Genomic DNA, 56,199 nt, shown 5'->3' on the forward strand with positions numbered 1-56,199 from the left:
CCGGCGCTGTCGTACCGGAGGCGGCCGCGGTCGCCGGCGAGGTCGAAGGTGTAGCGGAACCGGGTGCCCTCGGGACCCCAGAATCCGCGGCAGTGGCTGAGCGCGCCGGAGCGGTGGGTGAGGACCACGTGGGCGGTGCGCACAGTCGGGTCGGAGGCGGCGACGTGCTGGCGGGCGTGGACCGACTCCACGTCGCCGGCGAGCCAGAGCGCCTGGTCGATGTCGTGGATCATCTGGTCCATCACGATGCCGCCGGAGCGCTCCTCGTCGGCGTACCAGTCCCGGTCCGGCAGGGCGCCGGTGCGCTCGAAGCGCAGCACGGCGGGGGTGCCGATCGCGCCGGTGTCGACGGCGCGCTTGGCCGCGGCGTACTGCGGGAAGTAGCGCACGACGTGCGCGGGGAACAGCAGGCGGCCGACGTTCTCGGCGTGCCGGGCCAGCTCTCGCGCCTCCTCACCGGTCAGCGCGAGCGGCTTCTCGCAGAGCACGTCCTTCCCCGCGTCGAGGGCGGCGCGGACGATGCCGGGGTGCGAGGGAGTGGGGGTGCAGACGTCCACGACGTCCACCGCCGCGAGCAGTGCGTCGAGGTCCGGGTGCACGCGCGCCCCGGCCTCGGCGGCGAACGCCTCGGCGCCCTCCGGGCTGGTGCAGTGCAGCTCGGCGCCGAGCGCCTGCCAGCCGGGAAGATGGGCCCGGGAGATCCCCCCGGTGCCGACGATACCGACGCGCAGCGCGGCCGGCGGGTGCTGCAGGGACATGGGTGCTCTCCGTCGTCGGAGCGGTCACGGTCGCCGTCGATCCTAGTCACGGCGTCGCGGCGGCGGCCAATGCTCGCCCCGGGGCCCGTAGGATCTGACGGATGACCACCGACCAGGACCCGCGCTGGCTGACGCCCGAGGAGCAGGCCACCTGGCGGGCTCTCACGAGCCTCCTCGTGCGCCTGCCCGCGGCGCTCGACGCCCAGCTGCGTCGCGACGCCGGGATCACCCACTTCGACTACCAGGTGCTCTCGCAGCTCTCCGAGCAGCCGGGCCGTCGCCTGCGCCTGCGCGAGCTCGCGACGCTCGTGGACTCGAGCCTCCAGCGCCTCTCCCAAGTGGTCACCCGGCTGGAGACGAAGGGCTGGGTGGAGCGCGTCCCCGACCCGGCCGACGGCCGCACCACGCTCGCCGTGCTCACCGATGCCGGCTTCGAGAAGGTCGTGGCGACCGCGCCGGGCCATGCCGCCGAGGTGCTTGACCTCGCGATCGACCCGCTCAGCCCCGACCAGCACCGCGCGATGCGGGAGATCGCCGAGCGGATCGTCGGGACGATCGAGGAACGCCGGTAGGACTCGGCCCGGTGGGCATTCGTCAGCCATCACTCGGCGCAGCCCCCGAAGCCGTGGTGCGGTAGGGGTCAGCTCATCCTCGACCTCCAGGAGTGATCCCCATGCCTCGCCTCGTCTCCATCGAGTTCTCGTCCGACGGCCCCTTCGGCGCGGAGGCCGCTGCCGCCTACGCAGAGCTGGCCGACGACATCGCCGCGGAGGACGGTCTGATCTGGAAGGTCTGGACCGAGGACCCGCGGACGTCCGTGGCCGGCGGCGCCTATCTGTTCGCCGACGAGGACTCCGCCGAGCGCTACATCCGCAAGCACACCCAGCGGCTGGGCTCCTTCGGGATCACCGATGCGCGGATCTCGAACCTAGGCGTCAACGAGCAGCTCTCGAACACGACCTTTGCCGTCCTGCAGCGCGACTGACGCCGGAGCGTCGCCCGTCGGCCTTCCCCGGGACGATCGGGCGGCGGCACGGCTCTCGGAGCACCGGCCCGCGGGCGATCCCCGCCGCGCCGAGGCTCGGCCTATGCCCTGTCGGCCGCCGCAGGCGCTCCGCCGGACGCACCGACGAGGTCCGTCGAGAACCGCTGCGCCTCGGCGCCGGTGAGGTCGTGGACCGTCAGGCGCAGGTGCCGGGAGGCCTCGACGCCGGACCCGCCCTGGGCGAGGTGGAACTCGTCCTCGGTCCGCACCCGCCATCCCCGACGGGCGAGCTCCGCCGCGACCTCCCGCGCGGGGCGCGGCACGGGGACCCACAGGCTCATCCCGTCGGCCGCACGGACGGGCAGGCCTCGAGCCGTGAGCAGCGCGGCGACCTGCGCGTTCCGGGTGGCGTAGTGCTCTCCAGCGCGCTCGACGAGGGCGCGGGACGCGTCGTCGGCGAGCACCCCGTGGGCGAGTCGCTGCAGGAGGTGGCTGACCCAGGTAGTGCCGGGGCTGAGCCGCAGAGCGAGCCTGCCGGCGGTCTGGGGGTCGGTCGCGGTGACCGCGAGGCACAGGTCGGGACCGAGGAACTTCGAGACCGAGCGCACGAGCGCCCAGCGGCGGTGCCCGGGCGGCAGCGGCGAGCGGAAGGGCCGACGGGACAGGAACGAGAAGTAGTCGTCGACGACTACGAGCACGTAGGGGTGCTCGGCGAGCACGGCCCGCAGCTCCTCGGCCCGGCGGGCGCTGAGCGAGGCGCCCGTGGGATTCTGGGCCCGGGGCGTGAGCACGACGGCGCGGGCCCCGGCCTCGAGCGCGGCGCGGAGCCCGCCCGGGGTCATGCCCTCGGCGTCGACGGGGACGGGCAGGGTCCGGTAGCCGGCGTGGCGGACCGTCTGGATGCTGGCCAGGAAGCACGGGTCCTCGAGCGCCACGGCGTCGTCGCGGACCAGGGACTGCGCCAGCAGCCGCTCGATCGCGTCGACGGCGCCGCTGGTCAGCGTCAGATCGGCGTCGGCGCCGGTGGGCACGTCGGGCGCGACCCATTCCCGTGCCCAGGCCTCGAAGCCGGGGTCGATCACCGGTTCGCCGTAGAGCACGGGGCGGCCGACGGCGCCGGCGAGCGCCGGGGCGAGGTCCGGGATGAGGGCGGGGTCGGGATTGCCGGTGCCGAGGTCGCGGAGCGTTCCCGCGGAAACGTCCCCGGCGCCCCGGCCGGCTCTCGCAGGAGCGGCGGACTCCCCGGAACCGCCAGGGTCTCCGAGACCGCCAGAACCACCGGGGCCTGCGGCGCCTGCGCGACCGGCGGGTTCGGTGTTCCCTGTGAGCGCCTCCGGGGCGGCGTAACCCTCCTGCGCCACCGCCCGCGGCCCGGCGATGCGGGTCCCGGCCCGGCCCTGCGCGATGACGGCACCGTCACGCGCGAGCTTCCGGTACGCGGCGACGGCGGTGTTGCGGTTGACGCCCAGCTGCTCGGCGAGGGTGCGCACCGGCGGGAGCAGGTCACCGGGGACCAGCTCGCCGCGGTCGACCAGGTCGCGCACGCTGCCGGCGATCTCCGCGGCGGTGGTGCCGGTGATCTGCGCGGTCGAGGAGGTCTCCACGCGCCTGAGTCTAGGGCGAGCGTCGGACGGCGGCCGGGGTGGAGACGGGCCCTCTCAGAAGGGCGACTGCGAAGAGTGGCGCTCAGCCCGGATCCCTCCGCGTAGACGAGCTCCCTGCGCGCTGGGCGCCACTCTTCGCATTGCCAGCCCCGGCCCGAGCCCCGCCCGCCCTGTGGACCCCCGAAGACACCCGCGCGAGGCCGTGCTACGTTTTGGCCTAGATCAAAGTGGTGCAGGGAGGGTCGCGGCGTCAGGAGCCGTCGGCCCGCGCCGCGCGAGCTGCGAAGGAGCTCCCATGAGCGCCCCTGCCCCCACTCCGTCCACCAGCGCCGCCCCCTCCACCGGCACCGGCACCGTCAAGCGCGGCCTCGCCGAGATGCTCAAGGGCGGCGTGATCATGGACGTCGTCACCCCCGAGCAGGCGAGGATCGCCGAGGACGCCGGCGCGGTCGCCGTCATGGCGCTCGAGCGAGTGCCCGCCGACATCCGCGCCCAGGGCGGCGTCTCGCGCATGTCCGACCCCGACATGATCGACGGGATCATCGAGGCGGTCTCCATCCCGGTGATGGCCAAGGCGCGGATCGGCCACTTCGTCGAAGCGCAGGTGCTGCAGCAGCTGGGCGTGGACTTCATCGACGAGTCCGAGGTGCTCTCCCCCGCCGACTACGTCCACCACATCGACAAGCACCGCTTCACCGTGCCCTTCGTGTGCGGGGCGACGAACCTCGGGGAGGCGCTGCGCCGCATCACCGAGGGCGCGGCGATGATCCGCTCCAAGGGCGAGGCCGGCACCGGCGACGTCTCCGAGGCGACCAAGCACATCCGCACCATCAGCGCCGAGATCCGGGCCCTGTCCGCCCGCTCGGAGGACGAGCTCTACCTCGCCGCGAAGGAGCTCCAGGCTCCGTACGCGCTGGTCAAGGAGGTCGCGGAGGCCGGTGCGCTGCCCGTGCCGATGTTCACCGCGGGCGGGGTCGCGACCCCGGCGGACGCCGCGATGATGATGCAGCTCGGGGCCGACGGGGTGTTCGTCGGCTCCGGGATCTTCAAGTCCGGCGAGCCGGCGAAGCGCGCGGCCGCCGTCGTGCGCGCGACGGTCTCCTACGACGACGCCGCCGTGATCGCGGAGGTCTCGCGGGGCCTCGGCGAGGCGATGGTGGGCATCAACGTCGCCGACCTCCCCGCTCCGCACCGCCTCGCCGAGCGCGGGTGGTGAGCGGGGGCGCGACCTCCGGCCCGCGCATCGGGGTGCTCGCCCTGCAGGGCGACGTGCGCGAGCACGCGCGCATGCTCGAGCAGCTCGGTGCGCACGTCACCGCGGTGCGGCGACCCGCCGAGCTCGCAGTGGTCGACGGCCTGGTGATCCCCGGCGGGGAGTCCACGGTCATCGATCGCCTCGCCCGGATCACCGGGCTGCGCGAGCCGCTGCGGGAGGCGATCGCGGACGGCCTGCCGGTGCTCGGCACCTGCGCGGGGCTGATCCTGCTGGCCGAGCGGCTGCGGGACGGCGGCCCCGGTCAGGAGACCTTCGGCGGGATGGACGTGACCGTGCGCCGCAACGCCTTCGGCCGGCAGACGGAGTCCTTCGAGACGGATCTCGTGGTGCCCGCGCTCGAGGGGCCCGGGGCCGACGGGGCGCCGGTGCGGGCCGCGTTCATCCGCGCCCCGCTGATCGAGGAGATCGGGCCGGCCGCGGAGCTGCTCGCCTCGCTGCCGGACGGCCGCGCGGTCGCGTCGCGGCAGGGCCGGGTCATGGGTCTCGCGTTCCATCCCGAGTCCACCGGCGAGACACGCTTCCATGAGTTGTTCCTGCGGGTCGTGCGGGAGGGCTGACGCCCGCTGCCGCACCTCACCCCCGCAGCAACGGCGCTATCTCCCTCCCCCACGCCGCGACGGCGGGCAGGTCGCGGAAGTCCCCGGTGGGGGTGCGCATGGACTTCAGCAGCACGCGCTCGTGCAGCGGGATGCGGTCCATGAGCACCCAGCCGGGGAAGTTCGCGGTCGCGACAGGAGTGTGCGAAAGGGTCGCGAGGAACGCGTCGGTCGCCTTCTGCTTCCCGCCCTTGGCGGGGTCGGAGGCGGAGCCGGAGCAGGAGAAGAAGGCGAAGGGCCTGGTCGCGAGGGCCGCGGCGTGCTGCTTCGCCCAGTTCGCGGCGCTCTTCTCGATGGACTCGACGCGCACGCCCGAGCCGAGCACCACGGCGTCGTAGCCGGCCGGGTCCGGCGCGTCCTCGATGTCGACGAGCTCGCAGTCGAGACCTGCCCCGCGCAGGGCGTCGGCGAGGGTCTCGGCGAGGGTGCGGGTGGCTCCGGAGTGGGTCGCATAGGCGACGAGCGCTGTCATACGAGGCATCGTGCCAGCCCCACGGCCGCGACATGCGGGACCGAAGTCCGCCGCCTGCAGCCGCTCGTGCCGTCCATCGGGCATCAGGTGTCGATCACCCTCGGCACCGGCCGACGCGATGGCTGCGGAGAGTTCCGCTCCCGCAGGTCATCCCCAGATCACGATTCGGTGGTCATGACCTGCCGGTCACTGGAACGCGCTCGCACGGGAGCGGAGAATCCCGTCATACGGCCCTGGCCGCCGTGGCCTTCGCCGTCGCCTGGAGGAGGCAGCCGTGAAGAAGAGAATCCTGTCCGTCCTCGCCTCGGGCGCGCTGCTGGTGGGACTGGGCGCCGTCGCCCCGGCCACCGCGTCGGCCGCGCCGTACTGCGGGATCCGCTGGGGGTCGCTCCCCGAGTCGATCACCGCCACCACCTCGGCCCAGGTCGAGAACCTCCGCTCCGGCCGCCACGACTGCTTCGACCGGCTCGTCGTGGACCTGGACGGCACCGTCACCGGGTACTCCGTCTCCTATGTGAGCCGTGTGGAGCAGCTCGGCTCAGGGCAGGTCGTCCCGCTCTCGGGCGCGGCGGACCTGCAGGTCCTGGTCGAGGCCGCGGCCTACGACGACCGCGGCGAGGCGACCTACTCGCCGCGCACCCCGTCGCGCGCGGTGGACGTGACCGGCTATCGCACCTTCCGCCAGGTCGCCTTCACCGGCAGCTTCGAGGGACAGACCCTGATCGGGCTCGGCGTCCGCGCCCGGCTCCCGATGAGGGCCTTCGTGCTCGAAGGCCCCGGAGACGGCTCGCGCCTGGTCATCGACGTCGCCCATCGGTGGTGACCTGAGGGTCCTCACCCTCGCCGACGGCCCGCTCCGCACCGGCGTCCCCGTCCTCGGGGGCGCCGGTGCTGCGCGTCGGGCCGGCGACGGCACCGAGCACAAAGGCGCCGACGAGGAGCGCGGCGCACACGATCGCCGCGACCGTCCCGCCCACCATCAGCGGGAAGTTCGCCAGCGAGATGCCGAGCACGACGAGCAGGCCCAGCCCGCCGAGTCCGGTCGCGGCGAGGGTGACGGCTCCTGCCCGTCGGCCGCCCGCGTCGCGGGCCTCGCCGGGAGCCGATCGCACGCCGGGAGCCGAGCGATCGCCTGGACCCCGTCGGCCGCCGAAGCGGAGCACCGCGAGCGCGGTCAGCGCCATCATCGCGATCACCCCGATCGCGCCGAGGCCCGAGTACCAGGTGTAGATCTCGACCACGGGGTCCAGCTGCGCGAGCGCCGAGACCAGCACGATCACGGCGGTGATGCCGGTGACGGTGAGCGAGGCGCGGGAGGGGGCGCGGTGCACCGGGTGCACCTGCCCGAGCGCGGAGGGCAGCACCCCGCGCCGACCGAGGGTGAACAGGTAGCGGGCGACGATGTTGTGGAACCCCAGCATGCAGGCGAACATGCTGGTCACAACCAGGACCTGGGTCACGTCGCGCATGATCGGCGCGACCACGTCCCCGGCGAGCGCGACCACGACCGAGTCGGGGCTCGCCGCGGCGGCGTCGAGGGCGTCCTCGGCGCCGAGCCCGGAGATCACCAGCCACGAGGAGACGGTGTAGAGCACGCCGATCAGCAGCACCGCGACGTAGGTGGCGCGCGGGATGGTGCGCAGCGGGTCGCGGGCCTCGTGGCGGAACACGGCGGTCGCCTCGAAGCCGAAGAAGCCGAGGAACGCGAAGAGGAGCCCGAGGCCCGGCGCGCCCGAGAGCGCCTCGGCGGGACTGAACGGGACCGGGGTGAGCTCGCGGCCGGAGGCGAGCACGCCGAGGTCGATCGCGAGCACCGCGAGGATCTCCAGCACCAGCACCACGCCGAGCACCGCGGCGGAGAGGTCGATGCGGCGATGCGCGAGCACGCCCACCACCGCGATCATCACCGCGGAGATCAGCCACCACGGCAGCTCGATCCCGGTCCACAGGGCGAGCAGGTTCCCGGCCTGCACGCCGAGATAGCAGGTCATCGACACGGTCAGCAGCACATAGCTGAGCAGGGCGACCGCCGCGGTGCCGAGGCCGGCCCGTCGGCCGAGGCCCTCGTGGACGTAGGCGTAGAAGGCGCCGGCGTCGGGGACGTGCGGGGTCATCCAGGTGAAGCCGACGGCGAAGAGCAGCAGGATGAGCGTGGCCGCGAGGATCATCAGCGGCGCGCCGATGCTCCCGGACTCCAGCAGGATCAGCGGGAAGTTCGCGACCACCACGGTGATCGGGGCCGCGGCGGCGACCACCATCAGCACGATGCCGGCCACTCCCAGCGATCGCGTCATCTCGGTGCGCACAGGGCCACCTCTTTCCGTCCACGGGCGCCCCGGGGCGGGCGCAGCTGCTCAGGATAGGGCGCAGCCCCCGGGGCCGACCCGGGCGTCCACGGCTGCGACCTGCGCAGACGTCGTGCCCGACGGTCAGAATCCGCCGGCACTCCCTGCTTCCGGCGCCCTGCTCCCGGCATGACCTGCCGTCGTCCGCCCTCTCAGCGGATCAGCCGACGCTCCCGCGCCACCCGCAGCGCCGCGGTGCGGCTCTCGACGCCGAGCTTCTCGTAGAGGTGGACGAGGTGGGTCTTCACCGTCGACTCGGAGATGAACAGGCGCTTGGCCGCCTCGCGGTTCGTCGCACCGGTTGCGAGCACCTCGAGGATCTCGGTCTCGCGCGGGGACAGGACGGTGCGGGGCTCGGCCATGCGCCGCACCAGCAGCTGCTGCACCTCGGGGAGAGCACGGAGCGTCCGGCGGCGGCCTCGCGCACGGCGTCCAGCAGCGTCTCGGTGGGCGCGTCCTTGAGCACGTAGCCGGTCGCGCCGGCCTCGAGCGCGCCGACCACGTCGGCCTCGGCGTCGAAGGTGGTCACGGCGAGGACCTGCACGCCCGGGTGCTGCGCGCGGAGTCTCCGCGTGGTCTCGATCCCGCCGATCCCGTCGCCGAGGTTCAGGTCCATCAGCACCAGGTCGGGGACGCCCTCGCCGGTGGTCACCAGCCGGTCCAGCGCCTGCAGCGCCTCGTCGCCCGAGCCGACGTCGGCGACGACCTCGACCTCCGCATCGGCCTCGAGCAGGGCGCGCAGCCCGGCGCGGACGACGGGGTGGTCGTCGACCATCATCAGTCGGATGCTCACGATCGGACCTCCTGGTCGCGCAGCGGAAGGGTCAGGCCGACGGCGGTGCCCTCCCCCGGGGTCGAGTCGATCGTCACGGTACCCCCGGCGCGGTCCATCCGGGCGCGCAGCAGACGCAGCCCGTCGCCGCCCTCGGCACGATCGAGGGCAGGGGCGTCGACGGCCGGCCCGGCGGCGGGGGCGATGCGCGCGCCACCACTGGTGCGCGCGGCGTCGCCGGTGGCAGCGCCGCCGGCCGCCCGACCCACGGCCGACGGGTCGAAGCCGCGCCCGTCGTCGACCACGTCGAGGCTCACCCGGTCCGGCCACCAGGCCAGCGTGAGCACGCAGCGCTGCGCCTGGGCATGCCGCTGCACGTTCGCGACCAGGGACTGCGCGGCCCGGTGCAGCGTCTCCACCTGCTCGGGCGCGAGCTCGATCGGGGTCCCGTCGATCCGCAGCTCCCAGCGGGTGGGCCCGCCGAGCGCCTCGGCTCGGGCGATCACCTCGCGCAGCGCCTGCTCGAGGGTGGTGCGCGGGGCGCGGTCCGCGAGATCGCGGACCAGGCCGCGTGCGTCAGCGAGGTTCTCGCGGGCGGTGCGCTCGATGCGGGAGAACTCCTCGGCGGCCGACGGGTGAGCGGCGCCCGCGGCGCGGGAGAGCATCACGATCGAGTTCAGGCCCTGGGCGAGGGAGTCGTGGATGTCGCTGGCCAGGCGCTGCCGCTCCTCAGCCACGCCCTTCCGCCGCTCGGAGTCGGCGAGCTCGGCCTGGGCGGCGCGGAGATGCGCGACCAGCACCCGGCTGCGATCCGTCTCGCGCAGCAGGCGCCGGTAGACGGCGTGCGCGACCAGGGAGAACACGGCGCCGATCAGCGGTCCGAGGATCTCGCCGACGCCCAGCAGGGCCTCGTCCCGCCCGAGCACCGGGGAGACGATCGCCCACAGGGTCACCAGCGCGAGCGCGAGGGGCCCGCCGACGGGTCCCAGCGCGAACAAGACCAGGAAGAACAGCGTGAACGCGATCCACACGAACGACGGGGAGACGAAGGTGGTCGCCATCCAGGCGGCGGTCAGCGCGAGCACCCACGGCGCCGACGGGAGCAGCAGGTCGGTGGTGTCGGCGCGTCCGGCATCGCCGCGGCGCAGGGCCCGTTGCGAGCCGAGCAGGTAGATCACGGCGAGCACGGCGGCGCACAGGATCGCGAGCGGCGCGGAGACCCCGTCGGCCGTGACCGCGCGGACCGCGCCCACCACCGGCAGCACCAGGAACGCGACGTGCATCGCGCCGCGCAGCGTCGCGGCGAGCGCGGTGGAGGTGTCGCCCGTCGGCGCGGGGTCCTCCCCGATCCGGGGACGGTCCGACTCCTGCTCCGGGACTGGCTCTGCGTTCACCCTCGACACTCTAGGGGCAGGCCCGCCGCGCACCCCCGCACACGGCATCGTCCGAAAGGACGACTCCGCGCTCGTCCTTCGGGTCAGCGGGGACCATCCCGCGCAGGCGATGTCGCGGGCCGGGATCCGCGATGGCATGGAGCCATGTTCGTCGCACTCAAGGACATCGTCCACGCCAAGGGCCGATTCACCCTCATGATCGGGGTGATCGCCCTGCTCACCCTGCTGCTGGTGCTGCTGACCGGCCTCACCCGCGGCCTCGCCCACCAGAACATCTCCGCCATCGAGGACCTCCCGGCCGACGCGGTCGTGCTCACCCCCACCCTCGGCGACGAGATCTCCTGGTCCGACTCGCAGGTCTCGACCGAGCAGGCCTCGACCTGGGAGGCGGCCGACGGAATCACCGCCGAGCCGCTGTCCGTCGGCCAGATGCGCATCGAGGCCGGCGAGGCGGTGACCTCGCTGGCCCTGTTCGGCATCGCCCCCGACGGCGAGGCCGCGCAGGCGCTGCCCTCGGCGCCCGCCCCGGGCGAGGCGCTGCTGCCCGAGGACGTCGCCGCGGACCTCGGCGTCACGGCCGGGGACACGGTGCAGGTCAACGGCCAGGACCTCACCGTCGTCGGCACCGCCCCGACCTCCTGGTACTCCCACTCCCCCGTCGGCTACGTCGACGTCACCACCTCCAAGGACCTCGCCCATCAGGCTGAGGACACCGCGGGCTCCGCGCTGCTGGTCCACGGCGCCGGACCGGACGACGCCGTCGTCGAGCAGGCCGCCTGGGACTCCGGCACCCGCGCCGTGAGCGTCTCCGACTCACTCGCCGCGCTGCCGTCCTATTCCTCGGAGAACGGCTCGCTGACCCTCATCCAGGGATTCCTCTACGGCATCTCCGCCCTGGTCACGATCGCGTTCCTGTCCGTCTGGACGATCCAGCGCACCCGCGACATCGCCGTGCTGCGCGCCCTCGGCGCGACCGCCCGCTACGTCCTGCGCGACACCGTCGGCCAGGCCGCGATCCTGCTCGCCGTCGGCGCGGCCGTCGGCGGGGTCGTCGGCGGGGCCGGCGGTGCGGTGCTCGCGACCCTCGCCCCGTTCGAGTCCTCGGCGGTGACCGTGCTGCTGCCCGTCGCCGGGGTGCTCGTGATCGGCCTGCTCGGCTCCGTCCTCGCCACCCGGCGCGTCACCCGCGTCGATCCGCTGCTCGCCCTCGGAGGGAACTGAACCCCATGACCACCACCGCCACGAACATCGCCCCCGACATCACGACGACCGCCCCCGCGCTCTCGGCCCGGGACGTCACCGTCACCTACCCCGACGGCAGGAACCCCGACGGCAGCGAGCGCCTGAACACCGTCCTGCACCAGGCGAGCCTGGACGTGGCCCGCGGCGAGTTCGCTGTGATCCTCGGCCCCTCCGGCTCGGGCAAGTCCACTCTGCTCAGCGTCGCCGCGGGGCTCGTCGTCCCGGGCTCCGGCAGCGTCCTGATCGAGGGCACGGACCTCACCGCGCTGGACGAGAAGCGCCGCACCGCGATGCGCCGGGATCGGATCAGCGTCGTCTTCCAGCAGCCGAACCTGCTGCCCGCCCTCACCGTGCGCGACCAGCTGCTGGTCACGAAGCACCTCGCGGGCGTGCGCGGCCGGCGACTGCGCGCCGAGCGGTCCCGTGCCGAGGCGATGCTCGAGCGCGTCGGGATGGGCCAGTACGCGGACCGTCGACCGCACGAGCTCTCCGGCGGTCAGCGCCAGCGGGTCAACATCGCCCGCGCTCTGTTCACCGATCCGGCGGTGCTGCTGGTGGACGAGCCGACCAGCGCCCTGGACCACGAGCGCTCCCGCGAGGTCGTGGACCTGCTGGTGGGGATCACCCGCGAGCTGAAGGTCGCGACAGTGATGGTCACCCACGACCGCGAGTTCGCCGAGGACGCGGACCGTGTGATCACCCTGCGCGACGGGCGGGTGGAGGAGCCGGACGCCTGAGCCACGGCGCCGCGCAGGTCCCGCCGCCCCTCGGACATGCCGACGCCGACGCACGACGTGTCCGGGCCGCCGTGCGTCGGCGAGGTGCCGGTGACCCTACTCCAGCGCGTCCCCGGCGTCAGGAGGGTCCGCGAACGGTTTGCAGGAGGCCTGGTCGGGACGGGGTGTCGGCGGCCTGGTCCGGACGGGGTGTCGGCGGCCTGCCGGATCGGCGCGAGCGAGTTCGCCCGACGCTGGACGCGGCTGTGCGGGGGTCCCCGGCATGAGGACGGCCCGCGTCCCCCTGCGTCAGGGGACACGGGCCGTCAGCACTCAGGGCATGAGGCCCCGGGATGAAGACTGCGGAATCAGGCCTGGGGCGCGACGAGACCGGACGCCGAGGAGCGCGCGGCCTCGAAGCGGGCCTGCACGTCGGCCCAGTTCACGATGTTCCAGATCGCCTTGACGTAGTCCGCCTTCACGTTCTGGTAGTCCAGGTAGAAGGCGTGCTCCCACATGTCCAGCTGGAACAGCGGGATCGTCGCGACCGGCACACCGTTCTGCTGATCGTAGAACTGCTCGATCACCAGGTTCCCGCCGATCGGCTCGTAGGCGAGCACCGCCCAGCCCGAGCCCTGGATGCCCAGCGCCGCCGCCGTGAAGTGCGCACGGAAGGAGTCGAACGAGCCGAAGTACTCATCGATCGCCTGCGCGAGCTCACCGGTCGGCTTGTCGCCGCCCTCCGGGGAGAGGTTCTTCCAGAAGATCGAGTGGTTCGTGTGACCGCCGAGGTTGAACGCCAGGTCCTTCGAGAACTGGTTGATCGACCCGAAGTCCCCGGCCTCACGCGCCGCGGCGAGCTTCTCCAGCGCCGTGTTCGCGCCCTTGACGTAGGTCGCGTGGTGCTTGGAGTGGTGCAGCTCCATGATCTTCCCCGAGATCGAGGGATCCAGCGCGCCGTAGTCGTAGTCGAGATCGGGAAGCGTGTACTCAGCCATGATCAGTCCTTCCTTTCGTCGAACCCCGCCGGTCCGCCCGGCGAGCAACAGCTCGACCATAGAACCTCAAGTCCACTAGAGGGCAAACCGGGGCGTCATACTTCGCCATCAGCGGACGGCTGTGGACTGGCGCGCGACGTCCCGGCGGCCGACGCCCCGCACCCGGCGGCCGTCTCGCGCGACTGCGCGGCGTCGGCCGCCCGCCCTGCACTCACGTCCGCTCGTCGGCGCCGTCGTCTCCTTCGTCGTCCTCGATGACGTCCTCGAGCCGGCGGGGCCCGGCGCCGGTCGCAGCGAGCGCGTCGTCGGGGTTCAGCAGCGCGCAGGCCTTCAGCGAGAGGCAGCCGCAGCCGATGCAGCCGGTCAGCTCGTGCTCGAGCCGCTCGATCGCGCGTCGACGCTCCTCGAGGGTGCGGCGCCAGCGGCGGGAGGCCCGCTGCCAGTCGGCGTGGGAGGGTGTGCGGTCCATGGGGACGTCGCCGAAGGCGGCGCCGACGTCGGCCAGCGGGATCCCGAGGCGCTTGGCGACCGAGACCAGGGAGACGCGGCGCAGCATGTGCCGGGCGTAGCGTCGCTGGTTCCCGGCGGTGCGCACGGAGGCGATGAGCCCCAGGTCCTCGTAGTAGCGCAGGGCGCTCGGGGCGACGCCGGTGCGTCGGCCCATCTCACCGATGGTCATGAGCTGCTCGGGCTCGTGGGGCGCATTCACGAGCATCCCCTCCCTCCGCCTTGACCTCAAGTGCACTTGAGATCCTACGGTGCTCGCAGCACCGCGGGAAGGACCCGCACCGCCCCACCGCTCCTGGGAGGACCGCCTCCGATGACCTACGTGATCGCCCTGCCCTGCGTCGACGTGAAGGACCGCGCCTGCGTCGACGAGTGTCCCGTCGACTGCATCTATGAAGGCAGCCGGATGCTCTACATCCAACCGGACGAGTGCGTGGACTGCGGCGCCTGCGAACCGGTCTGCCCGGTCGAGGCGATCTTCTACGAGGACGACACCCCGGACGAGTGGGCGGAGTACTACAACGCCAACGTCGAGTTCTTCGACGAGCTCGGAGCGCCCGGCGGCGCGGCGAAGATGGGCGTTATCGAGAAGGACCACCCGCTGGTCGCGGCGCTGCCTCCGCAGGAGAACCCGCTGGAGTGAGGTCAGCGGGTGCCCGGCGCGGTGCCGCGGAAGCGGTGCGGCTGGTCTGCTTCGACCCGTCGCAATGCGTTCATCCCGTGTCCCCTCGCCGTCGGCCCTTCCCGCGTCCGGTATGCCGCGGCGCACCAGTTCGTCACCGCGGAGCGCACTGCTCTCCCCAGGTGCCGCGAGCACGGCCCGCCAGCGCGAGCACCGCCGGACGCACCTCCGGGGGCCGAGCACCCGCGCAGTGCCCAGCAGGAGCGCGAGCAGGTGCGACACCCGGGCCACGTCGCACACTCCCCTCTACGATGCAAGCATGGACGACGCCCGTCCGCCCCGACGCGGGCGGCGCTCCCCCGGGGACCTCTCCCTCGCCCTCGGCCTGATCGCGCTGCTCTGCGCCCTGATCCCGATCATCGGCGACGTGCTCGCCGTGCCGCCGGGCCTCGCCGCCGTCGTCCTCGGATATGCCGGGGTCAGCCGCCACGACCGCGGTCTGGAGCACCGCGCGCTGCCCGCCTGTGCCGGCGCGGGATTCGGCGCGACCGCCCTGTTCCTCGTGGCGGTCTCGCTCATCGCCACGCACGACACCGCCTGAGGCCGACGGGACGGCCTCGACCTCCGGCCATCCCGCGAGTCGCCGGGGCGGGTGGGGTGCGCTCGCGCGGACCGGTTCGGCATGCTCGCGCAGCACTCACCGTCGCCTCGTACGTCTGTGCGATTGGGTGACCACGGAGACTCGACAGTTTCTCGGGTGACACCATCGTCGATAAACGAAAAGCAACCTCCGGGCGCGTGACTCGGATTCTCTCCGAGCCGACGGCGGCGACCGTTCCTGCTTCGTGAGCAGTGCGACCTCCCTGAACCCCGTTTCTCTCTGCCTCTCGCGGGACGACTCCCCCGCAGCTGTGGCATTCGGCATCGGCCCAGGGTGAACAGGACGATGTGTCCGAAGCATCGCACGTCGGAGCAGCTCGCCGGCCGCACTCTCCTGACGCGCATCCCGCCGCTGCCGCCGCATCCGGACAGGACCACCCTCCCCACTGTTCCTCCACACGCCCCGCTTTTCCACATTCTGTGCACAGCTGTGGAGGGTTTCTACCGGACTCTTCCCTCTATCAAACTGACATGCGATACTGGTCACATGACAGAGGATCCGCAGCGACGCGACGACACCGGGGAGGCCGACGACGGCCACCGTCCGGTGAACGACGTCCCGCCTGCGGATGACGCCGCTGAGGGCGCGCCGGTGCCGGTGGACGTACCCGTGCGTGTGGAGGAGAGAGCGGTCCTCGTCGGAGAGGTCGATGTCGCGGCGGCCCGGTCAGCCCTCATGACGCTCGGCGTGCAGGGCTCCCCGTCGCTCGACCGTCTGTCCGTGGCCGAGACCAAGACACTCCTGTCGAGCATCGTCGGGATCGAAGCTGCTCTGGATGCGGTGCGAGCTCGTGCGCTGGTGCGCCTCGAGGCCGCGGGGAAGGAGGACTGCCTGCAGGGCGAGGAGAGCCCGCGACAGGCGATGCAGGTCGCCCGCTCCGAGGCCTCGCGGATGCTCAAGGAGTCGCGGTCCGTGGCCGGTCGGAGCCTGGCGACCTGCCGTCGGCTGGTCCAGAGCATGCCGGGCATGCTCACCGCCCTGGCCGAGGGCACGCTGAACCCCCGCTCGGTGCACACCGTCGGCTCGGCCATGGGGCCGGTGCCGCCGCATGTGCGGGAACTGGTCGACACGATGCTCACCGCACAGCTCCCCGACCTGCAGGACTGCGGCACCCGGGAGATCTCCGACCACGTCGCGCGTTTGCTCCATGCGCTGGATCCGGAGGGGGCGGCGGAGCGCCATCGTCGGGCGATGAAGGATCGGCACGTCACGATCACGCGCGAGGACCACGGCATGGCCTCGGTGCGGGCGCTGATCCCGGCGATCGACGCCGCCCGGATCCGGAAGGGGCTGTCCGTCGCGGCGGAGGGCGCCCGCGCCGCCGGCGACCGGCGCGGCCACCAGCAGATCATGGCGGACATGTTCGCCGACGCCCTGGTCGGCCGGGGCGACGGCATCGATCCGACCACCCTGGACATCGGGATCATCATCACCGACCGGTCACTGCTCGCCCCGGCGCACGCCGACGCGGCGACGATCGAGGGATTCGGGCCGGTCCCCTACGACCACGTCCGCGAGGCGATGCTGCGGGCCCTGGACTCCGGGGGCGAGGACACCGACCTCGCGCTGACGATCCGGAACCTCTACGCCGACCTCGACACCGGCCAGCTCGTCGGTGTCGAGGCGAGGTCCAGAGCCTTCCCCGCCTCCCTGAGGCGCTTCCTCACGCTCGCCCACCAGACCTGCCGTGCACCGTTCTGCAATGCCCCGATCCGCCAGATGGACCACATCGTGCCCTGGTCGCAGGGTGGTGCGACCAGCCTCGACAACGGGAACGGCACCTGCGGAGGGGACAACCAGAAGGAGGATTTCGGGGAGAGCGTCCGCGTCATCCACGACGAGGACGGGACGCGGCGCACAGTCGAGTGGACCACCCGCTACGGCCAGAAGGCACGGCGGGGCGGCATCAACTTCGACCCGGTCGGCACCTACCGACGGCAGCGCCGTCGGCAGCTGGCGGAGTCCGGCATCGCAGGCCTGCCGGCGCCTCACACCGCAGGCTCGCCCATCTCGGCCCGTCCTGCTCTCCCCGCAGCCACCGCCGCCGATGGCGTCCTGCTGTCCGCTGCCGAGACTCCTCCCGTCGTCGAGGGCTCCCTCGAGACGGCGACCCCGCCCGTCGCATCGGCGCACGGCACCGGAGCGACCGGAGAGGAACCAGCGTTGGACGAGGGCTCGTCGGCGAAGGGATGGTCGACGATCTACCGCGCCTTCGACCGCCTGCAGCTGCGGATCACGGACCTGCCGATCATCCGGCCCCGCCCTGTCAGCGACGGCGTCCTCGTCCTGCTGGACGACATGGCCAGGGGCAGTGCTCCGAGACCGTCGCAGCCACCTGGACCGACGGACGCTCCCGAGCCCCCAGCGCACTGATCCGGAGACCGCACAGATCGGAGCAGGGCGTCACATCCATGTCATTTATCGCGACACGCCCCTGACCTGCATGATCTGACGGCGACTCAGGCATACTGTGGCGCCATGACCGCTGTTTACACCCGTGTGAACCCTGCTGTGAGCACCGGTGCTCCCGCACGCTTCGGCATCGGCGAGCTGTCCGCGCGCACTGGCGTGAGCGCCCGCTCACTGCGCTACTACGAGGAGCAGGGCCTGCTGACCCCGGCCCGCACCGCCGCCGGCCACCGACGCTTCGACGCCGAGGCGGTGGACCGCGTGCTGCTCGTGCAGCGGCTCTTCGCCGCCGGCCTCACGAGCACCGAGATCGCACCGCTGCTGCCGCCGCTGCTGGGGAGGTCCGACGGCGCGGCCGACGGGATCAACTCGCTGCGCGTCCACCGACGCGAGCTCGAGGGACGGATCGCCCGCCTCCGCGACACGGCGGAGATCCTCGACGAGGTGCTCGAGGAGTTCCCCGGCGCCCGCTGAGCGCGCCCGGACCGGAACGCAGATGTGCCCCGACTCGCGGGGCCACGCCCGGACCCCGGCGTGGAGGGACGGTCAGCGCGACTCTGCCCAGCACCGTTCCGCATCTCCCGCCGCCGTCACCCCCGTCGGGCGAGGCCGTACTCCCGGCTGAACCCGCTGTCCAGGTCCGTTATCCGCAGCGTCACCGCTCCGGAGGGGTGCAGCTCGTAGCGCTCCTCGATGCGGGGCCCGCCCTCGCGGCGCGTCACCTCCACCTCGGCGAGCGCCGCCTCGTCGAGCGAACGCAGCGCCGGGGCGAAGGGGAAGAGCACGTCCGCGAACGGGACCAGGTCCCCGCGCGGCTCGCCGCTCGCATCCAGCGCCGCATGCTCCACGACGCGGAACCAGCCCAGGTCGTGCGCGGCGGTGTAGCTCCGGGTCACGGTTGTGGCGCCGCTGGTCGGCAGGGGCGCGTCGGGGGTGAGGACCTGGTCGAAGGAGACCCCCTCCCCCGCTCTGACCTCGCGGAACACGCCGATGCCGCGGGAGAGGCGGTCGGCGAGGGTGACCCCGGAGTCCGGGTCCGCGGCGATCGCGAGGCCGATCGCGGTGGAGGCCGCCGGGTACGGGGAGCGGTGCACGCGGCGGCCGAAGCGCTCGCGCAGCATCCGTCCCACCAGCGGCAGACCGGACCCGCCGCCGACGAGATAGATCCCGGCGATGCCGGACTCCGCATCGAGCTCCCCCACCAGCGGGGCCATGACCTCGAGGGTCCGCTCGATCAGCGGCGCGGCCGCGGCGTAGAAGTCCTCGACCGGGAGGATCACGGGGTCGTGCTCCTCGCCGAGGTCGATCATCATCCGACGCGTCTGCGGCAGCAGACGCTCCTTCGCCGCGCGGCACTCCTCGCGCAGCGCGTCCACGGCAGGCGCCCCGAGCTCCTCCACGGTCAGCCCTGCCCGCTCCAGCACCAGCTCGAGCAGCACCTGGTCGACGTCGTCGCCGCCGAGACGGCTGACGCCGTGGCTGCCGAGCACGGCGTGCCCGCCGCCGTCGGCCTCCACCAGCGAGCTGTCGAAGGTGCCGCCGCCGAGGTCGTAGACCGCGATGCGGGTGCGTCGGGCGGTGAGGCTGCGGGACTGGTGGTGGGTGTACTCGAAGCCGGCCGCGGAGGGCTCGTTGAGCAGGGCGACCACGTCGGTGCCGGCGCGCCGGAAGGCCTCGAGCGTCATGATCCGCTGGGCGGAGTGGGCGTGGGCGGGGACCGAGGCGGCGACCTGGCCGACCGGGACCGGCAGCGCCTCCCGCACCGCGGTGAGATAGGCGGTGATGAGGTCCAGCAGCAGGTGCTCGCGCCCGCCGAGCCGGACCGTCGTGCCGGGGTGCGTATCCGGGTCGCCGAGCAGTCGCTTGAAGGAGCGCAGGTGAGGGGCGCCGGCGCGGGCTGCGCGCTCCGCCTCGAAGCCGTGGACGAGCCGCCCGTCGACCTCGGCGATCACGGAGGGGAAGTGGCCGTGCTCGTCCCCGTCGGGGTCCGTGAACGGGAGGACGGGATAGTTGCCGCGGTCCACGCCCGCCGCGATGGTGCGGGTGGTGCCCATGTCGATGCCGATGCGCATGGCCCGAACATAGCCGGGTCGGCGCACGGGTGTCCGATCTGTCCGGAACGCTCGACCGAGCGCCCTCCGGACCTCACCCGTGCACCGACCCGGCGCACCGTCACCTGCCCAGCATCACCCCAGGTGGCGCTCGTACGCGCCGTTCGTGAGGAAGGCCGGGAACTCGTCGCCGAGGACCGCCTCCTTGAGCAGCTCGGCCGCCTCGGCGATGCGGCTGCCCTGCTCGGTGTCGAGCTCGAGCACGGCCCGGTCGATGAAGTACTCGACCCGCTCCCGCGTCACCGGCATGCCCTCGTCGGTGAGCATCCCCTGGGTGATCCACTGCCACAGCTGCGAGCGGGAGATCTCCACGGTCGCCGCGTCCTCCATCAGGTGGTCGATCGCGACGGCGCCCGAGCCGCGCAGCCACGCGTCCAGGTAGCGGAGGGACACGCGGATGTTCTGCCGGATCCCCTGGGCGGTGATGGCCCCGCCCTCGACCTCGAGATCGAGCAGGTCCTCGGCGGTCACGTGCACGTCCTCGCGCAGCCGGTCCACCTGGTGCGGGCGCTCGCCCAGGACCGCGTCGAACTCCGCCTGCGCGGCCGGAACCAGGTCCGGATGCGCCACCCAGGTGCCGTCGAAGCCGTCGCTCGCCTCGCGCTGCTTGTCCTCGGCCACCATGACCAGCGCCTGCCGCGTCACCTCGGGGTCGTGGCGGTCGGGGATGAAGGCGCTCATCCCGCCGATCGCATGCGCGCCGCGGCGGTGGCAGGTCGCGACCAGCAGCTCGGTGTACGCCCGCATGAACGGCACCGTCATCGTCAGCTGCGAGCGGTCCGGGAGCACGCGGCGTCGGCCCCGGTCGCGGAACATCTTGATGATCGAGAAGAGATAGTCCCAGCGTCCCGCGTTCAGCCCCGCGCAGTGATCGCGCAGCTCGTAGAGGATCTCCTCCATCTCGAAGGCCGCGGGCAGGGTCTCGATGAGCACGGTCGCGCGGATCGTGCCGTGCTCGATGCCGAGCCGGCGCTCGGCGGTCGTGAACACCTCGTCCCACAGCCGCGCCTCGAGATGGGACTCGAGCTTGGGCAGGTAGAGATAGGGGCCGGAGCCGCGCTCGATCAGCTCGCGCGCGTTGTGGAAGAGGTACAGCCCCGCGTCGACCAGCGAGGCGGAGGCCCGCATCGAGCGGCCGTCGGCCCTCACCCAGCGCAGATGCTGCTCGGGCAGGTGCCAGCCGCGGGGCCGGAACACGATCGTCGCGGTCTCCTCGGCCAGGCGGTACTCCTTGCCGTTCTCGCCGGTGAAGTCGATCTGCCGACGAATCGCGTCGTGCAGGTTCAGCTGCCCGTCGATGACCGCGTCCCAGGTGGGGCTCAGCGCATCCTCGTGGTCGGCGAGCCACACCCTCGCCCCGGAGTTCAGGGCGTTGATCGTCATCTTCCGGTCGGTGGGGCCGGTGATCTCGACGCGCCGGTCCTCGAGGCCCGGCCCGGGGCCTGCGACGCGCCAGCTGCGGTCCTCGCGGATCGCACGGGTGGCGGGGAGGAAGTCGAACATGGCCCCGCCCGCGATGGACTCCCGGCGCAGGGTGCGGGCGGTGAGCAGCTCGGTGCGTCGGCTCGCGAAGCGGTCGTGCAGCAGGGCGAGGAAGTCGAGCGCCTCGGGGGTGAGGATCTCCTCGAAGCGGGGCCCCAGGGGGCCGACGACCTCGAGGCGTCCGCGCGGGGTGCTGCGGTCGGGGGCCGACGGGTCGGTCGAGGTGCCGGCGGCGGGGCGCTGCTCGGAGAGGGGGCGGCGGTAGTCGATGAGGGTCATGGGGAGGTCCTTCCGGGACACGTGGCTGGTCAGGAGGGTCGAAGGGGTCCGGCGCGGGGTGGCGGGCCGAGGGAACGGGTCAGGTGGACGCTGGTTCTTCGCCCGGGGGCGGCGGGGTCTCCGCTCGCGGCCCCGGGAACGGGGCCGACGGCGCTCAGTGGAACTGGGCCGTCTCGGTGGAGCCCGCGAGGGCGAGCGTGGACGAGGTGGGGTTCAGGGCGGTGGCGACCCGGTCGAAGTAGCCGGTGCCCACCTCGGCCTGGTGACGGTGGGCGGTGAAGCCGTGCTCGGCCGAGGCGAACTCCGCCTCCTGCAGCTCGACGAAGGCGCTCATCTGCCGGTCGCGGTAGCCGCTGGCCAGCTCGAACATGGCGTGGTTCAGGGAGTGGAAGCCGGCCAGGGTGATGAACTGGAAGGCGTAGCCCATCGCGGCGAGCTCGCGCTGGAAGCGGGCGATCTGCGCATCGTCCAGGTGACGCTTCCAGTTGAAGCTCGGCGAGCAGTTGTAGGCGAGCTTCTGGTGCGGGAACCGCGCGTGGATCGCCTCGGCGAAGCGGCGGGCGAGCTCGAGGTCCGGGGTGGAGGACTCGACCCACAGCAGATCCGCGTACTCCGCATACGCCAGACCTCGCGCGATGACGGGCTCGATCCCGGGGGTGATCTCGTAGAAGCCCTCCGCGGTGCGCTCCCCGGTGAGGAAGGGGCGGTCGCGCTCGTCGACGTCGCTGGTCAGCAGGGTCGCGGCGAGCGCGTCGGTGCGCGCGATGATCACCGTCGGGGTGCCGGAGACGTCCGCGGCAAGGCGGGCGGCGTTCAGGGTGCGCACGTGCTGGGAGGTCGGGATGAGCACCTTCCCGCCCAGGTGGCCGCACTTCTTCTCGCTCGCCAGCTGGTCCTCCCAGTGCACGCCCGCGGCGCCCGCCTCGATCATCGAGCGCATCAGCTCGTAGGCGTTCAGGGCGCCTCCGAAGCCGGCCTCGGCGTCGGCGACGATCGGCGCCTGCCAGTCGCGGCTGGTGGTGCCGGTCTCGGCGAACTCGATCTGTCCGGCGCGCAGCAGCGCGTTGTTGATCCGGCGCACGACGGAGGGGACGGAGTTGGCGGGGTAGAGCGACTGGTCGGGATAGGTCTGGCCGGAGAGGTTGGCGTCGGCGGCGACCTGCCAGCCGGAGAGGTAGATCGCCTTCAGCCCGGCGCGGACCTGCTGGACGGCCTGGTTGCCGGTGAGCGCGCCGAGGGCGGAGATCCAGGAGCCGGGGTCCTCGTCGTTCTCGCGGATCAACTCCCAGAGGCGCTCGGCGCCGCGGCGTGCGAGGGTGTGCTCCTCGCGGACGGGGCCGGTGAGGGAGAGGACGTCCTCGGCGCTGTGGTCGCGGCGGACCCCCGCCCAGCGCGGGTCGATCTCCCAGTCGCGGGCGAGCTCCTCGGCGGTCATGGTCGGGTCCCCGGGGCGGGTGGCGCTGCGCGGGGCGGAGGGGGTCGGGGTGGTCATCATCGGCTCCTCGGGCTGGTCCGGCGGCCGGTGGGGCTGCCGTCCTCGACGAACTTCGTCGAGTGGTCACACTCTTGCCGCTCCGCAACCCCCTCAGAAGGTCCGATAGCGAAGAACTTCCGCGATATTTCTGTTCTTCAGAAGTAATCTGTGTCACTGTGGCCCGCATGACCGCTCAGCCCCGCACCTCCGGCCGACGTCCCGACGACGCCGCACGACGGCCCGCTGCCAGCACCGGCTCCAGCACCGGCGCCCCCGGCGCACCTGCTCCCGGAGCGCTCGCGCCCGATCCCGACGACGAGGTCGACCCGCTGCTCATCGGCCGAAGGATCCGTGCCGCGCGCACCGCACGCGGCCTCTCCCTCGCCGAGCTCGCCACGGCCCTGGACCGCGCACCCTCGCAGCTGTCCGTGATCCAGAACGGCAAGCGCGAGCTGCGCCTCGGGGAGCTGCGCCGGATCGCGCGCGTGCTCGAGGTGGGGGTCGAGGACCTGCTGGACCCCGAGCCCCCGTCGCGTCGGGCGGCGCTCGAGATCGCGCTCGAGAAGGCGCAGGCCGGAGCCCTCTACCAGGGGCTCGGCCTACCGGACCTGCCCGTGCGCAAGACCCTCTCCGACGCGGCGATCGAGACGATCCTGACCCTGCACGAGGAGCTGCGGCGCCTGCACGAGCAGCGGGCCGCGACCCCGGAGGAGGCACGGCGCGTCAACGGACAGCTGCGCCAGGAGCAGTCCGAGGCCGGCAACTACTACCCCGCCCTCGAGGAGACGGCGCGGGAGCTGCTGGCCCGGATCGGGCACAGCGGCGGCCCGCTCTCGCACCGCAAGGTCTCGTTGCTGGCCGAGGAGCTCGGCTTCTCCCTCCACTCGGTGCCGGACCTCCCCCACTCGGCCCGCTCGATCACCGATGCGTCCTCGATGCGGATCTACCTGCCGCTCGGGCGCGATGCCGCCGACCCCCGCACCACGGTGCTGCAGGCCCTGGCCGCGCACGTGCTGGGGATGGGCGAGCCGGCCGACTACGGGGAGCTGCTGCGCCAGCGGGTGGAGGTGAACTATCTGGCCGCGGCGATGCTGGTGCCGGAGGCGGGGGCGAGCGAGCTCCTGCAGCGGGCGAAGGCGCAGCGGGAGCTGTCGGTCGAGGATCTGCGCGACGAGTTCGCCGTCACCTACGAGCTGGCCGCGCACCGCTTCACGAACCTCGCCACCCATCACCTCGACATCCCGGTGCACTTCCTCAAGGTGCACTCCTCGGGCGCGATCGTGAAGGCCTACCAGAACGACCACGTCCGCTTCCCCACCGATGCGCTCGGCGCGGTGGAGGGGCAGCTGGTGTGCCGCTGGTGGAGCGCGCGGCGGGTGTTCCGCTCCGAGGACCGGATGCGGCAGTACAGCCAGTACACCGACAAGCCCGGCGGCACCTACTGGTGCACCTCCCGCATCGAGTCCGGCTCCGGCGGGGAGTTCTCCATCTCGGTGGGCACCGACTTCGCGCACACGAAGTGGTTTCGGGGCCGAGAGACGAGCGTGCGCCACTCCTCGAGCTGCCCCGACCCGGACTGCTGCCGGCGCCCCGCGCCCGAGCTGGTCGAGCGCTGGCACGGCTCGGTGTGGCCGGTCGCGCGACTGCACGCCTCGCTGCTCGCCGCGATGCCGACGGGCACCTTCACCGGAGTGGACCGGGTGGCGATGCTCGAGTTCCTCGAGCGGCACGCACCCTCGGAGCCGCAGGCGCCGGCACAGCCGCAGGCGCAGTCGGCCGACGGGAGCTGAGCAGACGGGGACTGGGCGCAGGGACCGGCTCGGAGACGTCGCCGGACCGGGTCGATCGAACGCGCCGGTCAGGGCGGTCCCGGGATCCCTCGGAGCTCGTCGGGCGCCCAGGCCGGCCAGTCCGGATCCCCGATCCGCACCCCATTCTCGAACCTCGCGCACAGCCGGAACAGCGCCGAGGCCCGGGAGTTGTCACGCACCTCCGCCACGACGCACGACAACCCCGGGACCGCGCGGAGCGCACCGGCCCCGGGGCCGTCGGCCTGCTCACCAGGTCAGCTCACGGCGGGGTCGGACGTGGATGTCCGTGAGCTGCACGTCCTCGCTCGCGGTGATGGCCATGACCACCGCTCTCGCGACGGAGGAGGGGCGGATCAGCTCGCCCCGGTCGACGTCCCCTCCGAACATCGGGGTGTCCGTGGGGCCGGGGTACACGGTCGAGACCCGCACTCCGTTCCCCTCCTCCTCGGCGCGCAGGCCGTTCGCGAGCGCCCGGAGCGCGTGCTTGCTCGCGGCGTACGGGGCATTGCGGGGACGGGCGGCGGTGCCGGCGCCCGAGTTCACGAGCACCACGGTGCCGCGCGCGTCGCGCAGGGCCGGCAGGGCGTGCCGGACGAGCGCCGCACCGGCGGTGACGTTGAGGGCGAAGACCCGTTCCCAGTCCGCATCGGCCGTGTCCTCGACCCGGGTCGACGGAGAGATCCCGGCGGCGTGGACCAGGGCGTCCACGCGGTCGGGCATGAGCGCGGCGAGGTCGCCCGTGAGCAGGTCCGCGGCGCGCGGGGTGATCAGCGCGGAGGCCTCCTCGAGCTGCCCGAGGGCCTCGCGGTCGCGGCCGACGGCGATCACCCTCCAGCCGAGCTCGGCGAGCTGCAGGGCGACCTCGCGGCCGATCCCGCTGGTCGCGCCGGTGACGAGAGCCGTGCGAGGGGTGGTGCTGTGCTGTTCGGCGGTGGTCATGCGTCCAGTCTGCTGCCGACCGGCGGCGCGGGTCTAGCCGTGCACGACCCCGAGCACGAGCAGCACCGCGAGCGCGCCGTAGACGGTGCCGGCCGCGCCGTCGAGCAGGTAGCGCACGCGCGGCCGGCTGAGCACGGCGTCGCGGAAGAGCCCCGCGGCGCTGCCGATCGCGAGATCGGTGAGCAGGCCGGTCAGCTGCAGCAGCAGGCCCAGCATGAGGATCTGCGCGAAGGGGTTCTCCCCGGAGCCGCCCGTCGTGCCCAGGAACTGGGGCAGGAAGGCGACGAAGAACAGCGCGATCTTGGGGTTGGTGATGTTGACGACGAAGCCGCGGCGGAAGACGTTCGGCACGACCGAGGCCTCCGCGAGCGGTGCGCCGGCGCGGCGCCAGGTCGTGATCGCGAGGAACGCCAGGTAGCCGGCGCCGGCCAGGCGGATCGCGTCGAGCGCGGCCGGCAGCTGGGTCAGGGCGACGCCGAGCCCCGTCGCCGCGACGAGCACCCAGATCGTCATCGCCGAGGTGACCCCGAAGGCGCCCTGGACGGCGGCGCGCCTGCCCTGGTTGATGCCGGTGGCGACCATGAACGCCATGTCCGGTCCAGGAGTCACGAGGATGACCGTGACGGCCAGCAGGAAAGCGGGCAGGACGGACACGTCGAGCACTTCTCACCACCTTGATCTCACTGCGGGAGGAGCTCCCGGAATCACGCCCTCACCTGGGCCGGTAGTGACTCTAGGAGGCGGCGATGCGGCGTCGCAACGATCGAGATGCCGGACAGAACGGCACCATGGGGAGCACTCTGCTGGGCGGTATTACGCTGTCTGCGTGCTCGACGATCTCGACTACCGCCTCATCGCCCTCCTCCGCGCGAACAGCCGCACCCCGGTGGCCGTCCTCGCCCGCGAGCTCGGGGTCAACCGCTCCACCGTCACCTCGCGGATCGACCGCCTCGTGGACAACGGCGTGATCGAGGGGTTCACGATCCGGGTCAGCGGCGACATCGAGCACGACTCGGTCCAGGGCGTGATGCTCGTCGCGACCGAGAACAGCCGCAGCCCCGAGATCGTGCGCGAGCTGCGCGGCTATCCCGAGCTCGAGCAGTTCCACTCCACCACCGGCACCTGGGACCTCGTGCTGCAGATCCGGGCGCGGAACCTCGCCGAGTTCGACCTCGTCCTCGAGCGGGTCCGGGCGATCCCGGGCGTGCGCACCACGCAGACGAACCTGCTGTTCAGCTCGCTGCGGACGGTGTGACGCAGGGCTCCCCCCGGACTCCGGGCCGCCTCAGGCCCCCTGCGGCACCTCCGCCGCCTCGACCGTCTCCCGCTCCCGGAAGAGCGCGGCGAAGAACAGCGCGACGCCGACGGCGAGCGCGGCCGGGATGAGCCAGACGATGCGCCAGTCGTGCGTGCCGTCTGCCGCGAGGAAGGCGTCGACGATCGGGCCGGAGATCAGGGAGCCGATCAGCAGGCCGACGCCGTAGGTCGCGAGCGAGATCAGGCCCTGGGCGGCGCTGCGCACATGCTTCGGGGCGAAGCGGTCGGTGTAGATCTGCCCGGCGACGAAGAAGAAGTCGTAGCAGACCCCGTGCAGCACGAGGCCGATGATCACCAGCCACAGCAGGGAGCCGGCGTCCCCGAACGCGAACAGGGCGTAGCGCAGCGCCCAGGCGAGCATGCCGATCAGCAGCGTCCACTTCACGCCGAGCTTCTTCAGCATCAGCGGCATGATCAGCAGGAACAGCGCCTCGGAGACCTGCCCGAGGGACTGCACGGCCGCGGCGGACTGCACCCCGATCTCGTTGAGGTAGAGGTTGGTGAAGTTGTAGTAGAAGGCCAGCGGGATGCAGATCAGGATCGAGGCGAGGAAGAAGACCAGGTAGGAGCGGGACTTCAGCAGCGCGAGGGCGTCGAGGCCCAGCACGTCGCGCACGGTGACGCGCTCGCCCGTCGTCTCCGGCGGGGTGTGCGGGAGGGTGAAGGCGTAGACGCCCAGCAGCGCCGAGCCGATCGCGGCCATGACGAAGGTGTTCTCGAGCGCTCCCCCGGCCTCCCAGCCGAGCCAGCCGATGAGGAGTCCCGCGACGATCCAGCCGATGGTGCCGAACACGCGGATCGCCGGGAACTGCCGCTCGGGGCTGGTCAGGCGGCGGAAGGAGATCGAGTTCGCGAGCGCGAGCGTCGGCATGAAGGAGATCATCGCCAGCAGCGCGAACACGAAGAACGCCCCGAACTCGCCCTGCCGGCCGGCGAGGAAGAGCATCACGGCGCTGAACAGGTGCAGCACGCCGAGGATGCGCTGCGCGGCGAACCAGCGGTCCGCGATCAACCCCACGATGAAGGGGGCGAGGATCGCACCGAGGGACTGGGTGAGGAAGGCCAGGGCGATCTGGCTGCCGCTCGCACCGAGATCCGCGGCGAGGTACGTGCCGAGCGTGACGAACCAGGCGCCCCACACGAAGAACTCCAGGAACATCATCGTCGAGAGTCGGAGGCGGATGACGGGGTCGAGTGTCATGAACGGAGAATCTAGCCGACCGTCCACCGGAACGGGAGGGGCGCGGCCACGGACTCCGCGCGACCGGATCGCGGACCGGCGGCGTCTCGGCGGGGCGGCCGACGGGCTGGACCCGCCGGTCGGTCCACTCCCCCCTCGCGCGTCACGGCCGTACCCTGGCCCGTATGCGCATCCCCCGCACCCTCGCGATCGTCCTCGCCGGCGGACAGGGCTCCCGGATGGGAGCGCTCACCGACGAGCAGGCCAAGCCCGCCCTCCGCGTGGGCGGCTCCTACCGACTGATCGACATCGCCCTGTCCAATCTCGCCAACAGCCACCTCAGGGCGGTGTGGGTGGTCGAGCAGTATCTCCCGCACTCGCTGAACGAGCACCTGTCGGCCGGCCGGCCCTGGGACCTCGACCGCACCCACGACGGGCTGCGCACCCTCACCCCCTTCGAGGGCGCCGAGGGCGAAGGCTTCGCCACCGGCAACAGCGACACCCTGTGGAGGCAGAAGGAGCTCATCGCCGAGTTCGCCCCGGAGATCGTGCTGGTGCTCAGCGCCGATCACCTCTACACCATCGATCTGCTGGACGTGCTGGACACGCACGCGGCCGCCGACGCCGAGCTCACCATGGTCACCACCCGCCTCCCGCAGGACGCCTCCCGCCACGGCGTGGTGCGCACCGGGGAGGGCGGCATCGTCGAGGAGTTCTGGTACAAGCCGGAGGACCCGCCCACCGATCTCGTCGCGACCGAGATCTTCTGCTTCGACGCCCCCGCGCTGCTCGAGGCCCTGCAGACTCTGCCGGAGCAGGTCGGCGAGCTGCAGGACTGGGGCGACGACCTCATCCCCCACTTCGTCGAGCGGCACCGGACCGTCGAGCACCGCCTCGAGGGGTACTGGAGAGACATCGGCACCCTCGCCTCGTACTGGGAGGCGCACATGCACCTGCTCGACGGCGACGGCGTGACCCTCGACGATCCCGACTGGCCGATCTTCTCCGCCCAGCCTCAGCTGCTGCCCGCCCGAGTCCGGGACGGCGCCGCGGTGAGCACCTCCCTGCTCGCCCAGGGCAGCGACGTGGCCGGCAGCGTGACCCGCAGCGTGATCAGTCCCGGCGCGGTCGTCGAGGCCGGTGCCGAGCTGGTGGAGTGCGTCGTCCTCGACGGTGCGCACGTGGGTGCCGGAGCCCGTCTGCGCGGCTGTCTCGTGCAGGACGATGCGCAGGTCCCGCCCGGGGCCCGTCTGGGCGACGACGACGTCGTCACGCTCGTGGGCGTCGACGGGACGGTCGCGGAGACCACGGCGCGGCAGTGAGGCCGGCCCGAGCCGACGGCGGTGCGGACACGACTGGACACGCAGAAGGCCCCTCCCGGGGGAGGGGCCTTCGTCTGTCCTGCCTGGTGGAGACTAGGGGGGTCGAACCCCTGACCTGAAGCTTGCAAAGCTACCGCTCTACCAACTGAGCTAAGTCCCCGTGGGTGGTGCCGATCGTACTCGCTGCGGCACCGGTGCGGATCAGGAGTGCTGCGCCTGCTTCTGCGCCGCCATGTCCTGCTCGACGGAGACGCGCTCCGCCTCGTTCCACAGATCGTTGCGGATCCGGTCGGACTCGACCTTCCGCCAGGTGAGGATCCCCGCGACAGCCGTGGTGAGCACGACAGCGGTGGTCGCGATGAACTTCTTCATGAGTTCCTCCGATCCTCGAAGTGGGCCTAGCTGGACTTGAACCAGCGACCTCTGTCTTATCAGGACAGCGCTCTAACCGACTGAGCTATAGGCCCGTGCAGGGCGATCTCGGGACGAATCCCGGGGATCTCCGCCGACGCATAACGCTACCCCGAACAGCCCCACCCCGTCCAACCGACCCGGACCGCTGTTCGCGAGGTCACACCCCGTCCGGCGAGCCCCTGACCTCCTCGTAGGCGGCCAGTGCGTCTCGCCGCGAGTCGCGCAGGTCCACGATCGGGTCGTCCCGGCGCTCGGTGCCGATCTCGGGCACCCACCGTCGCACGTAGTCGCCGTCGGGGTCGAAGCGCTCCTGCTGACGGGCAGGGTTGAACACGCGGAAGTACGGCGCGGCGTCGTCCCCGCTCCCCGCCACCCACTGCCAGTTGAACGGGTTCGAGGCCTCGTCGGCGTCCACTAGCGTGTCCCAGAACCACTCCTCGCCGCGCCGCCAGTGCTGCCGGAGATTCTTGGTGAGGAAGGAGCCGGTCACGAGCCGCACCCGGTTGTGCATCCACCCGGTCTCCCAGAGCTGTCGCATTCCGGCGTCGACGAGGTCGATGCCGGTGCGTCCCCGCTGCCAGGCGCGGAGCTCCTTCGCGTCCTCCCGCCAGTCGAAGCGGTCGAACTGTCGACGGACGTTGCGGATCGCGAGATCCGGCAGGTGGAACAGCCGGTGCCAGGCGAACTCCCGCCACAGCAGCTCCCTGCGGAAGGACTCCGGGCCCGTGCCGCGGCCGCACTCCACGCTCCGATGCCACACCTCGTGGGGCGAGACCTCGCCGAAGCGCAGATGCGGGGACAGACGGGTGGTCCCCTCCGTGGCGGGCCGTTCCCGGTCCTCCGCGTACGCGCCCAGCACCCCGTCGAGGTCCTCGAGGCGCTGCCGGGCGCCCTGCTCCCCCGGGGACCAGGCCTCGCGCAGCCCACCCGCCCAGTCCGGCGACGTCGGGATCCAGCCCCGACGGTCGAGGACCCGCTCGAGGTGCTCCTCGCGGAGCCAGGTGCGCATCTCGTGCCCGCCGGCGCGCACTCCGTCGGGCGGTCCGGCCAGACGCGGCGGGAGGCCGGCGGCGGCGCGGGGCGGACCCGCCTCGCCGCAGGCGCGGGCGAAGGCCGAGTACACCTTGTACGGGTCGCCGGACTGCGTGGTGATCGTCCAGGGTTCGTGTAGCAGATAGCCGTCGAAGCTCTCCGCCCGCAGGCCCTGCTCGCGCAGCGCGCTCTTCAGCCGAGCATCCACGGCCCTGCGGGGGGCGTGGTACCGGCGGTTCCACAGCACGGAGTCGGCGCCGCTATCACGCACCAGCTGGGGGATCAGCTCCTCGGGGTCCCCGCTGACGAGCACCAGCGGGACGCCCAGTGCGCGCAGCGCAGCGCCGAGGCGCGCCAGCGAGTGGTGCAGCCACCACAGGGTCGCCCCGCCCAGGTCCCGCACGCCCTCGATGCGCTCGTCGACGTGCACGGCGATGACGGCGCCGTCCTCCGCGGCGGCGGCGAGCGCGGGATTGTCGTGCAGGCGCAGGTCGTCGCGCACCCACCAGAGAGCGGTCATCGGAGGTGCTCCTGTCCTCGACGGATCACGGGTGGGCGAGGGGCCCGTCATTCCGTAGCCTAGCTAGCGAATGATCGCCGTGAAACATCCGCCGCCGCCTGTGCCCTGACTGCCCGGGCTGGTGCGGAGCTCAGCGCCTCGGCAGCCCGTCGGCGACCACGAGGCGGTGCTCGCGGGCGAGGTCGTGCACCAGGTCCGGCTGCGCGGCGAGCCGGCCGCAGACCTCCGCAGCGTCGCCGATCAGGCGCGTCTCGCCGGTGAGTCCCTGGAGCTCGTCGAACAGCTCCTGCTGCCGGTGCCGCAGCGGGATCGGCACCCCATCGCGGGCCAGCACGCCCCATCGCGAGGCGTAGACGTCCACGTGCTCCGGACGCTCACCCGTCGCGAGCACGAGCGGGACGTCCGCCGCGCCGAGCCGCAGCCGGTCGTAGTTCGGCTCGGTCTGGTCGACGACAGCCAGCTGCTCCTCGTCGAACCAGGTCGCGACCAGCTCCATCCGCTCACCCTCGGCGCGGTACGGGGCGGCGGGCACGTAGCCGGGAGCGGCGGCCCGCGCGACATGGCCGACGGCGAGGCCGTGCACGGTGCAGCGCACGAAGGGCGTGGTCACGTCCAGCTCGCGCCCAGCGCGTCGGTACTTCCGCGCGATGGTCCGGGGAGTCTGGTTGGAGCCGACGGCGAGGACCAGGGTCCGTTCGGCCAGCGGCGCGGCGCCCGCCGCGGCGAGGGCCCGCTCGATCTCCCGGCGGTCCACGAACGGGCGGTCCTGGTCCTCGGCCGGACGCTCCCGGGCGACGCGGTCGGCCTCCCGACCGGCGTGGTGCAGGCCGTCCCCGGCCGATCCGCCGTCGTCCGCGGCGTCGTCGTGCCGCCCGCCGCCGTCCGCGCCCGGTTCGAGACCCACCACCCCGTCGGCCAGCAGGAGAGCGGAGGTCGCCGACGGCCCAAGCCACGGGTACTCCTCGGGGGCGACGGCGGCAGGCAGGGAATCGGGACACGCGACGGACATCCCTCGACCGTAGCGCGGCGCCCGCGAGCTCCCCAGGTCAGCTCGACCGCGCTCACGTCCGCCGCCGACGGCGTCACTTTGGCCAGGCTCGCCGAGTCGATCGTGGCTCCCGCGCACAGGGGACGACGACTGGGCGCCGCCCTGGTCGACCACGTCCGGGAGGACCTGGAGCCGATGAGGCCGAAGCGGATCGTGCTGCAGGCGTGTCCGAGGCGGTCCGGCCGCTGTACGAGAGGGCGGGCTGGACGCCGCTCGAGGGTCCCGACGGCCGGATGGAGCTGCGCTCCCGGAGACTGCGCGCCCGGTCACTGCACTCCCGGGGTCGGGGCCTACGCTGGCCCTATGAGCGAGCAGCGTGCGACCGACGCCCTGGAGGCCCTGGGCCTGCCCCACGAGATCACCCGGCACGGGAGGGTCGGCTCCCTCGCCGAAGCCGCTGCGGCCCGCGGCGTCGAACCCCGCGACATCGTCAAGACCCTCGTGGTGCGACGCGGCGAGGGCGACTTCCTCTTCGTGCTGGTGCCCGGGGACCGGGAGATCTCCTGGCCGAAGCTGCGCGCGCTGCTGGGCGTGAACCGCTTGTCGATGCCGGACAAGGAGGTCGCCAAGGAGGTCACCGGCTACGAGCGCGGCACGATCACGCCCTTCGGCGCGGCCACGGCCTGGCCGGTGGTGGCCGACGCGTCCCTGGCCGGGGATCCCGAGCGGCGGATCTCGATGGGCGCCGGCGCGCACGGCGTCGCCGCGACCGTCCCCGCCGAGGAGACCCTCGCCCGCCTCGACGCCCAGGTCGCCGACGTCACCGAGCTCCATCAGCCCTGACCCCGGGCGGACGGCAGGTATCCGGCACCCCGCCCTGGACCACCGACACCCGACACCCGACATCCGACACTCGACGCTCGACACTGGCCGGCGGATCCCCCGTCCCTAGCGAACCAGGGTCTTTGGGACCGCCATTCGCCAATGTTTGCTGCGCTGGCGACTCATGGCGACCCCCGCATGAATCCTCCGGGCCACAAAAGGTGCTCACCAGGAGGCCGCGCCCACCCGAGGCGTGGCTCTGAGCCGGAATGAGGGTATTCCGCCACAGAGCCACGTCTCCCCTGCCGGCCCCTCGGGGCACGGGGCGAGGGTCGGATGGTCCCGGAGACGACGACGCCGCCGGCCTCGGGGAGGCGCGGCGGCGTCGATGGAGTCGCCCGTGCCCTGCGGGCGAGCCTGTCACCTGCGGCCGGGCGGGTCAGTGCCCGGCAGGGCGAGCAGGGCGGGCGGGCATCGCGGAGGGCATGCCCGCCGGCCGGGGACTCACTCGTCGGTGAAGGTCATCTTCAGCCCGCCCAGCAGCGCGGCGACGAGGTTGTAGAGGAAGGCGCCCAGGGTGCCGAGCGCGGTGATGATCACGACGTTCACCACCGCGACGATGGTGCCGTAGCTGGTCATCTTCGAGAAGCTGAAGAACTCCATGAAGGGCAGCGGGTTGCCGCCGTTCAGGTCGCGGCCCAGCTGGTCGATCTTGCCCCACAGGCCGATCGCCTCGACGAGGTTCCACAGCAGCACGACCGCGATCACGGTCGCGATGCCGACGGCGATCGCGACGAGGAAGGACAGCTTCATCACCGAGAACGGGTCCAGGCGGGCCAGGGTCAGGCGCACCCGGCGCGGGCCGCGGCGCTCCTTCTCCACCCCGCCGGTCGGTGCCGACTTCTTCGGGCTGCGGCTCGCGCCGCGGGCCGCGGAGCCCTTGCCGGAGCCGAGCCCCTGCTCCGACGGCGAGGAGGCGCTGTCGAAGGCCGGGAGCTTCGAGGTGGACTCGGCGGCGTCGGTCTTCCCGGTGCCGGTCCTGGAGTCACTGGTGCTCACGGGTCACTCCTCGTTCTGGTCTGCGTCGTCGGGCGAGGTCTCGGACTCGTCAGAGCCTAGAGCATCGCCCTGCCCGTCCTCGGTCGCGGGGCCGGCGGTGTCGGAGTTCTCCACATCCTCCTCGCCTGCGGCCTCGTCGGCCGAGGCGGGGCTCGCCGCGCTGTCCGCGGAGCCCTCACCGCCGTCGCCGGCGTCCTCGAGGACCGGCTTCTCGGCCTCGTCCTCGTCGAGCTCGCTCTCCGGGCCGGTGGTGACCAGCAGGATGCGGTCGCCCTTGTCGGGCTTGGCGAAGGTGACGCCCATGGTGGTGCGGCCCTTCGGCGGCACCTCGGAGACCTTCGAGCGGACCACGCGGCCGCGCTCCATCACGACCAGCAGCTCGTCGGTCTCCTCGACGACGGCGGCGCCGGCGAGGTGGCCGCGGTCGTCGGGCAGCTTCGCGACGCGGATGCCGAGGCCGCCGCGGCCCTGGAGCCGGTACTCGTCGATGCTGGTGCGCTTGGCGAAGCCGCCGTCGGTCACGGTGACCACGAAGGTGCCGGGGCGCACCACGTCCATCGCCAGCAGCTGGTCGTCGTGGCGGAACTTCATACCGGTGACGCCGCTGGTGGCGCGGCCCGTCGGGCGCAGCACGTTGTCCGCGGCGGGCATGCGCACGCTCTGGCCGTTGCGGGAGACGAGCAGCAGCTCGTCGTCGCCGTTCACGGCGCGGGCGGCGATGACGCGGTCGGGGCGGGTGCCGTCGATGCCGTCGACGTCGCGCAGGTTGATCGCGATGATGCCGCCGGTGCGGTTGGAGTCGAAGGCGGTCATCGCCGTCTTCTTGACCAGGCCGGACTCGGTGGCGAGCACCAGGTACTCGGCGTCCTCGTAGGAGCCGATCGCGAGGACGGAGGCGATGCGCTCGTCGGGCTGGAAGGCCATCAGGTTCGCCACGTGCTGGCCCTTCGCGTCCCGCGGCGCCTCGGGCAGCTCGTAGCCCTTGGCGCGGTAGACCCGGCCCTGGTTGGTGAAGAACAGCAGCCAGCGGTGGGTGGTCGTGGTGAAGAAGTGCTCGACCACGTCGTCCTCGCGCAGGGACGCGCCGCGCACGCCCTTGCCGCCGCGCTTCTGGGCCCGGTACTGGTCCTCGCGGGTGCGCTTGACGTAGCCGCCGCGCGTGATCGTGACGACCACGTCCTCCTCGGGGATGAGGTCCTCCATCGACATGTCGCCGTGGAAGGGGAGGATCTGGGTCCGACGGTCGTCGCCGTACTTGTCGACCAGCTCGCCGAGCTCCTCGGAGACGATCTGCCGCTGCCGCGCCGGGTCGGCGAGAATCGCCCGGTACTCCTCGATGAGGGCCTGGAGCCGGTCGTGCTCCTCGATGATCTTCTGGCGCTCCAGGGCGGCCAGGCGGCGCAGCTGCATCGCGAGGATGGCGTTGGCCTGGATCTCGTCGATCTCGAGCAGGTCGATCAGCCCGGTGCGGGCCTCGTCGACGTCCGGGGAGCGGCGGATCAGCGCGATGACCTCGTCCAGCGCGTCCAGCGCCTTGAGGTAGCCGCGGTAGATGTGGATCTGCTCCTCGGCCTTCTTCAGGCGGAACTTGGTGCGGCGCACGATGACGTCGATCTGGTGCTTCGTCCACTCGCGCACGAAGGAGTCGATCGAGAGGGTGCGGGGCACGCCGCCGGAGAGGGCGAGCATGTTCGCGGAGAAGTTCTCCTGCAGCTGGGTGTGCTTGTAGAGGTTGTTCAGCACCACCTTCGCCACGGCGTCGCGCTTGAGGGTGATGACCAGGCGCTGGCCGGTGCGGCCGGAGGTCTCGTCGGTGATGTCGGCGATGCCCTGGATCTTGCCGAGCTTGACCATCTCCGCGATCTTGCGGGCGAGGTTGTCGGGATTGACCTGGTAGGGCAGCTCGGTGACGACGAGCGCCATGCGGCCACCGATCTCCTCGGTGGAGACGACGGCGCGCTGGGTGATCGAGCCGCGGCCGGTGCGATAGGCGTCCTCGATCCCGTCGGTGCCGACGATCGTGGCGCCGGAGGGGAAGTCGGGGCCCTTGATGAACTTCATGCACGCTTCGAGCAGCTCGGGCTTGGTCGCCTCGTGGTTCGTCAGCAGCCACTGGACGGCGTCGGCCACCTCGCGCAGGTTGTGCGGCGGGATGTTCGTGGCCATGCCGACGGCGATGCCGGCGGAGCCGTTGACCAGGAGGTTCGGGAAGCGGGCAGGGAGGACGGAGGGCTCGTCGACGGTGTTGTCGTAGTTGCCCTGCATGTCCACGGTGTCCTGCTCGATGTCGCGGACCAGCTCGAGGGCCAGCGGCGCCATCTTGCACTCGGTGTACCGGGGGGCGGCCGCGCCGTCGTCGCCGGCGGAGCCGAAGTTGCCCTGGCCCAGGATCAGCGGGTAGCGCATGTTCCAGGGCTGGACCAGGCGGACCATCGCGTCGTAGATCGCGGAGTCGCCGTGGGGGTGGTAGTTGCCCATGACCTCGCCGACGACCTTCGCGCACTTGGAGAAGGAGCGGTCGGGGCGGTAGCCGCCGTCGTACATGGCGTAGACGATGCGGCGGTGGACGGGCTTGAGGCCGTCGCGCACGTCCGGGAGGGCGCGCGAGACGATGACGCTCATCGCGTAGTCGAGATAGGAGCGCTGCATCTCCTGGTTGAGGTCGACCTGGGTGATGCGGTCGACCTCGTCCTCGTCGAGGGGGTCGACGAGCGTGACGGTGCGGGAGGCGGCCTCGTCGGCCGAGAGCTCGCTGGAGCCCTCGGGCATCTCCTGACCGCCGATCCCGGCGCTCTCGGCGGGGGTCGGGGTCTCGGCCGACGGCTGGTCGTCCTCGGGGCCGGTGGGGTCGTTCGGGGTGTCGCTCATGGCGGGGAGGGCCTTTCGGGTGGGGCCGGTGGGTCGTGGGGGCCCCGGGGGTGCGCGAGAGGGGTCGGCGCCGCCCCGGGGCCCGCTCAGATGTCGAGGAAGCGGACGTCCTTGGCGTTCTCCTGGATGAAGCGGCGCCGGGACTCGACGTCGTCGCCCATCAGGACGGAGAAGATGGTGTCCGCGTCGGCGGCCTCGTCGACCGTGACCTGCTTGAGGGTGCGGGAGGAGGGGTCCATGGTGGTGGACTGCAGCTCCTTCCAGTCCATCTCGCCGAGGCCCTTGTAGCGCTGGATGCCGTTGTCCTTGGGGATGCGGCGCCCGGCGGACTGCCCGGCGGCGAGGCGCTCGTCGCGCTCCTCGTCGCTGAAGACGTACTCGTGCGGGGCGTTGGACCACTTCAGGCGGTACAGCGGCGGCATCGCGATGAACACGTGGCCCAGCTCGATCAGCGGCCGCATGTAGCGGAACAGCAGCGTCAGCAGCAGGGTGCAGATGTGCTGGCCGTCGACGTCCGCGTCGGCCATCAGGATGATCTTGTGGTACCGCAGCTTGGTCGCGTCGAAGTCCTCGCCGATGCCGGTGCCGAAGGCGGTGATCAGCGAGCGGACCTCCTGGTTGTCGAGCGCCCGGTCGAGCCGCGCCTTCTCCACGTTCAGGATCTTGCCGCGGATGGGGAGGATCGCCTGGGTGCGCGGGTCGCGGCCCTGCACGGCGGAGCCGCCGGCGGAGTCGCCCTCGACGATGAAGATCTCGGACTCGGCGGGGTTGCGGGAGGAGCAGTCGCGCAGCTTGCCGGGCATGCCGCCGGTCTCCAGCGGGGACTTCCGACGGGTCGCGTCGCGGGCCTTGCGGGCCGCCTCGCGGGCCATCGCCGCGGCCTGGCCCTTCAGCACGATCGCCTTGGCCTCGTTCGGGTGGGACTCGAACCAGTCGGTGAGCTGGTCGGTCATCACCTTGACCATGAAGGTGCGGGCGATGGTGTTGCCGAGCTTGGTCTTGGTCTGGCCCTCGAACTGCGGCTCGCCGAGCTTCACGGAGATCACCGCGGTGAGGCCCTCGCGGATGTCCTCGCCGGTGAGGTTGGCGTCCTTCTCCTTGAGCAGGCCCTGGGCGCGGCCGTAGCGGTTCACGATCGAGGTGAGCGAGGAGCGGAAGCCCTCCTCGTGGGTGCCGCCCTCGTGGGTGTTGATCGTGTTGGCGTAGGTGTGAACGGAGTCGGTGTACGCGCCGGTCCACTGCATCGCGACCTCGACGGAGATCTTCGCGTCCGTGTCCTCGGACTCGAAGGAGATGATGTCGGGGTGGATCACCTCGGCGCGCTTGGCCGAGTTGATGAACTCGACGAAGTCCTGCAGGCCGCGCTCGTAGAGGTAGGAGACCGTGCGGGGGCCGCCCGAGGTCTCGCCCTGCTCGGCCTTCTCGGCCTCGAGCTCGACGTCGACCTCCTGGTCCTCCTCGGCCTCGTCGGCCTCGTCGGCGCGCTCGTCGGTCAGCGTGATGCGCAGGCCCTTGTTGAGGAAGGCCATCTGCTGGAACCGCTTGCGCAGCGTCTCGAAGTCGTACACGGTCGAGTCGAAGATCTCGCCGTCGGCCCAGAAGGTGATGGTGGTGCCGGTCTCGTCGGTCTCCTCGCCCTTCTCGAGCGGGGCGACGGGGACGCCGCGGGAGTAGGCCTGGCGCCAGACGTGGCCCTGGCGGCGGATCTCGACCTCCATGCGGACGGAGAGGGCGTTGACCACGGAGGAGCCGACGCCGTGCAGACCGCCGGAGACGGCGTAGCCGCCGCCGCCGAACTTGCCGCCCGCGTGCAGCACGGTGAGCACCAGCTCGACGGCGGGCTTGTTCTCGGTGGGGTGCATGTCCACGGGGATGCCGCGGGCGTGGTCGACGACGCGCACGCCGCCGTCGGCGAGGAGGGTGACCTCGATGGTGTCGCCGTGGCCGGCCATCGCCTCGTCCACGGAGTTGTCGACGATCTCCTGGACCATGTGGTGCAGGCCGCGCTCACCGGTGGAGCCGATGTACATGCCGGGGCGCTTGCGGACCGCCTCGAGGCCCTCGAGGACGGTGATGTCCGAGGCCTCGTAGTGCTCGGGCGCACGAGCCGCCTTCTCGCCCGCGGTGGTCGGCGCCGGGGCCGCGGGGGCCGTCTCCGCCTCGGGAGCCGGTGCTGCGCCGTCCGCTCCCGGTGACGGGTCCGAGGTGCCCTCGGGCAGGTCCTGGTCGGGCATGGGGCGGTCGCTGTCGCTCACCTGATGTGGCTCCTCGCAGTCCGGTCGTCCCTCGGTCGGACGGACCGAGGGTGGTCCGGCGGCACCGTGCGGCGGTGTCCCTGCGGCCCGACGCGTGCGGGATCCACGGGAGCTCCTCGCGCACGCGCGCGAGCGGCACCCGCAGGCCTCGGCGATCGGGCCGACGGCATCGAGGTGACCGGGCTGCTTCGACCCCGGTCGACGTCGGCCGAACCGCCGTCATTCTATCGGAGAACGGGTGCTGGGCCTATTCGACGCCCCGTTCCTGTGGACGACGCGACGCTGACCCCGTCCCAGACGCTCCGTGACGGCCTCTTCAACGCGCTCCGGGAGCCTCGGATGGGGGCGGGTACGCCCGAGGGGGTCCGGAGGCGGCACGGGCGCGCCTGGGATGTCCGCTCCCGGGAGTCCCGCGACGGGGCTCAGCGGGCGGCGTCCGGGAGCCCCGCGAGCACCTCGGCGGTGGCGAGCGCCGCCGCGGCCGCCTCGTGCCCCTTGTCCTCCACGGAGCCGGGCAGGCCGGCCCGATCCCGCGCCTGCTCGTCGGAGTCGCAGGTCAGGAGCCCGAAGCCGACGGGGACGCCGTGGTCGAGGGACACCCGGTTCAGCCCGTCGGTCGCCGCGGAGCAGACGTAGTCGAAGTGCGGGGTGCCGCCGCGGATGACGACGCCGAGGGCGATCACTGCCTCGTGGCCGCGGGCGAGGCGGTCCGCCACCACGGGCAGCTCGAAGGAGCCGGGCACGCGCACCAGGGTGGGCCTGTCGATGCCGGCCTCGGCGCAGGCGCGCAGGGCGCCGGCGACCAGGCCGTCCATCACCTCCTCGTGCCAGGACGCGGCGACGATCGCGACGCGGGCGTCGGGGCGGGCGGTGATCTGCGGGGTGGGGGCGCCGTGGCCGCTCATGAGGTTCCTCCGGGGGTCGTGACAGGGGCGGTGGTAGTGGTGGGGTCGAGCGCGGGAAGCCCGGTCAGGTGGTGGCCCAGCCGGTCCCGCTTGGTGGTGAGATACGCGAGGTTCTCGGCAGTGGGGTGGGCCTCGAGGTCGAGGACCCGGTGCACGCGCGTGCCGCCGGCGCGCAGGGCGTCGGCCTTCTCGGGGTTGTGGGTGAGCAGGTCGATCGCGGTGACGCCGAGGTGCTCGAGGATCCGCGGAACCGCGGCGAAGCTGCGCTCGTCCACGGGCAGTCCGAGGTCGAGGTTCGCCTCGACGGTGTCGCGGCCCGCGTCCTGCAGGGCGTAGGCGCGCAGCTTCTGGACCAGGCCGATGCCGCGGCCCTCGTGCCCGCGCAGCAGCACCAGCACGCCGCGGCCGGCGGTGGAGATCCGGGCGAGGGACTCCTGCAGCTGGGGTCCGCAGTCGCAGCGCAGCGAGCCGATCACGTCACCGGTCACGCACTCGGAGTGGACGCGCGTGAGCACGGGCTCCTCCCCGGTGACGTCCCCGGCCACGAGCACCAGGTGCTCCGCCGTCCCCTCCCGCACGGCGAGGGCGCGGAATGCGCCGTGGGCGGAGGGCAGCGGCACCGCCTCGGTGAACTCGAGCAGCGCGGGGACCGACCCGGCCAACGCGCCCGACGACGGGTCGGCCGGTGCGGCGGACGGCACTGCCGGCAGGAGCGGCGCCGCCGCCTCACCGATCTCCCGCCGGTGCGCGGCGAGGTCCTCGATGGAGATCATGGCCAGTCCGTGCTGGTCGGCGAAGGCGCGCAGCGCTGGGCCGCGCTGCATGGTGCCGTCGTCGTGGACGAGCTCGACGATCATCCCGACCGCGGGCAGACCTGCCATCCGTGTGAGGTCCACGGCGGCCTCGGTGTGGCCGCGCCGCTCGAGCACGCCGCTGGCCTTCGCCCGCAGCGGCAGCACGTGCCCGGGCCGGATCAGGTCGGTCGGGACTGCGGCGGGATCGGCGAGGACGGTGAGGGTGCGGGCCCGGTCCGCGGCGGAGATGCCGGTGGTGACCCCCTCGGCCGCGTCGACGGTCAGGGTGTACGCGGTGCGGAAGGGGTCCGCGTTGTCGGCGACCATCAGCGGCAGCTCGAGGGCGTCGGCCCGCTCGGCGCTCATCGGCGCGCACAGCAGCCCGCTCGAGTGCCGGACCGCGAAGGCGACCTGCTCGGGGGTGGCGGTCGCGGCGGCGAGGATCAGGTCGCCCTCGTTCTCGCGGTCCTCGTCGTCCACCACCACGACGGGCCGGCCGGCGGCGATCTCCGCGATCGCGGCGGGCACGGGATCCAGGCGCAGGCCGGTCATCGTCCCTGCTCCGTCCCGGTCACGGCCTCCGGGGCGCGCGCGGGCAGCAGACCGGCGGTGAGCTTCTCGACGTACTTCGCGAGCACGTCGACCTCGAGGTCCACGCCCTCGCCGACGGAGCGGGTGCCCAGGGTGGTGCGCTCGAGGGTCTCGGGGATCAGGCCGATGGTGACCTCGTCGCCGTCGATCGCGGCGACGGTGAGGCTGACGCCGTCCACGGCGAGGGAGCCCTTGGGCGCCACGTAGCGGACGAGGCCGCCCGGCAGGCGCAGGCGCAGCAGGGTGGTGCCGTCCTGCTCGTCGCGGGAGAGGATCTCGCCGACGCCGTCGACGTGGCCCTGCACGATGTGCCCGTCCAGGCGGCCGTCGGCCCGCACGCAGCGCTCGAGGTTCACGCGGTCGCCGGGGCGGAGCGTGCCGAGCGTGGTGGCGGCGAGGGTGGTGGCGATGACGTCGGCGGTCCACGTCTCCCCGACGACGGCGGTGACGGTGAGGCAGCAGCCGTTGACGGCGATCGAGTCGCCGAGCGCGATGCCCTCGAGCACGCGCGGGGAGCGGATCCGCAGGGCGGCGGGGTCGGCGCCGAGGTCGAGGGCTTCGACGGCGCCGAGCTCCTCGATGATTCCGGTGAACATGGTGGTGTCCTTCCTGGTCAGGCCGGGGTGGGAGTGGTGAGGGGGCGGAGGGTGAGGCGGAGGTCCCTCGCGCCGCCCGGCGTGGGCAGCGGGGCGACGTCGACCAGTTCGAGGTCGAGCCGCTCGGCGAGGGTGGTGATCCCGAGGTCGGCGACGCCGGGGCGGCCGGCGCCGAGCAGGGTGGGAGCGAGGTGCACGATCAGCTCGTCGACGAGCCCGGCGCGGAGGAAGGCGGCGGCGAGGGTGGGCCCTCCCTCGAGCAGCACGTGCCGGATCCCGCGGTCGAAGAGCGTCGCAAGCGCGGCCGACGGGTCGCGCGTGGGCAGGTGCAGCGCCTCCCCGGCGCCCTCTATCGCGGGGAGGTCCTCCACCTCGGAGGTGCCCATCACGACGCGCAGCGGCTGGCGGGCGTGGAGGGTGCCGTCCGGCCGACGGGCCGTCAGCGTCGGGCGGTCGCTGCGGGCGGTGCCGGTGCCGACGAGGACGGCGTCGCAGGTGGTGCGCAGCCGGTGGACCTCCTCGCGGGCGGCGGGGCCGGTGATCCACTGGCTGGTGCCGTCGGCGGCGGCGGCGCACCCGTCGAGGGTGAGCGCGGTCTTCGCCGTGACCAGCGGCCGGGACGCGCCGAGGCCGTGCTCCCAGCCACGGTTCAGGGCCGCGGCGGCCGCGGAGAGCTCGGCGGGGACGTCGCCGACGACCTCGACCCCGGCCGCGCGCAGGCGGTCGATGCCGCCCGCGGCCTGCGGGTTCGGGTCCTGCCTCGCGACGACGACGCGGGAGATCCCGGCCTCGAGGAGCGCCTGGGTGCAGGGACCGGTGCGGCCGGTGTGGTCGCAGGGCTCGAGGGTGACCACTGCCGTCGCGCCGCGCAGAGTCGCGGCGGCTCCCGGCAGCTGCCGGGCGCGGGCGAGGGCGTCGGCCTCGGCGTGGGCGGTGCCGGCCCCGCGGTGACGGCCCTCGGCGAGGACCGTCCCGTCGGCGGCGAGGAGCACGCAGCCGACGCGGGGATTCGGGCCGAACGGCACGGCGGGGTCCGCGGCGATCTCGAGCGCGCGGCGCAGCGCGGCGGTCTCCGCGGAGGTGATCCCTGGCCGGTCGCTTGGCGGGGCGTCCTGCGTGGTGCCGGGGTCCATGGCCTCTCCTCCGTCCGCTGCTCGCGATCCCGGAGGGAGAGGAAGAGAGGGGACGACGTCACCGGGGGCGCCGGCCGGGCCCAGAGGGTCGGCAGGTACGCCAGGCGACGTCGACCGCGTGCGCTTCCCATCCGGACTCTCACCGTCGGTCCAGGAGTTCCACCTGGTCAGCCTCGGGCCATGGGCCCTCGGGTCGCGGACTGTCACCGCCGGCTCGGAATTTCACCGACCCCAGTGCACGCGAGCATCATCAGCTCGTCGAGAGCACACCGTAGCAGGGGCGGCCGGGAGGATGACGGCGGATGAACGCCCGATCAGGCTCCACCCACCCGCTGACCTCCTACCGCTCGTCCCTCGCAGCACGTCGCTCGGGCTCCACCCACCCGCTGACCTCCTACCGCTCGTCCATCGCAGCACGTCGCTCAGGCTCCACCCACCCGCTGACCTCCTACCGCTCGTCCCTCGCAGCACGTCGATCAGCCATACGTATCCCGGGGGCCGCGCCAGGTCACCGTCCGTCGACCCTTCTTCCAGCTGCGCTCGGCGGCGGCCGGGCCGGTGACCTTCAGCTCCGAGACGACGTGGGAGCCGACGTGCTCCTCGATGGTGGTGATCAACTGCGGGGTGAGCATCCGCAGCTGCGCCGCCCACGCCGAGGAGGAGGCGCTGACCACGAGCACCCCGTCCTCGAAGGAGACCGGCCGGCAGTGCGTCGCGAGCCTCTCGCCGACGATCACGTCCCACTCGTCCAGCACCCGTCCGGTGCTCATCCCGGCGTTCCAGCCGAGGTTCCCCAGCACCTTCTTCAGCACCAGCTCGATGCCCTGCGGGTCCCGCGGGTCCGGGCGCGACCCGGAGTAGCCCGGCGCCCGGCCGGACCGGTCGCGCACATCCCTGGCCTGCGTCTTCGCGGAGATCGGGAAGAGGCCGCGGTCACGGGCGGCAGCACGGGAGCGGTTGACGGTGCGGCGGGCGAGCTCGAAGGGATCCACCGGCGCCGGCAGGTCCGGCGGATCGTAGAGCACCTGCTCCTCGCGGTCGGGATCCCCGGGGGCGACGGGCGTCCGTGCCCCGGAGCGGGACGCGACGGGCCCACCAGCCCCCTCGGCGCCCGGCCGCGCTCCACCGCGGGCCCGCTCGGCACCGTCCCCGCCGCGGGCACCACCCCGCGGGGGCGCGGCGGCCGGAGCCGTCGGCGAGGACGCCTGCTCCTCGGACCCCGCCGCTGCCCCACTCCAGGTGCCGAGCCCGTACGGGTTCGCGATCCTCGGGCGCGGAGCACCGCCGTTCATCGCAGCCCGCCCCCGCTGCGCGGGACCGCCTCGCCGAGCGTCACGTCGACCACGTGGATCTCGCCGTCGAGGGAGGCGGGGATGTCGGTGTCGTTCGCGGTCGTGATCAGCACCTGCGAGGCGTCGGTGACGATCCGGCCGAGCCGCTCGCGGCGATGCACGTCCAGCTCGCTGAAGACGTCGTCGAGGATGAGAATCGGCTCGCCGTCGCCGAGGTCGCCCTCCTCGAGACGCAGCAGGTCGTAGCTGGCCAGGCGCAGGGCGAGCGCGAGAGACCAGGACTCGCCGTGGCTCGCGTAGCCCTTCGCGGGGAAGTCGTGCAGGCGGATCTCGAGGTCGTCGCGGTGCGGCCCGGTGAGGTTCGTGCCGCGGTCGATCTCCTCGTCGTGGCGTGCGGAGACCAGGGCGAGCAGGACGTCGTGGATGTCGCGGGTGCCGGGCAGCTCCCCGGGCGCGGCGCCGAGCTCGTCGAGCACGTCGGAACGGTAGCGGACGTCCGCCGGGGAGGCGACCTCGCCGCGCTGGTCAGGGGGCAGGTCGAGCGCCTGCTCGGCCCCCTCGTCGGTCGAGACCCGCAGGTAGGAGTACCCCAGGTGCGGGCGCAGACGGTTCACGAGGTGGAGCCGGGCACGCAGCAGCTCGGCGCCGTGACGGGCGAGCTGCTGGTCCCAGACCTCGAGCGTGGAGGCCGCGGACTCGGCCGGGTCCAGCCCGCCGACGCTGCGCCCCGAGCCACCCCGCCGCATCGAGCGCATCTGCTTGAGCAGGTTGCCGCGCTGCTTGAGGACCCGGTCGTAGTCGGCCTTGATCGACGCGAAGCGGGGCGCGATCTCGAACAGGAGCTCGTCGAGGAAGCGGCGCCTGCCCTCCGGATCGGCCTTGACCAGTCCCAGGTCCTCCGGGGCGAAGAGCACTGCCCGCACCTCGCCGAGCAGGTCGCGCAGCCGGGAGACGTTCTGCCCCTGGAGCCGGGCGCGGTTCGCCTTGCCGGGGGTGATCTCGAGGTCGATCTGAAGGGGCCGGCCGGCGCGTTCGAAGCTCGCACGGACGATCGCGGTGGACTCGCCGCGGTGCACGAGCGCGGCGTCGTGGGGGACGCGGTGGCTCGAGAGCGTCGCGAGGTACCACAGCGCCTCGACGATGTTGGTCTTGCCCTGCCCGTTCGGGCCCACCATGACGGTGATGCCGGGACGGACGGGCAGGCTCAGCTGCCGGTAGGAGCGGAAGTCGGTGAGTTCGAGGGCGGTCAGGTGCACGGAGGGAGCTCTCCCTCCCTCAGATCCGCATCGGCATGATGAGGTACCGGTAGGAGTTGTCGGGCTCGCCCTCGAGCGAGTCCTGCCCGGTCATCACCGAGGGCTTGATCGAGTCGGTGAAGGTCAGGCGGGCGAACTCGCTGCCGAGCGCGCCGAGGCCGTCGAGCAGGAAGCCCGAGTTGAAGCCGACGACGAGGTCCTCGCCCTCGAGCTGCGCCTCGAGCACCTCGCTGGCCTGAGCGTCGTCGCCGGCGCCGGCCTCGAGCGCGACCTGGCCCTCGGAGAACGACAGGCGCACCGGGGTGTTCCGCTCGGCGACCAGGGAGACGCGCTTGACCGCGTCGATCAGCGCGCCGGTGGAGACGACGGCGGTGATCGCGGTGGTCTCGGGGAACAGTCGTCGCACCGGCGGGTAGTCGCCGTCGACGAGGGTGGAGGTGGTGCGGCGGCCGCCGGCCTCGAAGCCGATCAGGTGCGCGGAGTCCTCGTCGGACAGCGCGATCTCGACGCCGCCGCCGGTCGCGAGCGAGCGGGCGACCTCATGGAGGGTGCGGCCGCGGACCAGGGCGGTGAGCTCGGCGCCGGGCGACGAGGGGTTCCAGGTCAGCTCGCGCAGCGCCAGGCGGTAGCGGTCGGTGGCCATCAGGGTCATGGTCTCGCCGCTGATCTCGACCTTCACACCGGTCAGCAGCGGGAGGGTGTCGTCCTTCGAGGCCGCGACGGTGACCTGCGAGATCGCCTCGGAGAACACGTCGGCCGCGACGGTGCCGGCGACCGGGGGCATGGTGGGCAGCTGCGGGTACTCCTCGACCGGGAGGGTCGCGAGCGCGAAGCGGGCGCTGCCGCAGCGGACCTGGAGCTTCGTGCCCTCGCGCGCGACGGTGACGTCCTTGTTCGGCAGGGCACGGACGATGTCCGAGAGCATGCGCCCCTGGACCAGCACCTCGCCCGGCTGCTCGATCTCCGCCTCGAGACGGATCTGGGCGCTGACCTCGTAGTCGAAGGTCGAGAGCTGCAGCTCGCCGCCCGCATCGGCGACGATGCGCACGCCCTGCAGGATCGGCATCGCCGGACGGACAGGGAGGGTGCGGGTGGCCCAGGAGACGGCGTCGCCGAGGACGCCGCGGTCGAGGTGGAACTTCACCGTTGCCACTCCTTCGCAGTGGTCGAAAGCCTGATCGTGATCGAACGGTGGACAGCGTATCGGTTCCCGGAGCCCTCCGACGACACACCGCCGCAGATCCTTGACTTCCGCCCCTGCTCCTCCGTGCTCCTCGGCCGCTGCTGCCGGCCCCCGCCCTCCACATCCACGACGAGCAAGAAACTACAGACCTCATCATCACGGCTGTGGATCTCGTGGATAACCGACATCTCAGCAGGTCACAGCCGACACTGTCGACGTGGACGACTCGTCGACAATCACAGGAAGCTCGTGCACGACCTGTGCACGGATCGCCGCCGCCGTCAGATTCCTGTCATTCCTCCGTGCACATCGCCTCCTGCGCAGATGCTCGCCTTTCCACACTGTCCACAGAGTTATCCACAATTGGGGAGAACGTCGGCCTCACCTGGGATGACATTTTCCGGCGCGCTCACGCGGTCGGCTGCGTCACTGCCGCGTCAATCCCGAGTCACTGCCGGGCCGAGGAGCTCGAGCTCTTGATCCTCGCCGTGAGCTCCGTGACCTGGTTGAAGATCGCCCGACGCTCCTTCATCAGCTCGCTGATCTTCTTGTTCGCGTGCATGACGGTGGTGTGGTCGCGGCCGCCGAACTCCTCGCCGATGCGGATCAGCGGCATGTCCGTCAGCTCCCGGCACAGGTACATGCCGATCTGCCGCGCGGAGACGAGGCGCCGGCTGCGGCCGGTGCCCACGATCTCCTCCACCGACAGCCCGAAGTAGGTCGCGGTCTGGGCGATGATCGTCGAGGCCGTGATCTGCGCGCCGTCGTCGTGGGAGAGCAGATCCTTCAGCACGGACTCGGCGAGGGTGACGTCCATCGGCTGGCGGGAGAGGGAGTGCAGCGCCTGCACGCGGATCAGCGCGCCCTCGAGCTCGCGGATGTTGGTGGCGATGTGGCTGGCGATGTACTCCAGCACGTCGTGCGGCACCTCGCCGGTGTTCTCCTGGGCGACCTTCTTGCGCAGGATCGCGATGCGGGTCTCGAGGTCCGGCGGCTGCACGTCCGTCATCAGGCCCATCTCGAAGCGGGAGCGCATCCGGTCCTCGAAGCCGCCGAGCTCCTTCGGCGGCAGGTCCGAGGTGATCACGATCTGCTTGTCCGAGTTGTAGAGCGTGTTGAAGGTGTGGAAGAACGCCTCCATCGTCTCCGGTGCCCGCTGCAGGAACTGGATGTCGTCGATGAGCAGGATGTCGATGTCGCGATAGCGGCGCTGGAACTCCTGCGCCTTGCCGAACTGGCCGGACTGCACCGAGTTGATGAACTCGTTGGTGAACTCCTCGGAGTTCACATAGCGCACCACGACGTCGGGGTAGAGGCTCTGGGCGTAGTGGCCCACCGCGTGCAGCAGGTGGGTCTTCCCCAGACCGGATCCGCCGTAGATGAACAGCGGGTTGTACGCCTTCGCCGGCGTCTCCGCCACGGCCGACGCGGCCGCCTGCGCGAAGCGGTTCGAGGAGCCGATCACGAAGGTGTCGAAGGTGTACTTGCTGTTCAGGCGCGAGTCCTCGCCGAGGGTCGAGCCGCCGACGGGGGTGGGTCGGCGCGGGGCCGGGCCCGGGGAGGGGGCGGAGGCGCCGCTGAGCGCGGACATCCCCGCGTAGGCGCTGGGATCGTCGGCCGCGGAGCCGTGGAACTCGTCCTCCCCCGGCCGAAGTGCGAGGCGGCGGAGGCGGCCGAGTCCGAGGTGCTGCTCGAGGGCAACGCGGGCCGGCCGGAGGCGGACTCGGACGGGAGCACGGTGCCGCGTCCACGACGGAAGGGCGGGGTGTGGACATCCCCCGTGGAACTGTCCACATCGCTGTCCACAGGATGTGCACTGCGGTCGGTGGAGGAGGAGGTCAGCGGCGTTGCAGGGGCCTCGTCCTCGTCGTCCCCCTCCAGCAGCAGCGACTCGTCGACCGTCACGGCGAAGCGAAGGTCCTTGCCGGTGGCCTCGCTGAGGGCGGCCTTCAGCGAGCCCGCGATCCGGTTCTCGATCAGCTCCTTCGCCGAGGTGGAGGGCACGGCGAGCAAGGCGGTGTCCGCGACCACGGCCATCAGGCGGGAGAGGGTGAGCAGGGCCATCACGCGCTGGGAGACGGTGTCGTCGCGGCGCAGGATGCTCAGCGTGCTGTCCCAGATCGCGTCGGCGTTCGCCTCCGGCATCAGGTGTCCCCCTCAGGTCTCGGGCGCGGGTCGCCACAGTTTTCCACATTATCCTCACCGCTGTGGATCGCCGATGTGGACAACAGGTCGGGGTTCCGCCTCCGACGTGACCGGGACGACCGCGACGATGTGAGCGGCGCCGCCCCGCCGGGCGCCCCCGGGCCGGAGGGGCAGGACCCGAAGGGCACGACGGGCTCTCGGGGCCGTCACGACACGCCCCCGGAAGTGAGAATCGGGCCACAACCGGCCCTCAGCGGGGCTCCTCCGTTGACCCCGTGCACCCCCGCGCCTAAAATCGTGCAGTCAGCGCTGCGCGCCGCCCGACGGCACCGTCCCGATGTGGGACACGGCAGCCGCCCCGCCCCGGCGGGTGCGCCCGGACATCCGTTCGCGCAGCAGACCACACGCCACCGCGAGGGGCACGCCCGTGCCCACGATCGAGGAGAACCATGAGCAAGCGCACGTTCCAGCCGAACAACCGCCGCCGCGCCAAGAAGCACGGCTTCCGCGCCCGCATGCGCACCCGCGCCGGCCGCAGCATCCTGAACGCCCGCCGCGCCAAGGGCCGCGCCGAGCTCTCCGCCTGAGACGACGGTGACCAGGGCCGAGGCGTCACGTCGTCGTGTACTGGTCTAGTCGCCGGCTCCACAGCGGCGACGAGTTCCGTGCGGTCACCCGCGGTGGCGCGCGCAGCGCTCGATCCCACGTGGTCGTGCACCTGACCCTGCTCACGCAGGGCGAGGAGGCACCCCGCGTGGGATTCGTCGTGTCCAAGAAGATCGGCAACGCCGTGGTGCGCAACCGCGTCACCCGGCGCCTGCGCGAGATCGTGCGCCCGCATCTCGAGACCCTCCCCGCCGGCAGCGCGATCGTGCTGCGGGCGCTGCCGGGCATCGAGGCGCAGCCCTTCGCCGAGCTCCGCGAGGACGTGGACTCGGCGCTCGCCTCCGCCTCCCGCAAGCTCGCCCGCCGCGAGGAGCGGTCGCGGTGAGCGCCGGCCCGCCGGAGCGCGCGCGAGGTCGCGAGAACGCGCTGCGCCGATTGGGACGCCTGCCGCGCCGGCTGCTGATGCTGCCGGTGCGCGGCTACCAGGTGGGCATCTCGCCCTACACCCCGCCCGCCTGCCGCTACGACCCCGTCTGCTCGCAGTACGGCATGGACGCCCTGCGCACGCACGGAGCCCTGAAGGGGACGCTGCTGACCACCTGGCGGATCCTCCGCTGCAATCCCCTCACCCGCGGCGGGCTCGATCCGGTCCCGGCGCCGGGCATGTGGAGCAATCCACGCCGACTGCGGCACCCGGCCCCCTAGGGCCTACCCTTGACCGAGACTCCCGACCACAGCCGGCACCTCGCATGAACGACATGCGCATCCGTGCGGCAGGAAGACCAGGCCGATGAATCCCCTGTACCCGATCGAGTGGGCCGTCGCATGGCTCATGGTGAAGTTCCATGCGCTCCTCTCGCTGTTCATGGAGGCGGACTCCGGCATCACCTGGGTGCTGTCCATCGTCGGCCTCACCGCGGTGGTCCGCACCCTGATCATCCCGCTGTTCGTGCGCCAGATCCGCGCCTCGCGCGCGATGCAGATGGTCTCGCCCGAGCTGCAGGCCGTGCAGAAGAAGTACAAGGGCAAGACCGACCAGGAGTCCCGGCAGAAGATGGCCGAGGAGACCATGGCGGTCTACAAGGAGGCCGGCGCCAGCCCGTTCTCCTCCTGCCTGCCCGTGCTGCTGCAGATGCCGATCTTCTTCGGCCTGTTCCGAGTGCTCTACAACAAGCTGCCCGACGCCGCCGAGGGCGAGCCCTTCGGGCCGCTGACCACCGAGCTGGCGCAGAGCGCGAGCAACTCGACGATCGTCGGCGACGTCACGATCGCCGACAGCTTCCTGAACTCCGGCGACGGCGGGATCACCACCAAGATCGTCGCCGGCATCATCATCGCGGCGATGTGCGCGGTCACCTTCATCACGCAGAAGCAGCTGACGATGAAGAACATGCCCAAGGCCGCCCTCGAGGGCCCCATGGCCAGCACCCAGAAGATGATGCTGTACATGCTCCCGTTCATCTACGTGATCACGGGGCCGGGCATGCCGATCGGTGTGCTCATCTACTGGCTGACCACCAACGTGTGGACCTTCGTCCAGCAGTACATCGTCATCCGCGCGACCCCCACCCCCGGCTCCGACGCGGAGAAGGAGCGCCACGAGCGCATCAACGCCAAGCGCGAGCGGAAGGGTCTGGAGCCGCTGGACTTCACCCCGCCGAAGAAGGTCTCGGAGCCTGATCCCGAGCCCGAGCGGCAGATCCGCGTCCAGCCCTCCGCGAAGAACAAGGGCGGCAGGAAGCTCTCCGACGAGGAGAAGCTGCAGCGCGCCCGCGAGGCCCGCGCCAAGGCCGCCGAGGAGCGGCGCAGGGCGCAGGAGGAGTCCGGTGACTTCCCGGTGCCCTCGCCGAAGAGCTCTCCCCTGGAGAAGGGCAATAAGAAGCGGAAGAAGTGACCTCACGGCCCGGGAGCACGGTCGCTCCCGGGTCGTCCATCCCTGCATTCCCGGAGGACCCTGAATGAACGAGACCATCACCGATCCGTCGTCGGCCGACGAGACCGCCGCCGAGCAGGCGCACGAGGCCACGGACGCCCCGGCCGCCGAGGCGGCGGAGACCGCCGGCTCCGCGGAGACCGCCGGCTCCGGCGAGGCCGCCGAGCCGCAGCACGCGGGCGAGAGCGGGTCCGAGGACGAGGACGGCGCCGAGTCCGACGCAGAATCCGACGAGGAGCGCCTGCGCCGCCTCGAGGAGGAGGGCGACATCGCCGCCGACTACCTCGAGGAGCTGCTGGACATCGCGGACCTCGACGGCGACATCGACATCGACGTGGACGGCGACCGCGCCTCCGTGGAGATCCGCGGCGCGGACCGTCTCGCGCAGCTGAACCGCCCCAAGGGCGAGCTGCTGGACGCCCTGCAGGAGCTGGCGCGCCTCGCGGTCCAGACCCGCACCGGTGCCCGGTCGCGCCTGATGCTGGACATCGGCGGCTTCCGCGCCGAGCACAAGGGCGGGCTCGAGGAGCTCGCCGCCTCCGCGATCGCCGAGGCGAAGGAGTCCGGGCAGCCGGTCCCGCTGCGGCCGATGAACCCCTTCGAGCGCAAGGTCGTCCACGACGTCGCCAAGCGCGAGGGGCTGCGCTCCGAGTCCGACGGCGACGGCAAGGGCCGTCACGTCGTGATCTACCCGGCGTCCTGAGGCCTGCCGTGACGACGCTCCCCGCATCGCTCCGGCCCCTGGCCGGGCGCCTCTTCGGCGACCGGCTCCAGCTCGCCGAGCGCTTCGCCGCCCTGCTCGCCGAGCAGGGTGCCGAGCGCGGTCTGATCGGACCGCGCGAGGTGGAGCGACTCTGGGAGCGCCACCTGCTCAACTGTGCGCTGATGGCCGACGCCATCGACCCGTCGGTCAGGACCCTGGCCGACGTCGGCTCCGGGGCCGGGCTGCCCGGCGTCGTGATCGCGATCGCCCGCCCCGAGCTGAAGGTGACGCTGATCGAGACGATGCAACGTCGCACCACCTGGCTCGAGGAGGTCGACGCCGAGCTCGGCCTCGGCCTGGAGGTCGTCCGCGCCCGTGCCGAGGAGCTGCACGGTGAGCGGGAGTTCGAGGTGGTCACCGCCCGGGCCGTCGCGGCGCTGGACAAGCTGGCCCGCTGGACCCTCCCTCTGGTGCAGGAGGAGGGGCTGCTGCTGGCGATGAAGGGCTCGTCGGCCGCTGACGAGATCGAGAAGGCCGAGAAGGTGCTCACGAAGCTCGGCGGGATCGACCCCACCATCACCCGGTACGGGATGGGCGAGGTCGAGGTTCCCACTACAGTGGTCCAAGTGCGTCGCCGGCCGAAGGCGAGCAGGAAGGGAGATGCGCGTGGCTGAGAAGCGCGAGGGCTCCTCCCAGGGGGCGGGGTCGATGGACGACACCCCGCTGATGCGCGAGCTCACCCGGGACCACGCCCGCCGCCGGCAGCTGGAGGAGGTCGAGTTCACCTCCCCCGAGCACACCAGGATCGTGACCATCGCGAACCAGAAGGGCGGGGTGGGGAAGACCTCCACCACCGTGAACCTCGCGGCCGCGCTGACCATGGGCGGCCTGCACGTGCTCGTGATCGACGCCGACCCGCAGGGCAACACCTCCACGGCGCTGAACATCGAGCACCATGCCGAGGTGCCCAGCATGTACGAGGTGCTGGTCGAGTCGGCGCCGCTGTACGAGGTGGTCCAGGACGTCCCGGACATGGAGCGCCTGCAGTGCGCCCCCGCGACGATCAACCTCTCCGGCGCCGAGATCGAGCTGGTCTCCCTCGTCGCCCGCGAGAACCGGCTGCGCAACGCCATCCGCGAGCACCTCGAGGAGCGGGAGGCCCAGGGCCTGCCCCGCCTGGACTACGTGCTCGTCGACTGCCCGCCCTCCCTCGGCCTGCTCACGGTCAACGCGCTGGTCGCGGCCCGTGAGGTGATGATCCCGATCCAGGCCGAGTACTACGCGCTCGAGGGCCTGACGCTGCTGTTGAACAACATCGACCTGATCCGGCAGCACCTGAACCCGGATCTCGTGGTCTCCACCATCCTGCTGACCATGTACGACGCGCGCACGCGGCTCGCCGCACAGGTCGCCCAGGACGTGCGGGACCACTTCCCCGACCAGACCCTCGAGACCACGATCCCGCGATCGGTGAGGATCTCCGAGGCGCCGAGCTACGGCCAGACCGTGCTCACCTACGATCCCGGCTCCAGCGGGGCGCTCGCCTACCGGGCGGCGGCCTTCGAGCTGAACTCCCGCCCCGCTCCCTGACCTCGACCTCCCCTCACCGCGCGATGTCGCGCCCGGCACGGAGGTCACCCCGACGGTGACGACATTTCTCGGAAGGACAACGGCCATGACGCAGAAGCGAGGACTCGGCAGAGGTCTCGGCGCCCTGATCCCGGGGCAGGCTCCTCGCCCGCTCCTGAGCAGGAGCTGCGCACGCGCTCCCGTCCGCAGGAGGAGGGCGGCTCCGCCGCGTCGAGCACTCGCCCCGTGGACATGTTCTTCTCCGGCGAGAAGGTCTCCTCCGAGGACGCCCCCAGCGGGGCGGCGCCCGTGACCTGGCGACTGGCATGGCGCGCGCCGCCGCCGAGCGACGCGGCCGCACCGCGGGCCGCTCCGGCAGCTCGTCGACCGCGAAGCGCTCCGGCGCCGCGACCTCCTCCGGTGGCGCGGACGCCGGCGGTTCCGCCGCCGGGACGGCCACCGAAGCCTCGACGACCTCCAAGGGCACCGCGGCGAAGCGCGGCGCGTCGAGCTCTGCGGGCACCGGGTCCCGTTCGACCGCGTCCAGGCGCACCGCGTCCAAGGGGACCGGCACCGCCGCGAAGGGCACCACGTCGAAGAGCACCGCGTCGAAGGGCACTGCGTCGAAGAGCACGACGACGAAGAACACCGCGTCGAAGGGCACTGCGTCGAAGGGCACCTCGGCGACGTCCGAGCCGTCGACGACCGCGAAGGGCTCGGGAGCCGCGAAGAGCACCGGGACTGCCAAGAGCACCCCCTCGTCCAGGACCTCCTCGCCCGCGAGGAGCACCTCCAGCTCGAAGGGCGCCTCCTCCCCGGCGAAGGGATCCACCGGCGCTAACAGCAAGGCCGGCGCGAAGAGCGCGGCCGCGCCCACGGCCGCCGCCGAGTCGACCGGCCCCGCGGAGGGCACCGCCGCCTCGAAGGACGCGAGCACGACCCCTCGGACCACCTCGGCGCCGACCGCTCCCACCCCCGCCCCCGCGACGGGCGGAGCGGTCGACGAGACCGCTGCGATCAGGACCGACGAGGTCCCGAGAGCCGCCTCCTCGACGACCGAGCAGGAGCAGGCTTCTTCGCAGGCCGCTCCTGCCGCCGCGGAGAACGAGGCGACGGTCCCGGCGTCGAGCGCGCAGGATGCGCAGCCCGAGACCGCTGACGCGCCGGAGGAGGCCCCGCGGGCCGCCTCCGCGGAGTCGGAGACCCCCGCGCGCGGCGAGGACAGCCCGGTCGTCGACGTCGAGGCGGTCGAGTACACCCGAGTGCGCGACACCGCCCCGTCGGAGGACGCCGAGCCGGCAGCGCCTGCCGAGCCCTCCACGACCGAGCAGTCTACTGCCACCCCTCAGGAAGCCCCTGCCCCTGAGAACAGCTCCGCGCCGGCCGACGAGCCCTCTGCGACCGATGAGTCCTCTGGGACGGACGCCGAGCCCACAGCTGCGGTCGTACCCGATGAGGATGCGCGCGACGATGGCGGGGAAACGCCTTCCGACGCTGCCGGACAGTCCGACGCCGGCTCGGAACGAGCTCCTCTCGAGAGCCAGGGCCTCGTCAGCGTCCCGGGCGCGGAATTCGCGGAGATTCCGATCCACGAGGTCCGGGAGAACCCCCGCAACCCGCGCACCATGTTCGACGAGGAGGAGCTCGACGAGCTCGCGCACTCGCTTCGCGAGGTCGGCGTGCTTCAGCCCGTCGTGGTGCGCCCGATCCCGGTCACCGAGGACGGGGAGTCCTTCGAGCTCGTCATGGGCGAGCGCCGCTGGCGCGCCGCTCGCCGTGCCGGCCTCACCGCCATCCCCGCGATCATCCGCGAGACCAGCGACGACGACCTCCTGCGCGACGCGCTCCTCGAGAACCTGCACCGCACCCAGCTGAACCCGCTGGAGGAGGCCAACGCCTACCAGCAGCTGCTCGACGACTTCGGCTGCACGCAGGACGAGCTGGGAGAGCGCATCGGCCGCTCTCGCCCCCAGATCACGAACACGCTCCGCCTGCTGCGGCTCCCCGCCCTCGTGCAGCGACGTCTCGTCAGCGGGGCGATCAGCGCCGGCCACGCCCGTGCGCTGCTGTCGCTTGACGACCCGGCCCTCATGGAGGAGCTCGCCCAGCGGATCGTGAGCGAGGGGCTCTCCGTGCGCGCCGTGGAGCGTCTGGTGGCACAAGGCGGGCAGCAGCAGGCTCCCCGCACCGTTCGCCGCAGCACCTACGACCCGCACGTCGTGGACCTGACGAGCCGGCTGTCGAACCGTCTCGAGGCGCCCGT

General features: G+C 72.3%; 50 protein-coding genes, 2 tRNA genes, 2 pseudogenes and 1 riboswitch (2 of these 55 cut by a window edge). Of the genes and pseudogenes, 23 read left to right on the forward strand and 31 right to left on the reverse strand.

Annotated features, from left to right (window positions below):
• Positions 1–758 carry the 5' portion of a Gfo/Idh/MocA family oxidoreductase gene (locus tag RBL05_RS10105; protein ID WP_318603622.1) on the reverse strand. It extends 235 nt beyond the left edge of the window, so 758 of the gene's 993 nt are visible here — the first part of the coding sequence; the start codon lies at positions 756–758; the stop codon falls past the left edge of the window.
• A 101-nt stretch (positions 759–859) separates the two neighbouring features.
• On the opposite strand from RBL05_RS10105, the gene RBL05_RS10110 reads away from it, so the two are divergent.
• Positions 860–1,330, forward strand: a complete 471-nt coding sequence (locus RBL05_RS10110; RefSeq protein ID WP_308739597.1) for a MarR family winged helix-turn-helix transcriptional regulator — start codon at positions 860–862, stop codon at positions 1,328–1,330.
• A 101-nt stretch (positions 1,331–1,431) separates the two neighbouring features.
• The gene (locus tag RBL05_RS10115; RefSeq protein ID WP_308739596.1) at positions 1,432–1,743 is read left to right on the forward strand and encodes a monooxygenase; all 312 of its coding nucleotides are present in this window, start codon (positions 1,432–1,434) and stop codon (positions 1,741–1,743) included.
• Between the two features lie 101 nt (positions 1,744–1,844).
• Here the strand turns inward: RBL05_RS10115 and RBL05_RS10120 are convergent, their stop codons facing one another.
• Positions 1,845–3,347 (reverse strand): aminotransferase class I/II-fold pyridoxal phosphate-dependent enzyme, encoded by a 1,503-nt coding sequence (locus RBL05_RS10120; RefSeq protein WP_318603625.1) that lies wholly within the window; start codon positions 3,345–3,347, stop codon positions 1,845–1,847.
• 295 nt (positions 3,348–3,642) lie between these two features.
• Here RBL05_RS10120 and pdxS point away from each other — a divergent pair, with 295 nt between their 5' ends.
• Together pdxS and pdxT are read left to right on the forward strand one after the other, a co-directional pair.
• Positions 3,643–4,563 (forward strand): pyridoxal 5'-phosphate synthase lyase subunit PdxS, encoded by a 921-nt coding sequence (gene pdxS, locus RBL05_RS10125; RefSeq protein ID WP_308739593.1) that lies wholly within the window; start codon positions 3,643–3,645, stop codon positions 4,561–4,563.
• 71 nt (positions 4,564–4,634) lie between these two features.
• Positions 4,635–5,180 (forward strand): pyridoxal 5'-phosphate synthase glutaminase subunit PdxT, encoded by a 546-nt coding sequence (pdxT, locus tag RBL05_RS10130; RefSeq protein ID WP_308741184.1) that lies wholly within the window; start codon positions 4,635–4,637, stop codon positions 5,178–5,180.
• Positions 5,181–5,196: 16 nt separating this feature from the next.
• Here pdxT and RBL05_RS10135 read toward each other — a convergent pair whose 3' ends face one another.
• The gene (locus tag RBL05_RS10135) at positions 5,197–5,691 is read right to left on the reverse strand and encodes a flavodoxin domain-containing protein (RefSeq protein ID WP_308739592.1); all 495 of its coding nucleotides are present in this window, start codon (positions 5,689–5,691) and stop codon (positions 5,197–5,199) included.
• 274 nt (positions 5,692–5,965) lie between these two features.
• Here RBL05_RS10135 and RBL05_RS10140 point away from each other — a divergent pair, with 274 nt between their 5' ends.
• A complete protein-coding gene (locus RBL05_RS10140) occupies positions 5,966–6,514 on the forward strand; it encodes a hypothetical protein (protein WP_308739591.1) in 549 nt (182 codons plus the stop codon).
• Here the strand turns inward: RBL05_RS10140 and RBL05_RS10145 are convergent.
• From RBL05_RS10145 to RBL05_RS10155, 3 genes and pseudogenes are all read right to left on the reverse strand, one after another.
• Positions 6,489–7,997, reverse strand: a complete 1,509-nt coding sequence (locus tag RBL05_RS10145) for an APC family permease (protein WP_308739590.1) — start codon at positions 7,995–7,997, stop codon at positions 6,489–6,491. The genes RBL05_RS10140 and RBL05_RS10145 overlap by 26 nt on opposite strands.
• 191 nt (positions 7,998–8,188) lie before the next feature.
• Positions 8,189–8,829, reverse strand: a pseudogene (locus RBL05_RS10150) (response regulator).
• The gene (locus tag RBL05_RS10155) at positions 8,826–10,202 is read right to left on the reverse strand and encodes a histidine kinase (RefSeq protein ID WP_308739588.1); all 1,377 of its coding nucleotides are present in this window, start codon (positions 10,200–10,202) and stop codon (positions 8,826–8,828) included. The pseudogene RBL05_RS10150 and the gene RBL05_RS10155 overlap by 4 nt, the downstream one beginning before the upstream one ends.
• A 144-nt stretch (positions 10,203–10,346) precedes the next feature.
• Here RBL05_RS10155 and RBL05_RS10160 point away from each other — a divergent pair, with 144 nt between their 5' ends.
• Together RBL05_RS10160 and RBL05_RS10165 are read left to right on the forward strand one after the other, a co-directional pair.
• The gene (locus RBL05_RS10160; protein ID WP_308739587.1) at positions 10,347–11,423 is read left to right on the forward strand and encodes an ABC transporter permease; all 1,077 of its coding nucleotides are present in this window, start codon (positions 10,347–10,349) and stop codon (positions 11,421–11,423) included.
• Between the two features lie 5 nt (positions 11,424–11,428).
• Positions 11,429–12,181 carry an ABC transporter ATP-binding protein gene (locus tag RBL05_RS10165; RefSeq protein ID WP_308739586.1) on the forward strand — a complete coding sequence of 251 codons (753 nt, stop codon included), beginning with the start codon at positions 11,429–11,431 and terminating at the stop codon, positions 12,179–12,181.
• Positions 12,182–12,528: 347 nt separating this feature from the next.
• Here the strand turns inward: RBL05_RS10165 and RBL05_RS10170 are convergent, their stop codons facing one another.
• Both RBL05_RS10170 and soxR read right to left on the reverse strand, forming a co-directional pair.
• A complete protein-coding gene (locus RBL05_RS10170; protein WP_308739585.1) occupies positions 12,529–13,158 on the reverse strand; it encodes a superoxide dismutase in 630 nt (209 codons plus the stop codon).
• 211 nt (positions 13,159–13,369) lie between these two features.
• Positions 13,370–13,873 (reverse strand): redox-sensitive transcriptional activator SoxR, encoded by a 504-nt coding sequence (soxR, locus tag RBL05_RS10175; protein ID WP_308739584.1) that lies wholly within the window; start codon positions 13,871–13,873, stop codon positions 13,370–13,372.
• A 105-nt stretch (positions 13,874–13,978) separates the two neighbouring features.
• Here soxR and fdxA point away from each other — a divergent pair, with 105 nt between their 5' ends.
• The 4 genes from fdxA (at position 13,979) to RBL05_RS10195 (ending at position 17,831) form a co-directional block, all read left to right on the forward strand.
• Positions 13,979–14,308, forward strand: a complete 330-nt coding sequence (fdxA, locus tag RBL05_RS10180; RefSeq protein ID WP_010551989.1) for a ferredoxin — start codon at positions 13,979–13,981, stop codon at positions 14,306–14,308.
• Between the two features lie 298 nt (positions 14,309–14,606).
• On the forward strand, positions 14,607–14,888 hold the full coding sequence (locus tag RBL05_RS10185) for a hypothetical protein (protein ID WP_308739583.1): 282 nt from the start codon (positions 14,607–14,609) through the stop codon (positions 14,886–14,888).
• Between the two features lie 546 nt (positions 14,889–15,434).
• Positions 15,435–17,321 (forward strand): DUF222 domain-containing protein, encoded by a 1,887-nt coding sequence (locus RBL05_RS10190; RefSeq protein WP_308739582.1) that lies wholly within the window; start codon positions 15,435–15,437, stop codon positions 17,319–17,321.
• A 105-nt stretch (positions 17,322–17,426) separates the two neighbouring features.
• Positions 17,427–17,831, forward strand: coding sequence for a MerR family transcriptional regulator (locus RBL05_RS10195; RefSeq protein ID WP_308739581.1), 405 nt, complete (start codon positions 17,427–17,429; stop codon positions 17,829–17,831).
• A 116-nt stretch (positions 17,832–17,947) separates the two neighbouring features.
• Here RBL05_RS10195 and RBL05_RS10200 read toward each other — a convergent pair whose 3' ends face one another.
• The 3 genes from RBL05_RS10200 to aceA all read right to left on the reverse strand — a co-directional run bounded on the left by RBL05_RS10200 (position 17,948) and on the right by aceA (position 22,721).
• Positions 17,948–19,429: an Hsp70 family protein gene (locus RBL05_RS10200; protein ID WP_308739580.1), complete on the reverse strand. Its 1,482-nt coding sequence runs from the start codon at positions 19,427–19,429 to the stop codon at positions 17,948–17,950.
• A 114-nt stretch (positions 19,430–19,543) separates the two neighbouring features.
• Positions 19,544–21,229 carry a malate synthase A gene (aceB, locus tag RBL05_RS10205; RefSeq protein WP_308739579.1) on the reverse strand — a complete coding sequence of 562 codons (1,686 nt, stop codon included), beginning with the start codon at positions 21,227–21,229 and terminating at the stop codon, positions 19,544–19,546.
• 154 nt (positions 21,230–21,383) lie between these two features.
• Positions 21,384–22,721: an isocitrate lyase gene (aceA, locus tag RBL05_RS10210; RefSeq protein ID WP_308739578.1), complete on the reverse strand. Its 1,338-nt coding sequence runs from the start codon at positions 22,719–22,721 to the stop codon at positions 21,384–21,386.
• Positions 22,722–22,888: 167 nt separating this feature from the next.
• Here aceA and RBL05_RS10215 point away from each other — a divergent pair, with 167 nt between their 5' ends.
• The gene (locus tag RBL05_RS10215) at positions 22,889–24,493 is read left to right on the forward strand and encodes a helix-turn-helix domain-containing protein (RefSeq protein ID WP_308739577.1); all 1,605 of its coding nucleotides are present in this window, start codon (positions 22,889–22,891) and stop codon (positions 24,491–24,493) included.
• A gap of 267 nt (positions 24,494–24,760) precedes the next feature.
• Here RBL05_RS10215 and RBL05_RS10220 read toward each other — a convergent pair whose 3' ends face one another.
• Both RBL05_RS10220 and RBL05_RS10225 read right to left on the reverse strand, forming a co-directional pair.
• Positions 24,761–25,453 carry an SDR family NAD(P)-dependent oxidoreductase gene (locus tag RBL05_RS10220; RefSeq protein WP_263311664.1) on the reverse strand — a complete coding sequence of 231 codons (693 nt, stop codon included), beginning with the start codon at positions 25,451–25,453 and terminating at the stop codon, positions 24,761–24,763.
• Between the two features lie 33 nt (positions 25,454–25,486).
• Complete coding sequence (locus RBL05_RS10225) at positions 25,487–26,116, reverse strand: LysE family translocator (RefSeq protein WP_308739576.1); 630 nt, start codon at positions 26,114–26,116, stop codon at positions 25,487–25,489.
• A 163-nt stretch (positions 26,117–26,279) separates the two neighbouring features.
• On the opposite strand from RBL05_RS10225, the gene RBL05_RS10230 reads away from it, so the two are divergent.
• Entirely contained in the window at positions 26,280–26,708 is a 429-nt protein-coding gene (locus tag RBL05_RS10230; RefSeq protein ID WP_053918947.1) for an Lrp/AsnC family transcriptional regulator, read from the forward strand.
• Positions 26,709–26,738: 30 nt separating this feature from the next.
• On the opposite strand, the gene RBL05_RS10235 is transcribed toward RBL05_RS10230, so the two are convergent.
• Positions 26,739–27,971, reverse strand: coding sequence for a nucleoside permease (locus RBL05_RS10235; protein ID WP_308739575.1), 1,233 nt, complete (start codon positions 27,969–27,971; stop codon positions 26,739–26,741).
• Positions 27,972–28,135: 164 nt separating this feature from the next.
• Between RBL05_RS10235 and RBL05_RS10240 the strand changes: the two genes are divergently transcribed.
• Positions 28,136–29,272 (forward strand): glucose-1-phosphate adenylyltransferase family protein, encoded by a 1,137-nt coding sequence (locus RBL05_RS10240; protein WP_308739574.1) that lies wholly within the window; start codon positions 28,136–28,138, stop codon positions 29,270–29,272.
• 84 nt (positions 29,273–29,356) lie between these two features.
• Here RBL05_RS10240 and RBL05_RS10245 read toward each other — a convergent pair.
• The 5 genes from RBL05_RS10245 to RBL05_RS10265 all read right to left on the reverse strand — a co-directional run bounded on the left by RBL05_RS10245 (position 29,357) and on the right by RBL05_RS10265 (position 32,247).
• A tRNA-Ala gene (locus tag RBL05_RS10245) sits at positions 29,357–29,432 on the reverse strand.
• Between the two features lie 41 nt (positions 29,433–29,473).
• Complete coding sequence (locus tag RBL05_RS10250) at positions 29,474–29,644, reverse strand: DLW-39 family protein (RefSeq protein WP_269364543.1); 171 nt, start codon at positions 29,642–29,644, stop codon at positions 29,474–29,476.
• 21 nt (positions 29,645–29,665) lie between these two features.
• A tRNA-Ile gene (locus RBL05_RS10255) sits at positions 29,666–29,739 on the reverse strand.
• 104 nt (positions 29,740–29,843) lie between these two features.
• The gene (locus tag RBL05_RS10260; protein ID WP_308739573.1) at positions 29,844–31,238 is read right to left on the reverse strand and encodes a cryptochrome/photolyase family protein; all 1,395 of its coding nucleotides are present in this window, start codon (positions 31,236–31,238) and stop codon (positions 29,844–29,846) included.
• Between the two features lie 130 nt (positions 31,239–31,368).
• A complete protein-coding gene (locus tag RBL05_RS10265) occupies positions 31,369–32,247 on the reverse strand; it encodes a hypothetical protein (protein WP_308739572.1) in 879 nt (292 codons plus the stop codon).
• Positions 32,248–32,589: 342 nt separating this feature from the next.
• Between RBL05_RS10265 and RBL05_RS10270 the strand changes: the two genes are divergently transcribed.
• Complete coding sequence (locus RBL05_RS10270) at positions 32,590–33,069, forward strand: aminoacyl-tRNA deacylase (protein WP_308739571.1); 480 nt, start codon at positions 32,590–32,592, stop codon at positions 33,067–33,069.
• A gap of 483 nt (positions 33,070–33,552) precedes the next feature.
• Here the strand turns inward: RBL05_RS10270 and RBL05_RS10275 are convergent, their stop codons facing one another.
• From RBL05_RS10275 to dnaA, 11 genes and pseudogenes are all read right to left on the reverse strand, one after another.
• The gene (locus tag RBL05_RS10275) at positions 33,553–34,107 is read right to left on the reverse strand and encodes a DUF3566 domain-containing protein (RefSeq protein WP_308739570.1); all 555 of its coding nucleotides are present in this window, start codon (positions 34,105–34,107) and stop codon (positions 33,553–33,555) included.
• Between the two features lie 3 nt (positions 34,108–34,110).
• Entirely contained in the window at positions 34,111–36,975 is a 2,865-nt protein-coding gene (gene gyrA / locus RBL05_RS10280) for a DNA gyrase subunit A (RefSeq protein WP_308739569.1), read from the reverse strand.
• Positions 36,976–37,061: 86 nt separating this feature from the next.
• Positions 37,062–39,209 (reverse strand): DNA topoisomerase (ATP-hydrolyzing) subunit B, encoded by a 2,148-nt coding sequence (gene gyrB / locus RBL05_RS10285; protein ID WP_308741183.1) that lies wholly within the window; start codon positions 39,207–39,209, stop codon positions 37,062–37,064.
• Positions 39,210–39,652: 443 nt separating this feature from the next.
• Complete coding sequence (ribH, locus tag RBL05_RS10290; protein ID WP_308741182.1) at positions 39,653–40,135, reverse strand: 6,7-dimethyl-8-ribityllumazine synthase; 483 nt, start codon at positions 40,133–40,135, stop codon at positions 39,653–39,655.
• Positions 40,132–41,481 (reverse strand): 3,4-dihydroxy-2-butanone-4-phosphate synthase, encoded by a 1,350-nt coding sequence (gene ribB / locus RBL05_RS10295; protein ID WP_318603629.1) that lies wholly within the window; start codon positions 41,479–41,481, stop codon positions 40,132–40,134. The genes ribH and ribB overlap by 4 nt, the downstream gene beginning before the upstream one ends.
• Entirely contained in the window at positions 41,478–42,116 is a 639-nt protein-coding gene (locus RBL05_RS10300; RefSeq protein ID WP_308739567.1) for a riboflavin synthase, read from the reverse strand. The genes ribB and RBL05_RS10300 overlap by 4 nt, the downstream gene beginning before the upstream one ends.
• A 17-nt stretch (positions 42,117–42,133) precedes the next feature.
• On the reverse strand, positions 42,134–43,249 hold the full coding sequence (gene ribD / locus RBL05_RS10305) for a bifunctional diaminohydroxyphosphoribosylaminopyrimidine deaminase/5-amino-6-(5-phosphoribosylamino)uracil reductase RibD (protein ID WP_308739566.1): 1,116 nt from the start codon (positions 43,247–43,249) through the stop codon (positions 42,134–42,136).
• Between the two features lie 114 nt (positions 43,250–43,363).
• Positions 43,364–43,493: riboswitch (FMN riboswitch) on the reverse strand.
• Between the two features lie 232 nt (positions 43,494–43,725).
• Positions 43,726–44,274: a DciA family protein gene (locus RBL05_RS10310; RefSeq protein WP_308739565.1), complete on the reverse strand. Its 549-nt coding sequence runs from the start codon at positions 44,272–44,274 to the stop codon at positions 43,726–43,728.
• Between the two features lie 263 nt (positions 44,275–44,537).
• A complete protein-coding gene (gene recF / locus RBL05_RS10315) occupies positions 44,538–45,797 on the reverse strand; it encodes a DNA replication/repair protein RecF (protein ID WP_308739564.1) in 1,260 nt (419 codons plus the stop codon).
• 19 nt (positions 45,798–45,816) lie between these two features.
• On the reverse strand, positions 45,817–46,941 hold the full coding sequence (gene dnaN, locus RBL05_RS10320; protein ID WP_308739563.1) for a DNA polymerase III subunit beta: 1,125 nt from the start codon (positions 46,939–46,941) through the stop codon (positions 45,817–45,819).
• Between the two features lie 487 nt (positions 46,942–47,428).
• Positions 47,429–49,099: pseudogene (gene dnaA, locus RBL05_RS10325) on the reverse strand (chromosomal replication initiator protein DnaA); the annotation flags it as partial.
• Between the two features lie 475 nt (positions 49,100–49,574).
• Here dnaA and rpmH point away from each other — a divergent pair.
• The 7 genes from rpmH to RBL05_RS10365 all read left to right on the forward strand — a co-directional run bounded on the left by rpmH (position 49,575) and on the right by RBL05_RS10365 (position 53,957).
• Positions 49,575–49,712: a 50S ribosomal protein L34 gene (gene rpmH / locus RBL05_RS10335; protein ID WP_010552021.1), complete on the forward strand. Its 138-nt coding sequence runs from the start codon at positions 49,575–49,577 to the stop codon at positions 49,710–49,712.
• Positions 49,713–49,747: 35 nt separating this feature from the next.
• Entirely contained in the window at positions 49,748–50,116 is a 369-nt protein-coding gene (rnpA, locus tag RBL05_RS10340; RefSeq protein WP_263310760.1) for a ribonuclease P protein component, read from the forward strand.
• On the forward strand, positions 50,113–50,436 hold the full coding sequence (yidD, locus tag RBL05_RS10345; protein ID WP_263310759.1) for a membrane protein insertion efficiency factor YidD: 324 nt from the start codon (positions 50,113–50,115) through the stop codon (positions 50,434–50,436). The genes rnpA and yidD overlap by 4 nt, the downstream gene beginning before the upstream one ends.
• Before the next feature lie 85 nt (positions 50,437–50,521).
• Complete coding sequence (gene yidC / locus RBL05_RS10350; protein WP_308739561.1) at positions 50,522–51,625, forward strand: membrane protein insertase YidC; 1,104 nt, start codon at positions 50,522–50,524, stop codon at positions 51,623–51,625.
• 64 nt (positions 51,626–51,689) lie between these two features.
• The gene (locus RBL05_RS10355) at positions 51,690–52,367 is read left to right on the forward strand and encodes a protein jag (protein ID WP_308739560.1); all 678 of its coding nucleotides are present in this window, start codon (positions 51,690–51,692) and stop codon (positions 52,365–52,367) included.
• Between the two features lie 8 nt (positions 52,368–52,375).
• Positions 52,376–53,041, forward strand: a complete 666-nt coding sequence (rsmG, locus tag RBL05_RS10360) for a 16S rRNA (guanine(527)-N(7))-methyltransferase RsmG (RefSeq protein ID WP_308739559.1) — start codon at positions 52,376–52,378, stop codon at positions 53,039–53,041.
• The gene (locus RBL05_RS10365) at positions 53,028–53,957 is read left to right on the forward strand and encodes a ParA family protein (protein ID WP_308739558.1); all 930 of its coding nucleotides are present in this window, start codon (positions 53,028–53,030) and stop codon (positions 53,955–53,957) included. The genes rsmG and RBL05_RS10365 overlap by 14 nt, the downstream gene beginning before the upstream one ends.
• A gap of 13 nt (positions 53,958–53,970) precedes the next feature.
• On the opposite strand, the gene RBL05_RS10370 is transcribed toward RBL05_RS10365, so the two are convergent.
• A complete protein-coding gene (locus RBL05_RS10370) occupies positions 53,971–55,194 on the reverse strand; it encodes a hypothetical protein (RefSeq protein ID WP_318603631.1) in 1,224 nt (407 codons plus the stop codon).
• A 367-nt stretch (positions 55,195–55,561) separates the two neighbouring features.
• Here RBL05_RS10370 and RBL05_RS10375 point away from each other — a divergent pair, with 367 nt between their 5' ends.
• Positions 55,562–56,199: the 5' portion of a ParB/RepB/Spo0J family partition protein gene (locus RBL05_RS10375; protein WP_318603632.1), read on the forward strand. 112 nt of this gene lie beyond the right edge of the window; the window shows 638 of its 750 coding nt (coding positions 1–638); its start codon is at positions 55,562–55,564; the stop codon falls past the right edge of the window.

This window comes from Brachybacterium sp. GU-2 (assembly GCF_030866705.2).
Lineage (GTDB): Bacteria > Actinomycetota > Actinomycetes > Actinomycetales > Dermabacteraceae > Brachybacterium > Brachybacterium conglomeratum.

Bases quoted from the DNA above. Each gene is read 5' to 3' on its own strand.
- gyrA (WP_308739569.1), bottom strand. From the start codon at position 36,975: ATGAGCGACACCCCGAACGACCCCACCGGCCCCGAGGACGACCAGCCG.
- RBL05_RS10355 (WP_308739560.1), top strand. From the start codon at position 51,690: ATGAACGAGACCATCACCGATCCGTCGTCGGCCGACGAGACCGCCGCC.
- RBL05_RS10220 (WP_263311664.1), bottom strand. From the start codon at position 25,453: ATGACCACCGCCGAACAGCACAGCACCACCCCTCGCACGGCTCTCGTC.
- gyrB (WP_308741183.1), bottom strand. From the start codon at position 39,209: ATGCCCGACCAGGACCTGCCCGAGGGCACCTCGGACCCGTCACCGGGA.
- RBL05_RS10185 (WP_308739583.1), top strand. From the start codon at position 14,607: ATGGACGACGCCCGTCCGCCCCGACGCGGGCGGCGCTCCCCCGGGGAC.
- RBL05_RS10265 (WP_308739572.1), bottom strand. From the start codon at position 32,247: ATGTCCGTCGCGTGTCCCGATTCCCTGCCTGCCGCCGTCGCCCCCGAG.
- ribH (WP_308741182.1), bottom strand. From the start codon at position 40,135: ATGAGCGGCCACGGCGCCCCCACCCCGCAGATCACCGCCCGCCCCGAC.
- aceA (WP_308739578.1), bottom strand. From the start codon at position 22,721: ATGACCACCCCGACCCCCTCCGCCCCGCGCAGCGCCACCCGCCCCGGG.
- RBL05_RS10215 (WP_308739577.1), top strand. From the start codon at position 22,889: ATGACCGCTCAGCCCCGCACCTCCGGCCGACGTCCCGACGACGCCGCA.
- RBL05_RS10270 (WP_308739571.1), top strand. From the start codon at position 32,590: ATGAGCGAGCAGCGTGCGACCGACGCCCTGGAGGCCCTGGGCCTGCCC.
- RBL05_RS10365 (WP_308739558.1), top strand. From the start codon at position 53,028: ATGCGCGTGGCTGAGAAGCGCGAGGGCTCCTCCCAGGGGGCGGGGTCG.
- rpmH (WP_010552021.1), top strand. From the start codon at position 49,575: ATGAGCAAGCGCACGTTCCAGCCGAACAACCGCCGCCGCGCCAAGAAG.
- pdxS (WP_308739593.1), top strand. From the start codon at position 3,643: ATGAGCGCCCCTGCCCCCACTCCGTCCACCAGCGCCGCCCCCTCCACC.
- soxR (WP_308739584.1), bottom strand. From the start codon at position 13,873: ATGCTCGTGAATGCGCCCCACGAGCCCGAGCAGCTCATGACCATCGGT.
- RBL05_RS10235 (WP_308739575.1), bottom strand. From the start codon at position 27,971: ATGACACTCGACCCCGTCATCCGCCTCCGACTCTCGACGATGATGTTC.
- yidC (WP_308739561.1), top strand. From the start codon at position 50,522: ATGAATCCCCTGTACCCGATCGAGTGGGCCGTCGCATGGCTCATGGTG.
- RBL05_RS10300 (WP_308739567.1), bottom strand. From the start codon at position 42,116: ATGTTCACCGGAATCATCGAGGAGCTCGGCGCCGTCGAAGCCCTCGAC.
- RBL05_RS10240 (WP_308739574.1), top strand. From the start codon at position 28,136: ATGCGCATCCCCCGCACCCTCGCGATCGTCCTCGCCGGCGGACAGGGC.
- aceB (WP_308739579.1), bottom strand. From the start codon at position 21,229: ATGACCCTCATCGACTACCGCCGCCCCCTCTCCGAGCAGCGCCCCGCC.
- RBL05_RS10200 (WP_308739580.1), bottom strand. From the start codon at position 19,429: ATGCGCATCGGCATCGACATGGGCACCACCCGCACCATCGCGGCGGGC.
- RBL05_RS10260 (WP_308739573.1), bottom strand. From the start codon at position 31,238: ATGACCGCTCTCTGGTGGGTGCGCGACGACCTGCGCCTGCACGACAAT.
- RBL05_RS10110 (WP_308739597.1), top strand. From the start codon at position 860: ATGACCACCGACCAGGACCCGCGCTGGCTGACGCCCGAGGAGCAGGCC.
- RBL05_RS10160 (WP_308739587.1), top strand. From the start codon at position 10,347: ATGTTCGTCGCACTCAAGGACATCGTCCACGCCAAGGGCCGATTCACC.
- ribB (WP_318603629.1), bottom strand. From the start codon at position 41,481: ATGACCGGCCTGCGCCTGGATCCCGTGCCCGCCGCGATCGCGGAGATC.
- RBL05_RS10190 (WP_308739582.1), top strand. From the start codon at position 15,435: ATGACAGAGGATCCGCAGCGACGCGACGACACCGGGGAGGCCGACGAC.
- RBL05_RS10195 (WP_308739581.1), top strand. From the start codon at position 17,427: ATGACCGCTGTTTACACCCGTGTGAACCCTGCTGTGAGCACCGGTGCT.
- ribD (WP_308739566.1), bottom strand. From the start codon at position 43,249: ATGGACCCCGGCACCACGCAGGACGCCCCGCCAAGCGACCGGCCAGGG.
- fdxA (WP_010551989.1), top strand. From the start codon at position 13,979: ATGACCTACGTGATCGCCCTGCCCTGCGTCGACGTGAAGGACCGCGCC.
- RBL05_RS10115 (WP_308739596.1), top strand. From the start codon at position 1,432: ATGCCTCGCCTCGTCTCCATCGAGTTCTCGTCCGACGGCCCCTTCGGC.
- RBL05_RS10165 (WP_308739586.1), top strand. From the start codon at position 11,429: ATGACCACCACCGCCACGAACATCGCCCCCGACATCACGACGACCGCC.
- RBL05_RS10170 (WP_308739585.1), bottom strand. From the start codon at position 13,158: ATGGCTGAGTACACGCTTCCCGATCTCGACTACGACTACGGCGCGCTG.
- pdxT (WP_308741184.1), top strand. From the start codon at position 4,635: ATGCTCGAGCAGCTCGGTGCGCACGTCACCGCGGTGCGGCGACCCGCC.
- RBL05_RS10135 (WP_308739592.1), bottom strand. From the start codon at position 5,691: ATGACAGCGCTCGTCGCCTATGCGACCCACTCCGGAGCCACCCGCACC.
- RBL05_RS10250 (WP_269364543.1), bottom strand. From the start codon at position 29,644: ATGAAGAAGTTCATCGCGACCACCGCTGTCGTGCTCACCACGGCTGTC.